58 protein-coding genes and 1 pseudogene (1 of these 59 cut by a window edge) are annotated in these 56557 nt (G+C 58.7%); 21 read left to right on the top strand and 38 right to left on the bottom strand.

The window, feature by feature from the left end; all coding sequences use genetic code 11:
• Positions 1-481, bottom strand: the beginning of a protein-coding gene (locus VCA57_RS05670; protein WP_411183990.1) for an efflux RND transporter periplasmic adaptor subunit. Its footprint begins 641 nt before the window's first position; only the first 481 of its 1122 coding nucleotides appear in the window; its start codon is at positions 479-481; its stop codon lies off the left edge, out of view.
• Between the two features lie 90 nt (positions 482-571).
• Here VCA57_RS05670 and VCA57_RS05665 point away from each other — a divergent pair, with 90 nt between their 5' ends.
• Complete coding sequence (locus VCA57_RS05665; RefSeq protein WP_411183989.1) at positions 572-1210, top strand: TetR/AcrR family transcriptional regulator; 639 nt, start codon at positions 572-574, stop codon at positions 1208-1210.
• Between the two features lie 26 nt (positions 1211-1236).
• Here VCA57_RS05665 and VCA57_RS05660 read toward each other — a convergent pair whose 3' ends face one another.
• Positions 1237-2025 carry a class I SAM-dependent methyltransferase gene (locus tag VCA57_RS05660; protein ID WP_411183988.1) on the bottom strand — a complete coding sequence of 263 codons (789 nt, stop codon included), beginning with the start codon at positions 2023-2025 and terminating at the stop codon, positions 1237-1239.
• Positions 2026-2131: 106 nt separating this feature from the next.
• On the opposite strand from VCA57_RS05660, the gene VCA57_RS05655 reads away from it, so the two are divergent.
• Positions 2132-2896, top strand: a complete 765-nt coding sequence (locus tag VCA57_RS05655) for a hypothetical protein (RefSeq protein ID WP_411183987.1) — start codon at positions 2132-2134, stop codon at positions 2894-2896.
• A 211-nt stretch (positions 2897-3107) separates the two neighbouring features.
• Here the strand turns inward: VCA57_RS05655 and VCA57_RS05650 are convergent, their stop codons facing one another.
• From VCA57_RS05650 to ppc, 7 genes are all read right to left on the bottom strand, one after another.
• The gene (locus VCA57_RS05650) at positions 3108-3800 is read right to left on the bottom strand and encodes an extensin family protein (RefSeq protein WP_411183986.1); all 693 of its coding nucleotides are present in this window, start codon (positions 3798-3800) and stop codon (positions 3108-3110) included.
• A gap of 13 nt (positions 3801-3813) precedes the next feature.
• Positions 3814-4674 carry a DUF72 domain-containing protein gene (locus VCA57_RS05645; RefSeq protein WP_411184020.1) on the bottom strand — a complete coding sequence of 287 codons (861 nt, stop codon included), beginning with the start codon at positions 4672-4674 and terminating at the stop codon, positions 3814-3816.
• A 77-nt stretch (positions 4675-4751) separates the two neighbouring features.
• Positions 4752-5093, bottom strand: coding sequence for a hypothetical protein (locus tag VCA57_RS05640; RefSeq protein ID WP_411183985.1), 342 nt, complete (start codon positions 5091-5093; stop codon positions 4752-4754).
• 143 nt (positions 5094-5236) lie between these two features.
• Positions 5237-5917, bottom strand: a complete 681-nt coding sequence (gene tsaB / locus VCA57_RS05635) for a tRNA (adenosine(37)-N6)-threonylcarbamoyltransferase complex dimerization subunit type 1 TsaB (protein WP_411183984.1) — start codon at positions 5915-5917, stop codon at positions 5237-5239.
• Positions 5918-6078: 161 nt separating this feature from the next.
• Positions 6079-6864: a 5'-nucleotidase, lipoprotein e(P4) family gene (locus tag VCA57_RS05630; protein WP_411183983.1), complete on the bottom strand. Its 786-nt coding sequence runs from the start codon at positions 6862-6864 to the stop codon at positions 6079-6081.
• Between the two features lie 214 nt (positions 6865-7078).
• On the bottom strand, positions 7079-7726 hold the full coding sequence (gene adk, locus VCA57_RS05625; RefSeq protein WP_411183982.1) for an adenylate kinase: 648 nt from the start codon (positions 7724-7726) through the stop codon (positions 7079-7081).
• A gap of 245 nt (positions 7727-7971) precedes the next feature.
• Complete coding sequence (gene ppc, locus VCA57_RS05620; RefSeq protein WP_411183981.1) at positions 7972-10608, bottom strand: phosphoenolpyruvate carboxylase; 2637 nt, start codon at positions 10606-10608, stop codon at positions 7972-7974.
• A 156-nt stretch (positions 10609-10764) separates the two neighbouring features.
• Here ppc and VCA57_RS05615 point away from each other — a divergent pair, with 156 nt between their 5' ends.
• A complete protein-coding gene (locus tag VCA57_RS05615; RefSeq protein WP_411183980.1) occupies positions 10765-11106 on the top strand; it encodes a pilin assembly protein in 342 nt (113 codons plus the stop codon).
• Positions 11107-11115: 9 nt separating this feature from the next.
• Here VCA57_RS05615 and VCA57_RS05610 read toward each other — a convergent pair whose 3' ends face one another.
• The 7 genes and pseudogenes from VCA57_RS05610 to prfB all read right to left on the bottom strand — a co-directional run bounded on the left by VCA57_RS05610 (position 11116) and on the right by prfB (position 18388).
• Positions 11116-11421 carry a hypothetical protein gene (locus VCA57_RS05610; protein ID WP_411183979.1) on the bottom strand — a complete coding sequence of 102 codons (306 nt, stop codon included), beginning with the start codon at positions 11419-11421 and terminating at the stop codon, positions 11116-11118.
• A gap of 371 nt (positions 11422-11792) precedes the next feature.
• Positions 11793-12539: a TIGR00266 family protein gene (locus VCA57_RS05605; protein ID WP_411183978.1), complete on the bottom strand. Its 747-nt coding sequence runs from the start codon at positions 12537-12539 to the stop codon at positions 11793-11795.
• A gap of 207 nt (positions 12540-12746) precedes the next feature.
• Positions 12747-14042, bottom strand: a complete 1296-nt coding sequence (locus VCA57_RS05600) for a flavohemoglobin expression-modulating QEGLA motif protein (protein WP_411183977.1) — start codon at positions 14040-14042, stop codon at positions 12747-12749.
• Positions 14043-14051: 9 nt separating this feature from the next.
• Positions 14052-14603 carry a hypothetical protein gene (locus VCA57_RS05595; RefSeq protein ID WP_411183976.1) on the bottom strand — a complete coding sequence of 184 codons (552 nt, stop codon included), beginning with the start codon at positions 14601-14603 and terminating at the stop codon, positions 14052-14054.
• A gap of 246 nt (positions 14604-14849) precedes the next feature.
• Positions 14850-15563: pseudogene (locus tag VCA57_RS05590) on the bottom strand (TetR/AcrR family transcriptional regulator).
• A gap of 114 nt (positions 15564-15677) precedes the next feature.
• Complete coding sequence (gene lysS / locus VCA57_RS05585) at positions 15678-17195, bottom strand: lysine--tRNA ligase (RefSeq protein ID WP_411183975.1); 1518 nt, start codon at positions 17193-17195, stop codon at positions 15678-15680.
• Between the two features lie 97 nt (positions 17196-17292).
• A protein-coding gene (gene prfB, locus VCA57_RS05580) for a peptide chain release factor 2 (protein ID WP_411183974.1) occupies positions 17293-18388 on the bottom strand; the annotation gives its coding sequence in 2 pieces (ribosomal slippage) (positions 17293-18315 and positions 18317-18388; 1095 coding nt in all).
• A 180-nt stretch (positions 18389-18568) separates the two neighbouring features.
• Between prfB and VCA57_RS05575 the strand changes: the two genes are divergently transcribed.
• Together VCA57_RS05575 and VCA57_RS05570 are read left to right on the top strand one after the other, a co-directional pair.
• Positions 18569-18823 carry a hypothetical protein gene (locus VCA57_RS05575; protein ID WP_411183973.1) on the top strand — a complete coding sequence of 85 codons (255 nt, stop codon included), beginning with the start codon at positions 18569-18571 and terminating at the stop codon, positions 18821-18823.
• Positions 18824-18905: 82 nt separating this feature from the next.
• Positions 18906-20207 carry a diguanylate cyclase domain-containing protein gene (locus tag VCA57_RS05570; RefSeq protein ID WP_411183972.1) on the top strand — a complete coding sequence of 434 codons (1302 nt, stop codon included), beginning with the start codon at positions 18906-18908 and terminating at the stop codon, positions 20205-20207.
• Between the two features lie 70 nt (positions 20208-20277).
• Here the strand turns inward: VCA57_RS05570 and VCA57_RS05565 are convergent, their stop codons facing one another.
• Positions 20278-21954 carry a GMC family oxidoreductase gene (locus tag VCA57_RS05565; RefSeq protein ID WP_411183971.1) on the bottom strand — a complete coding sequence of 559 codons (1677 nt, stop codon included), beginning with the start codon at positions 21952-21954 and terminating at the stop codon, positions 20278-20280.
• Between the two features lie 219 nt (positions 21955-22173).
• Here VCA57_RS05565 and VCA57_RS05560 point away from each other — a divergent pair, with 219 nt between their 5' ends.
• From VCA57_RS05560 to VCA57_RS05525, 8 genes are all read left to right on the top strand, one after another.
• Positions 22174-23085: a LysR family transcriptional regulator gene (locus VCA57_RS05560; RefSeq protein WP_411183970.1), complete on the top strand. Its 912-nt coding sequence runs from the start codon at positions 22174-22176 to the stop codon at positions 23083-23085.
• Positions 23086-23219: 134 nt separating this feature from the next.
• A complete protein-coding gene (locus VCA57_RS05555) occupies positions 23220-24677 on the top strand; it encodes a gamma-aminobutyraldehyde dehydrogenase (protein WP_411183969.1) in 1458 nt (485 codons plus the stop codon).
• Between the two features lie 73 nt (positions 24678-24750).
• Positions 24751-25902: a putative ABC transporter substrate-binding protein YdcS gene (gene ydcS / locus VCA57_RS05550; protein WP_411183968.1), complete on the top strand. Its 1152-nt coding sequence runs from the start codon at positions 24751-24753 to the stop codon at positions 25900-25902.
• Between the two features lie 321 nt (positions 25903-26223).
• Positions 26224-27252 (top strand): ABC transporter ATP-binding protein, encoded by a 1029-nt coding sequence (locus VCA57_RS05545; RefSeq protein ID WP_411183967.1) that lies wholly within the window; start codon positions 26224-26226, stop codon positions 27250-27252.
• A gap of 1 nt (position 27253) precedes the next feature.
• Complete coding sequence (locus VCA57_RS05540; protein WP_411183966.1) at positions 27254-28198, top strand: ABC transporter permease; 945 nt, start codon at positions 27254-27256, stop codon at positions 28196-28198.
• Positions 28188-29012 carry an ABC transporter permease gene (locus VCA57_RS05535; RefSeq protein ID WP_411183965.1) on the top strand — a complete coding sequence of 275 codons (825 nt, stop codon included), beginning with the start codon at positions 28188-28190 and terminating at the stop codon, positions 29010-29012. Before VCA57_RS05540 ends, VCA57_RS05535 begins: the two co-directional genes overlap by 11 nt.
• Before the next feature lie 65 nt (positions 29013-29077).
• Positions 29078-30502: a gamma-aminobutyraldehyde dehydrogenase gene (locus VCA57_RS05530; protein ID WP_411183964.1), complete on the top strand. Its 1425-nt coding sequence runs from the start codon at positions 29078-29080 to the stop codon at positions 30500-30502.
• A gap of 128 nt (positions 30503-30630) precedes the next feature.
• Positions 30631-31107, top strand: coding sequence for an ester cyclase (locus tag VCA57_RS05525; protein ID WP_411183963.1), 477 nt, complete (start codon positions 30631-30633; stop codon positions 31105-31107).
• Positions 31108-31148: 41 nt separating this feature from the next.
• On the opposite strand, the gene VCA57_RS05520 is transcribed toward VCA57_RS05525, so the two are convergent.
• Positions 31149-31886 carry a tellurite resistance TerB family protein gene (locus VCA57_RS05520; protein WP_411183962.1) on the bottom strand — a complete coding sequence of 246 codons (738 nt, stop codon included), beginning with the start codon at positions 31884-31886 and terminating at the stop codon, positions 31149-31151.
• Between the two features lie 274 nt (positions 31887-32160).
• Here VCA57_RS05520 and VCA57_RS05515 point away from each other — a divergent pair, with 274 nt between their 5' ends.
• The gene (locus VCA57_RS05515) at positions 32161-32832 is read left to right on the top strand and encodes a transglutaminase-like cysteine peptidase (protein ID WP_411183961.1); all 672 of its coding nucleotides are present in this window, start codon (positions 32161-32163) and stop codon (positions 32830-32832) included.
• 6 nt (positions 32833-32838) lie between these two features.
• On the opposite strand, the gene recJ is transcribed toward VCA57_RS05515, so the two are convergent.
• The 9 genes from recJ to xerD form a co-directional block, all read right to left on the bottom strand.
• A complete protein-coding gene (gene recJ / locus VCA57_RS05510; RefSeq protein ID WP_411183960.1) occupies positions 32839-34551 on the bottom strand; it encodes a single-stranded-DNA-specific exonuclease RecJ in 1713 nt (570 codons plus the stop codon).
• A gap of 123 nt (positions 34552-34674) precedes the next feature.
• Entirely contained in the window at positions 34675-35214 is a 540-nt protein-coding gene (locus VCA57_RS05505; protein WP_411183959.1) for a YaeQ family protein, read from the bottom strand.
• Positions 35215-35287: 73 nt separating this feature from the next.
• Complete coding sequence (gene gtfA, locus VCA57_RS05500) at positions 35288-36730, bottom strand: sucrose phosphorylase (RefSeq protein ID WP_411183958.1); 1443 nt, start codon at positions 36728-36730, stop codon at positions 35288-35290.
• A 105-nt stretch (positions 36731-36835) separates the two neighbouring features.
• Positions 36836-37561: a substrate-binding periplasmic protein gene (locus VCA57_RS05495; protein WP_411183957.1), complete on the bottom strand. Its 726-nt coding sequence runs from the start codon at positions 37559-37561 to the stop codon at positions 36836-36838.
• 46 nt (positions 37562-37607) lie between these two features.
• Positions 37608-37868, bottom strand: a complete 261-nt coding sequence (locus tag VCA57_RS05490; protein WP_411183956.1) for a ribosomal protein L7/L12 — start codon at positions 37866-37868, stop codon at positions 37608-37610.
• 90 nt (positions 37869-37958) lie between these two features.
• Positions 37959-39368: a threonine synthase gene (gene thrC / locus VCA57_RS05485; protein ID WP_411183955.1), complete on the bottom strand. Its 1410-nt coding sequence runs from the start codon at positions 39366-39368 to the stop codon at positions 37959-37961.
• Positions 39369-39435: 67 nt separating this feature from the next.
• Entirely contained in the window at positions 39436-40740 is a 1305-nt protein-coding gene (locus tag VCA57_RS05480) for a homoserine dehydrogenase (protein WP_411183954.1), read from the bottom strand.
• Between the two features lie 113 nt (positions 40741-40853).
• Positions 40854-41579: a thioredoxin fold domain-containing protein gene (locus tag VCA57_RS05475; protein WP_411183953.1), complete on the bottom strand. Its 726-nt coding sequence runs from the start codon at positions 41577-41579 to the stop codon at positions 40854-40856.
• A gap of 93 nt (positions 41580-41672) precedes the next feature.
• A complete protein-coding gene (gene xerD / locus VCA57_RS05470; RefSeq protein ID WP_411183951.1) occupies positions 41673-42569 on the bottom strand; it encodes a site-specific tyrosine recombinase XerD in 897 nt (298 codons plus the stop codon).
• A gap of 84 nt (positions 42570-42653) precedes the next feature.
• Here xerD and VCA57_RS05465 point away from each other — a divergent pair, with 84 nt between their 5' ends.
• A complete protein-coding gene (locus VCA57_RS05465) occupies positions 42654-44465 on the top strand; it encodes a cation:proton antiporter (RefSeq protein WP_411183950.1) in 1812 nt (603 codons plus the stop codon).
• 111 nt (positions 44466-44576) lie between these two features.
• Entirely contained in the window at positions 44577-45248 is a 672-nt protein-coding gene (locus VCA57_RS05460) for a hypothetical protein (protein ID WP_411183949.1), read from the top strand.
• A gap of 60 nt (positions 45249-45308) precedes the next feature.
• Here VCA57_RS05460 and rplS read toward each other — a convergent pair whose 3' ends face one another.
• The 5 genes from rplS to ffh all read right to left on the bottom strand — a co-directional run bounded on the left by rplS (position 45309) and on the right by ffh (position 48875).
• Positions 45309-45659 carry a 50S ribosomal protein L19 gene (gene rplS / locus VCA57_RS05455; RefSeq protein WP_394234202.1) on the bottom strand — a complete coding sequence of 117 codons (351 nt, stop codon included), beginning with the start codon at positions 45657-45659 and terminating at the stop codon, positions 45309-45311.
• A 40-nt stretch (positions 45660-45699) separates the two neighbouring features.
• Entirely contained in the window at positions 45700-46452 is a 753-nt protein-coding gene (gene trmD / locus VCA57_RS05450; RefSeq protein WP_411183948.1) for a tRNA (guanosine(37)-N1)-methyltransferase TrmD, read from the bottom strand.
• A 5-nt stretch (positions 46453-46457) separates the two neighbouring features.
• Positions 46458-46994 (bottom strand): ribosome maturation factor RimM, encoded by a 537-nt coding sequence (rimM, locus tag VCA57_RS05445; RefSeq protein ID WP_411183947.1) that lies wholly within the window; start codon positions 46992-46994, stop codon positions 46458-46460.
• 5 nt (positions 46995-46999) lie between these two features.
• Entirely contained in the window at positions 47000-47251 is a 252-nt protein-coding gene (gene rpsP / locus VCA57_RS05440) for a 30S ribosomal protein S16 (RefSeq protein WP_411183946.1), read from the bottom strand.
• A gap of 250 nt (positions 47252-47501) precedes the next feature.
• The gene (ffh, locus tag VCA57_RS05435) at positions 47502-48875 is read right to left on the bottom strand and encodes a signal recognition particle protein (RefSeq protein WP_411183945.1); all 1374 of its coding nucleotides are present in this window, start codon (positions 48873-48875) and stop codon (positions 47502-47504) included.
• 156 nt (positions 48876-49031) lie between these two features.
• Between ffh and VCA57_RS05430 the strand changes: the two genes are divergently transcribed.
• Both VCA57_RS05430 and VCA57_RS05425 read left to right on the top strand, forming a co-directional pair.
• A complete protein-coding gene (locus VCA57_RS05430) occupies positions 49032-49832 on the top strand; it encodes an inner membrane protein YpjD (RefSeq protein WP_411183944.1) in 801 nt (266 codons plus the stop codon).
• Between the two features lie 16 nt (positions 49833-49848).
• Complete coding sequence (locus tag VCA57_RS05425; protein ID WP_411183943.1) at positions 49849-51138, top strand: HlyC/CorC family transporter; 1290 nt, start codon at positions 49849-49851, stop codon at positions 51136-51138.
• On the opposite strand, the gene VCA57_RS05420 is transcribed toward VCA57_RS05425, so the two are convergent.
• Genes VCA57_RS05420 through VCA57_RS05400 form a run of 5 tightly spaced genes read right to left on the bottom strand, consistent with a single transcriptional unit; the run spans position 51104 to position 54388 of the window.
• Entirely contained in the window at positions 51104-51844 is a 741-nt protein-coding gene (locus VCA57_RS05420) for an SGNH/GDSL hydrolase family protein (RefSeq protein WP_411183942.1), read from the bottom strand. The genes VCA57_RS05425 and VCA57_RS05420 overlap by 35 nt on opposite strands.
• Positions 51841-53022 (bottom strand): formate-dependent phosphoribosylglycinamide formyltransferase, encoded by a 1182-nt coding sequence (purT, locus tag VCA57_RS05415; protein WP_411183941.1) that lies wholly within the window; start codon positions 53020-53022, stop codon positions 51841-51843. Before purT ends, VCA57_RS05420 begins: the two co-directional genes overlap by 4 nt.
• 26 nt (positions 53023-53048) lie before the next feature.
• The gene (locus VCA57_RS05410; protein ID WP_411183940.1) at positions 53049-53237 is read right to left on the bottom strand and encodes a DUF1289 domain-containing protein; all 189 of its coding nucleotides are present in this window, start codon (positions 53235-53237) and stop codon (positions 53049-53051) included.
• Complete coding sequence (locus VCA57_RS05405; protein ID WP_411183939.1) at positions 53237-53761, bottom strand: gamma carbonic anhydrase family protein; 525 nt, start codon at positions 53759-53761, stop codon at positions 53237-53239. The genes VCA57_RS05410 and VCA57_RS05405 overlap by 1 nt, the downstream gene beginning before the upstream one ends.
• 21 nt (positions 53762-53782) lie before the next feature.
• A complete protein-coding gene (locus VCA57_RS05400; RefSeq protein WP_411183938.1) occupies positions 53783-54388 on the bottom strand; it encodes a CoA pyrophosphatase in 606 nt (201 codons plus the stop codon).
• Between the two features lie 172 nt (positions 54389-54560).
• Between VCA57_RS05400 and VCA57_RS05395 the strand changes: the two genes are divergently transcribed.
• Both VCA57_RS05395 and VCA57_RS05390 read left to right on the top strand, forming a co-directional pair.
• Positions 54561-55118 carry an NUDIX hydrolase gene (locus tag VCA57_RS05395; protein WP_411183937.1) on the top strand — a complete coding sequence of 186 codons (558 nt, stop codon included), beginning with the start codon at positions 54561-54563 and terminating at the stop codon, positions 55116-55118.
• Between the two features lie 15 nt (positions 55119-55133).
• Positions 55134-55637 (top strand): L,D-transpeptidase family protein, encoded by a 504-nt coding sequence (locus tag VCA57_RS05390; protein WP_411183936.1) that lies wholly within the window; start codon positions 55134-55136, stop codon positions 55635-55637.
• A gap of 51 nt (positions 55638-55688) precedes the next feature.
• Here VCA57_RS05390 and VCA57_RS05385 read toward each other — a convergent pair whose 3' ends face one another.
• Positions 55689-56006 (bottom strand): NGG1p interacting factor NIF3, encoded by a 318-nt coding sequence (locus VCA57_RS05385; RefSeq protein ID WP_411183935.1) that lies wholly within the window; start codon positions 56004-56006, stop codon positions 55689-55691.
• A 117-nt stretch (positions 56007-56123) separates the two neighbouring features.
• Between VCA57_RS05385 and VCA57_RS05380 the strand changes: the two genes are divergently transcribed.
• A complete protein-coding gene (locus VCA57_RS05380; RefSeq protein ID WP_411183934.1) occupies positions 56124-56264 on the top strand; it encodes a DUF6538 domain-containing protein in 141 nt (46 codons plus the stop codon).
• Positions 56265-56557 lie beyond the last annotated feature (293 nt).

The following is a 56557-nucleotide window of genomic DNA, read 5'->3' as shown; positions in this document are numbered from 1 at the left end:
TAGCCACGTTGAACTCGGCACGCACCTGCTTTACCCGAGCCTCACCAGAGCGGTACGTATTTTCCGCGTTGTCGTATTGCGAACGGCTAACCAGGTTGCGCGCCAACAAGGTTTTGTAGCGATCACGCTCGGCACGTGCCAATTGCAGATTGGCCTCGGCTGCCGCGAGCTGAGCGCGATTAGCCTCCAGTTGCAGACGCACATCCTGCGGGTCCAGCTCGGCCAGCGGCTGATCCTTCTTCACTTGCGCGCCCACATCGACCAACCGTTTGGTCACCTTGCCGGCGATGCGAAAGGCCAACTCAGGCTCAAGGCGCGCACGCACCTCACCGGGATAGGCATCCATCAACTCACCAGCCAGTTGCGGCTGTACCACCATGGCCGGGCGCACAGCAACCGCAGCGGGTTCGCCATTGCCACACGCAGCGAGCACGAGGATAAGACTGGCGGGCAATGCAACAGACAGCGCATGACGAAACATGATGACGGACCCTTTAGAGGCTTTAGAATATTTACACTGGCGGGTATAGTAAAAATAGCAAACTCACTAGTCCAGTATTAAAACCGACCCATGCCAAACAAAGTGTTACCAACCAGCGGCCCCGGTCGCCCCAAAGACCTAGCTAAACGCAAAGCCATCCTGGAAGCGGCAAAAACCCTATTCCTCAGCAATGGTTATGACGGTAGCAGCATGGATGCGATTGCCGCTGAAGCCGGGGTTTCCAAGCTCACGGTGTACAGCCACTTCACCGATAAAGAGAAGCTGTTCGCGGCCGCCGTGCAGTCCAAATGCGAAGAGCAACTGCCCGAGCTGCTGTTTGAGTTGAGTGATGAGGTGCCACTGGCACAAGTGCTACTGAACATCGGACGCGGCTTTCATGAACTGATCAACAGCCGTGAATCAGTGGAGCTACACCGGGTAATGGTGAGCCTCGCGGCTCAGGATTCTAAGCTCTCGCGGATGTTCTACGAGGCCGGCGCTCAGCGTGTGCTGCTGGGCATGGAAGACCTGCTACGCAAGGCCAATCAGAACGGCAAACTGCATATAGCCGACCCGGCGAGTGCGGCGGATCATTTTTTCTGCTTAATCAAGGGCGGAGCCAACTTTCGTCTGTTAATTGGCTGTGGCGAACCGTTGCAAGGCGCTGAGGCCGAAGCGCATGTGCGCGATGCGGTCGCCGTATTCCTGCGCGCCTTTCGCGTCGAGTAGCGCCAAGCGTCGCAGGAAAGAGCCGATTATTCGCTGGCGGATTGCAGTTTTTTCTTCGGATAAATGTCGTAACGGCTGGATTTACCCTCCAGCGCATAACCGGGCTTGGCTCCATCAATCAGCGGCGCCTTGCGCGGTCGCTTGACCACCACCCGATGGCTGGCCAGGTTCAACGCCGCCTCCAGTAGCGCTGGGGCATCCAGGTCATCGCCGACAAAGGGCCGGAACAGGCGCATCTCTTTCTTCACCAGTGCGCTCTTGTCGCGGTGCGGAAACATCGGATCGAGGTAGATCACCTGAGGCGGCTCGCCCTGCCACGTGCGCATCAGCTCAATGGCATTACCGGTGAGCAGCTGCATCTGCGCAGCAATCGGCGCGACATCACGGTCCAACGCCGCACGCGCCAGACCATCCTCGAGCAACGCCGCAATCAGCGGCTGGCGCTCGATCAGAGTCATGCTGCAGCCCAAACTCGCCAGTACAAAGGCATCACGCCCCAGGCCCGCCGTGGCATCCAACACCCGCGGACGAACGCCAGCCTGCACGCCTACCGCCTTGGCAATCATCTGCCCACTGCCACCGCCAAATAAGCGCCGATGCGCCACCGCGCCTTCAACAAAATCCACCTTGACCGGCCCCGGTGCCTGCGGCCCCAACTCCACCAGTTGCAAGCCAGCCTCCCCCAGCTGCAGGGCAAACTCGCTATCACCATCCAGCGGCAAACCTAGGCGCGCCGCCCAAGCTTCAGCCACAGACTGCAAATGCGGAACCAGGGCCTGCATACGAATTCTGGCTATTAGCCGCTCATCATTCATTAGAAAACGTGCTCAAAAATCACTCAATTGACCGCCTAAGCGGCCGATAACCTGCCTGAGCGGCATTTTGCCAGACCCGGCAGCATACAGCCGCACCGAGTTCGCCATGTTTGATGTAATTTCCGCTTCGCGCAGCGCGGCCCCATCGGCTGCCAGCACCCGCTCAATCAGCGAAACGCTCGATGAAGGCAAGCGCGCCTCGCTGGATTATCAAATCCTGCGGCGCACCTTGATGCCCGACGAAGTAGAAGCTGAATCCCCCACCAGCCCCTCCCAAACGCCCAACGAACCGCTAGCCGTCAGCACCCAGGCCAGTGATTTCCAGGCGTTAGCCGCCCAGAGCAAGCTCGAACTGAACGTCAGCATTAACACCGAACCGAAGCAAACCGACCCCCTGGTACTAGATCTGGCCAGCAACGGCTTCAGTACCAGCGGCCTAACCCGCTCAGTTCGCTTCGACCTGGATGCCGACGGCAAACTCGAGCAAATCAGCGTACCGACCGGTGACGATGCCCTCCTCGCCTACGACCGCAACGGTAACGGACGCATAGACGATGGCAGCGAGTTGTTCGGCGACCAGAATGGCGCGAGCAACGGTTTTGCCGAACTGCGCAAATACGACGACAACGGCGACGGCCGTATCGACAGCCAGGACGCTATTTTCGAGCACCTGAGCCTGATGCGCTTTGACGCCCAAGGACGGCAATCCAGCCAATCCCTGAGCGCAGCTGGAGTCAGCGCCATTGATCTACAAGCACGTGATGTAAAGATTGCCCTGGGTGCCTACGACGAAATCGCCCAACTCGGCCGCTTCGAGTTCGCCGACGGTCGCAGTGGTCAGGCTGCCGATCTGTTATTGGCCCAGCGTTAGTAATACGTAGGGTGGGTTAGGCGCGAATCGGAATCAGAAAAACACCATCGACTCTCAACGCGCCGTAACCACCGTTGCGGTCGACCGGCAAACTGCAATGGTGGATTACGCGACGCTCTAAATGCGTGGAGCCCCCATAATCGCCCTCCTGCGCTAGGAGCAGTTGTAGGTTGGCGCTGAGGTACGAAAGCCCAGCAACATCAACAAAGTGCTAGCGGCACATGCGCCAGAGCCCCATATCCACATGAAAGTGGTCGCGGTGGGCGGCGTTGTACTCCGGCCCCAAGGTGATGTTGAAGCGCGTGCAAGCGGCCTGTTGCACTTGGCGAAGAAACTGCGCGTTCTTGCCCTGCTTGGGCCAATCCTGCAACACGCTGATGCGCCGACCATCGGCCAGACGGAAGCCGACGATATCCAGCGCATTGGCCGAGGCGTGCTGACTACGCCGCTGGCTACCAGCAATAGTGCGGCAGGCGAAGCTGCCAACATGCTCCACCCGCGTCACTGGCTGGCCGAAAATAGCCTGGGCAGTGGGCTGCAGATCATGTTGCTCGAACAAGGCAAACGCTGCGGCTAGCGGGCAACTGGCAATAAAGCTGCTGCTGAAAGCAACCCCGGCACTTTGCACCCGCACGGTGTTAGTTAGCGGGCATGACACGTCTGGGCTGCTATCGGTCTGCGGCGTGAAGCGCATTGATGACGTGCTTAACGCTTGCCGGCACAACGCCGGATCGTCCTGCAAACGCCAGAGTTTATAGCTGGTGAGAAAATTCGGTGTCTCACGAATATCCAGCACCGCCCAGGGGTTCCAATGCGGCGGCACATCCAGCCAACCACGCCAAAGCCCAAGCAACGCGCCGGCGAGCAACATACAAAGCAGCAGAAACACACGTAAGAAGGTCATGCCGCGCAGCCTATCAGAGCAGGCCTAACTGCTCGACCTGATCGTCCACCTGTATCTGTGGCAAGGCCGGCAAACCGGGTAATCGCGCCATCAACTGCTGATGAAAGCGCTGTGCCAATTGCGGTGCCAGGCGATTATCCGAGGTGTGTAGAAAAACGTAGGGCGTACGGCCTTCCTCGATCCAACCTGCGACCTTATCCAGCCAAGGTGCCATAAACGGGTCATTCGCCTGCAATTCTGGATGCCCGATAAAGCGCAGCTGCGGTGACTGGCTAAAGGCCGTGGGGCGCAATGGCAGGCGCGGCTTCTTGGCTTGGGCATGCAATACCGCCGGCGCGCTGGAGACACAACTAAACAGCGCGCGCGAATCCAGACAGATACGCTCAATACCACGCTCATGCAGCAACCGATTAAGGCGGCGCTCCTCCTCGCCTTTGGCAAAGAACGCCGGGTGGCGTACTTCAACGGCCAACTCGCCGTCCTGCCAGAGCTCGATAAAAGCGACTAATTCCGCCAAGCGTTGCGGGCCGAAGCTTGCCGACAACTGCAGCCAGAACGGCGCGACCCGCTTACCCAGCGGGGCCAACAACTGACGAAAATCCTCTACGGCACTCAGCTGCTCGCGCAGATCACCGCCGTGACTGATCTCCCGTGGCAGCTTGGCGCAAAAGCGCAGATGCGCCGGCATACGCTCGGCCCAACGCGCCATCGTATCGACGGAAGGCGGCGCGTAGAAGGTGGTATTGCCCTCAACGGCGTTGAATACCTGCGCATACAAGGGCAAAAAGTCGGCACTACGACTGCCCTGCGGATACAACGAGCCGCGCCAAGCAGGCTCACTCCATGACGGACAACCAAGGTAGTAAGGCAGTATCAATGTGCAGACCGTTAAGCGATGAAGCGAATAAAGGCGAGAGCCTATGTGGTGAGTCTAATCAGCCAGATTTGTGATTAGGCGTAAAGATCAAGGCCCATGATTTGCTGGGCATCCGACTCACTAGAGAAGCTCGCCGTTGAGCTGTAGCTGGCCAACGCCTGGGCGGCGCGGTTATTCATCTGCGGCTGGTACAGCTGGTCTTGCAGGCGACTAGGTAAGCTGTCAGTGCTGCCATTACTAGCTTCGACCTTACGCGGCTGGGCAACCGCCTCCAGCCCCTGGCTACTGGCGGGCGTTGCTGGTTGCTCTCGAAGCGCCTCGACCTCGCGCTGCGCGTCGCGAAATGGCGTAACCGCAGAGCCGGGACGGGCACTGCGCTCAGGCGAGTAGGAGGAGGTAAAACCATCAATACGCATTAATTACTGCTCAGCGGCTTGGCCAACATTGAACTCAGGTGATGGCAATTTAGCCCCCACAAGGCTGCTTGGCAATCAAGCAGCGGGGACCGGGCAATATGCTCGACAGAAGGTGCCGGCGCTCAGTGCCGGGCACGGGTAACTCAGACTGCAGCTTTGGGCGTAGCCACCTGATCACGCAGATAAACCGGCTGCGCCAGGTCCGCGACAACCGCCTCACCACGCGCCCAAGCAAAGCGCGCCAAGCTGAGCAGATCTTCGGCATGCGGCAGCATGGCAGCATCCTGACCGGTGACCGCTACTGGAATGCGTGCCGCAAAGGTGCCCCAGCCAGTGCCCGCAGCAAACCAGTCGCCCGCCGCATCACGTGGTAGGCTGGCGCGCTCCGGCGGCAACACCGCCTCAACACCAGCCAGACGCATTTCACCTTGTTCGGCGCGATAACAGCCCCAGTAGACCTCGTCCATACGCGCATCAATGGCCGCGGCGACCTGCTGCGCACCCTGCTCACGCAGGCTACGCTGGGCCAGTACAGCCAAGTTGGACACGGGTAAAACCGGGCGTTCCAGGGCAAAGGCCAGGCCTTGCACGACGCCGATGGCAATCCGTACACCGGTAAAGGCGCCCGGACCACGACCAAAAGCAATCGCATCCAGCGCAGACAACGACACACCTGCATCTGCTAGCAGTTGCTTGATCATCGGCAGCAATCGCTGAGCGTGCATGCGCGGAATCACTTCGTAATGACTGAGCACCTGGCCGTCATGCAACAAGGCGACGGAGCAGGCTTCGGTGGCGGTATCCAGGGCCAGGAGAGTGGTCATTGCATTCAGACAGGTGACGAAATGGACCGGCATTAGAACGGCTTGAGGCTTTTTTTTCCAGCGCAATCACTGTCGTTCGTGCCTGCCACACGGCAGAACTCCCTCCGACAGTAACGCGTACCGGGGCAGAATAGCCCCGGCACTCATCGGCAAACAGCGACTTACCAAGGCTGGATAACAGTCTCGGCTTCCCAGGCTTTCAAAGGCGCTTTAGACCATGTGCCATAACCCGCGTTGGGGAAGACAATCCACTCGGCGCCCCATTTGTCCGCTTCAGCTGCCACGGTTGCCCGTTGCTCGGCCAGCGGTGTCTTGCGAAAACGCCCATCAAAGTCATGCAGCGTGTCGCCCAGCAACAAGACGATCTGATGATCAGCACTAACAATGGCGCGCCGCTCGACCTTGGGTGGTCCTAGCAACAGAACGCTTTCGGCCGATACCTGAGGCAAGCCGAGTTTGCTCAGGGTCGCCAGGGTGTATGACTTCTGCTCGTCGGCACGGTCCGACACATAGCGAATGGTCACGCCCAGACTGTCGGCATGCTCCAGAAACTTCTTAGCACCGGGGATAAGCGTAGGGGTTCCGTCACGCTCCCAGGGCAGCCAAGTGTCCCAGGCGTCATAGGTATGGCAATTGGCCAAATCCCGCGCCAGCAAGGCGCTATTGTCGATGACGGTTTCATCTAGGTCGGTCACGATGGCCAGCTTCGCTGGATCTTTCGCGGCGGCTACTGCCGCATCCAGTTTCAGCGTAGCGATGTTGTAGGCCTGCAACTGCAGGGCCTGAACTTCTGCCGATTGCTGCTGATAGCGCAGCCCCATGGTGAACTCAGCGACAGAACAGGCCGTCTTGGGCTGTGCTGGGGTATCGGCATAGGCCGTAGGGATGGCCAGCAGTGAAACTGCAAGACCCAGCCAAGTTAGGCCGTTGGTAGGTTTTTCGGTCATTGAATGTCCTCTCTTCTTGGTGGTGGACGCGCGATCCACATGCCATAGCGACACGGCCACGCAGAACAACCTTGGCGTCTCCAATAGTAAAAAAACTGACGCGCTGCCTCATGCTTGAGAGCGACCAGAACGTACCCCTGCAACACAAACGAAAAAGGCCCACACGGGGCCTTTATTGATGCTGCACTGTGGCAGAACGCGTAGGCGTGATGCCTTAGCTAAGCGCGGCCAGCACCTTGGCAGTGATCTCGTCCACCGAGCCCACACCAGCGATGGCGCTGTACTTCGGCGTGCCGTCAGCGGCGGCAAGCTTCTGGTAGAAGTCCACCAGCGGCTTGGTCTGCGAGTGATAAACCGACAGGCGATGACGCACGGTTGCTTCCTTGTCGTCTTCACGTTGGATCAGCTCTTCACCGGTTTCGTCATCAATACCGGCGACTTTCGGCGGATTGTGCTCGGTGTGGTAAACGCGACCCGATGCTGGATGCACGCGGCGACCAGCAATACGGCCGACGATTTCTTCATCATCAACAGCGATTTCCAGCACGTTGTCGATAACCACACCGGCTTCCTTCAGGGCTTCTGCCTGAGGAATGGTGCGCGGGAAACCATCGAAGAGGAAACCATTGGCGCAATCGGCCTGAGCGATACGCTCTTTGACCAGATTGATGATCAAGTCATCAGAAACCAGACCACCGCTGTCCATCACGCTTTTGGCAACCAGGCCCAGCTCAGTGCCGGCCTTGACCGCAGCACGCAGCATGTCGCCGGTGGAGATTTGCGGAATACCGAACTTCTTGGTGATGAAACCAGCTTGGGTACCTTTACCGGCACCGGGCGCCCCTAGCAAAATCACGCGCATCGATGTGCTCCTCAAAATTAAGTAGAAATCGGTCGGACTCGCCTCATGGGGCCAATCTCAGAATGGTTCAGGCAGCGCTGCCAACAAGGGCCAGAGTGCCGAAAGGCCGCTCAAGATACACAGCGCACCCATAGCGCACAAGCCACCAAAAGTCTGATAGGTCTACGACTACCCGCTAACAGGTAGCGCATTTGGCAACGCGCTACACACACGCTGCCAAATGCACCAACAGCCCTTGCAATGCCCTAGCCGGTATTGCGCAAACCTGCCGCAATACCGGCCACACTGACCAACAATGCCTGTTCAAGCGGGCTGTCGGCCTGATTGTCGCGCTGCCGTGAACGCGCTAGCAGCTCTGCCTGAAGCAGGTGTAAAGGGTCTAGGTAGGTATTACGCACGCTGAACGATTCCTGGGTTTCCGGGCTATGCGAGAGCAGCTGCGACTGACCGGTCAGACCCAGCACCGCGATCACCGCCTGCGACAATAGGCCGCGTAAATGTACGCCCAATGGCTGCAAGGACGAGTCGACCAAACGCTCGTCATACAGCCGAGCAATCGCCTCGTCTGCCTTGGCCAGCACCATCTCCAACATATCGATGCGGGTTCGGAAGAACGGCCAGTGTTCGCGCATTTGCCCGAGCAGATGACCTTCGCCGCGTTGCAACGCATTGTTTAATGCGGCCTCCCAGCCGAGCCAGGCCGGCAGCATCAGGCGCGTTTGGGTCCAGGCGAAAATCCACGGAATTGCCCGCAGGCTTTCCACCCCGCCTTCGCGGCGCTTGGCCGGCCGGCTGCCCAGCGGCAAGCGCCCGAGTTCCTGCTCCGGCGTGGCCTGGCGGAAATAGTCGACGAACTGCGGATGCTCGCGCACCACCGCGCGGTAGGCCGTGACGCCATCGTGGGCCAGCTTGTCCATCAGCTCGCGCCAAGCCGGCTCAGGGCTCGGCGGCGGCAACAAGGTGGCCTCGAGTACGGCGGCGAGATACAGATTGAGATTCTGCTCGGCAATGTCCGGCATACCGAATTTGAAACGAATCATTTCGCCCTGCTCGGTGGTGCGGAAACGCCCCACTACCGAGCCGGGCGGCTGCGACAGAATCGCCGCATGGGCCGGCCCACCACCACGCCCAACCGTGCCGCCGCGACCGTGGAACAACAGCAACTCGACATCCTGTTCGCGACACACTTGCACCAGGGTTTCCTGAGCACGGTACTGCGCCCAGGCGGCGGCAGTGGTGCCAGCATCCTTGGCCGAGTCGGAATAACCGATCATCACTTCCTGCGGCCCCTGCAAGCGTGCCCGGTAACCATGCAGCGCCAGCAGCCGGCTGATCACCGGGCCGGCGTTGTCTAAATCAGCCAGGGTTTCGAACAGTGGCACCACGCGTATCGCCCGCTGCAACCCAGACTCTTTAAGCAGCAGTTGCACCGCCAGCACATCGGAAGCAGCCCCGGCCATGGAAATCACATAGGAACCCAGGGACGCAGCAGGTGCACGCGCCACTTCGCGGCAAGTGGCCAGCACCTCCTCGGTTTCACCACTGGGCTTAAAGTGGCCGGGAAGCAACGGCCGACGGCTTTCCAGCTCTTGCAGTAAAAACGCCAGGCGCGCCTCTTCATCCCATTCTGCGTAACGTCCAAGCCCCAGGTAATCGGTGATTTCACTCATGGCGGCAGCGTGCCGGCTGGAGTCTTGCCGCACATCCAGGCGCACCAGGAACAGGCCAAAGGTGGCCGCGCGGCGCAGGCAATCGAGCAGCGGGCCGTCAGCAATCACGCCCATGCCGCATTCATGCAGTGACTGATAACAACACTGCAGCGGCTCGAACAGCTCGCGGTTGTCCTGCAGCACCGCTGCGGGCGCGGGGATCGGCTCATTCAGCGCGGCCTGCGCCCAGCTGCGGGTTGCGCGTAAACGCTCGCGCAGTTGTTTGAGCAGGCTGCGATATGGCTCCGCACTCTCACCTACGCGCGCCAGTAGCGCCGGGCTGGCCTGCTGCATGGACAGCTCGGCCGCCAGTTGATCAACATCACGCAGGTATAAGTCGGCCGCCATCCAGCGGGCTAACAACAGTACTTCACGGGTGACCGTCGCCGTGACATTGGGGTTACCGTCGCGGTCACCGCCCATCCAGGAAGCAAAGCGAATCGGCGCGGCATCCAGCGGCAGGCGCAACCCAGTAGCACCATGCAGCACCTGATCGGCCTTGCGCATTACATTGGGCACGGCATGCCAGAGTGAATGCTCGATCACCGCAAAGCCCCATTTGGCTTCATCCAGCGGGCTTGGCCGACTGCGGCGGATTTCCTCGGTATGCCAAGCCTCGGCAATCAACCGCTGCAGGCGCTGATTGACCTGCTCACGTTCGGCAACCGAGAGATCACTGTGATCACCGGCTGCCAACTGTTCAGCCATGGCATCGTATTTCTGAATCAGGGTACGCCGCGCCACTTCAGTGGGGTGCGCAGTCAGTACCAGCTCAATATCCAGGCGACCGAACTGACGCGCCAGAGCCTCGCCCTTGTGCCCATTAGCCAACAGACGCTGCAAAAGATCGGCAAGAATATTGTCTTCAAACGGTACGGGCTCGCCCGGCGCACGGCGGCGTACGCGGTGATATTGCTCGGCAATATTGGCCAGATTGAGAAACTGGTTGAAGGCCCGCGCAACCGGCAGCAGCTCGTCATCCGCCAGTTGATTCAAGGTTGCACTGAGTTGCTCCGCACCTTCCGGCGAGCCGCGACGAGCCGCCTTTGCGCCTTTACGAATACGTTCGATCTTGTCGAGAAAGGCAGCGCCATGCTGCACGCTGATGGTGTTACCCAGTAATTCGCCGAGCTGGTGGACGTCTTCGCGCAAACGCGCATCGATTTCTGCCATGACTATTGCCTCCGCTGATCCTGCCTCCAGAGTGCCCAGCGCGCCAACTTCTTACAAGTGCGCGACGTTTAGACGGCACGAATAGCGGTAAACGCTAGTCTCAACTAGGCAAGCCCGGCCAAGAAGCGGCGGGCAGAGTAGAAATACGAGGTAAGCATGAAGATTCGTGAGCTGGTGCAGCATTGGCAAGAAAACGCCCAAGGACGCCTGACAGCGACGCCCTATCAGATCCACCTCGACCTGGAAGCCGCTGCGCGCCTAGCTGCGCTGCAGGAGATGTACCCCAAACATCACGTTGAGGAACTGCTTGGCGAGTTGCTCGGCGCCGCACTCGATGAGTTGGAAGCCAGCCTGCCCTACGTCAAGGGCAGTAAAGTGGTGGCAACCGATGAGCTGGGCGACCCGCTGTACGAGGACATAGGCCTAACGCCGCGCTTCCTCGCCCTGTCACGCCAACATCTGCAGCGCATTAGCCAACAGAAAAACGGCGCTGGCTAGAGCTAGGGCTTACTGAGCTTCGTTGCAGCGCACTGCCTGTTTGCTCTGATCAACCAGCACACCCGTCAGGCCCTTCTGCTCCATATCAAACAGCACCAGCACGCCATCAATGCACTGGGCAACCTGGCTGGCGGGTTTGAGCGAGACTTTGTAGTCCTCGCCGGGCACGGTCTTGAGCATGGTGAACTCGGACAACAGCAAAGCATCCTCCGGCTTGGCGATATGCAAATAACCGTAATAGCCGAGCACAGCCACCGTCATACAAATGCTGGCAACGCCGGTAAGAATCAGCGGGATTGGTTGTACTTCACTCATGACAGACTCTCAGTAATAACAGTTAACAGGCTGTTAGCGGGCAGACCTACAGGCGGCGCAGCTTGCAACAAACGCGCGCGCCTGCAAAGGCTTAGGGTCTGTTACCGTTTCGTTCGCGGCCGCGCCGGAGCCTGTTTTAGCGCGAGGCAAGGCACGAGACACGAAGTTTGGTTGCTCCAAATAAGTGTCGAGAAACGCAGTATCGCGCTAAAACAGGCCCGGCCCTGCGGGTTGCGCGCAAAATCTCGCCATGCGGTGTTGAAGGACTTGGCAAGGGAACAACCATTACCTGCGTCCTCCGCCTAGCCTGGCGAGATTTTGCGCGGCAACGCGGTTCGCGACGAAACGGCAACAGACCCTATATTGCCGCATTACTTGCCGCCGGCGCGCACTTCTTCACGGGCCTTGAACGTCACTTCGTAAATGCGCTCGGCCAAGCGCGAGAACGGCAGGCTCTGCACCCACACCGTGCCCGTGCCTTTGAGCGTGGCCAGAAAGATACCTTCACCACCGAACAGCATGCTTTTCAAGCCGCCAGCCAGGGCGATGTCGTAATCGATGCCTTGGCTAAAGGCGACTAAGCAGCCGGTATCCAAGCGTAGGGTTTGATTATTCAACTCCTTGCGAATTACCGTGCCACCGGCGTGGACAAAGGCCAGACCATCACCTTCAAGCTTCTGCAGGATAAAGCCCTCACCGCCAAAGAAGCCGGCACCCAAGCGCTTATTGAAGTTAATGCCAACCGCCGTGCCGTAGGCCGCGCAGAGAAAGGCGTCTTTCTGGCAAATCAGTGTGCCGCCATGCTCGGCTAACTGAATCGGTACCACAGTGCCAGGATAAGGTGCGGCAAAGGCTACCCGCGCCTGACTTTTACCGGCATTGGAAAAGTGCGTCATAAACAATGATTCGCCGGTCAGCATGCGCTTGCCCATGCCCCACAGCTTGCCCAGTACACCGCTGCTTGAGCCATCGCCCATACGCGTTTCAAAGCGCACGCCGTCAGTCATGTAATTCATCACACCGGCTTCGGCGATAACCGTTTCGCCCGGATCAAGAATGATCTCCACACTTTGCGCGGAGCTGCCGAGGATTTCGTAGTCAAGTTGGTGGCTGGGCATGTGGGGCTCCTGGCAATAAAGGGCAATGCGACGAAGGCGACGCGGATGCTATCCGGGTGACGAGCTTACTTAGCCTATAGGCTAGGTGCGTCACGAGCGAAGGTTAGGCAAGGCGCGTACGGCCTGAAAAGCGGAGTTTACGAGTGTAAATGAGCATTTTTCAGGTCGTGCGCAACACCGCATAACGCGCGAAGCCCGCAGTAGCGCCTAGAGGATATTGGCGTAGTCGGCCTCGATCCGGTCCAAACTCAGGTGATTGAGGAAGTTGGAGAAGCACATCCAGGCCGACAGGGAGTTAAGGTCGCTGAACTGCGGTGGCAAATACTTGGGCGGCGTGACCAGCCCTTCATCCACCAACTGCCGCAGGGTGCGCATGTCTTCCAGGGTGGTCTTGCCGCAGAACAGCAGCGGAATCTGCTCCAGCTTGCCTTTACGTACAGCCAGCTGGATGTAGTTGTAGACCATGATAAAGCCCTTCAAATAGGACAGGTCCTTGGTGAAAGGCAGGCCCGTAGGCGTTGAACCCCGGAACACGCGATTGGCATTGCTGTAACTCTGCTCCTGGCTGAAGCCCTGCTCGCGATAAAAGTCGAACACTTGCAGAAAGTCCGCGCCCTCCTCGGCCATGTGAATGGCGCGGGTACGGTTGGTCAACTTGCGCAAACGGGTTGGGTAAGAGGCAAAGGCAATCACCTCCATCAAGATCGCCAGACCTTCCTGAGTAACCGTGGATGAGGGTGGCCCCTTGGCTAGAAAGGTGCAGATCGGTTGATTCTGCCCGTTCAGCGTCGTCGCCACGTGCACCAGGCCCTCATGCACTTCCAGGGCTTTGACGTCGCGTTCGTTGAACATCGCATCGGCGCGAATCTTGATGTAGTCGGCACCGGCCGCCGCATCGGCGAGGATGCCATCGGACTCGAACACCCGGATGGTGCCCTCCTCCTCACCGAATACCTTATTCAGCCGCTGCTGCAGTAGGCTGACGGCTTCTTTGGCATTGAGATTCTTGGCTTCGTCTTTGAGGTCGCCGCGCTTGTCGATGTTGTTGAGGAAGTTGGAAAACATCACCCCCAGGTCAGCCAATGTCGGATCGCCCGCATGGAAGGCATCGGATGCTGCTCCATACAGCTCCTGACTGATCAAGCCGAAATCCTCGGTGCCGCGCGCTTCCAGCATGCGGATAACCATGCGGTACTCGCGGCACATGCGCCGCATGATCTGCCCTACCGGGTTGAACTGGCCAAGCCGACGGGTGATATCACGCTCAATGTTCTGGAATTCCAGCTTCTTCGCCGCCGCATCAAACGGCAGGGGGCGGTTGACGTAGTAGTCACGATCAACTTGGGGCTGCTGCTTGCCCTTGTGCTTGAGAAACTCGCTACGAATCGAATCATCCCACTTCACCGCATCCAGCACGCGGATCGGTGTTTGCGCCTCAACGATGCGGTCAGACAGCGCCCGCACGATTAACTGGTAGTCGTCCAACCCGCTATGGCTGTTCATTAATACCGCCTAATCTCCGGCACGCTGGTAGCGCGCCACTTCAATAAACACATCCGAATTAGCTTGATCATCAAGGTAACTGAACACCTGCTCTAACGGGCTGCTGACCAGCACACCATCGCCCTCAACGCTCTCGACCACCTCACCCTGCAGCACGCCCTGCTGCACCTCTTGAAGGATCCGATCGACATCCAGGTTGAAGACTACCAACTCATTACTGGTAGTCAGCTCAAAGCCGGCAATCGCGAAATTGGCCCCCATGCGCTTAGGTAACCCAGCAGACAAGTACCAGCGGCGGCCGTGGTGAGCAACGGTAAAACCGTACTCTTCAACGCTGTCGAGGTTATCCGGGCTGTCGACATAGAGCTGCGCTTTGTAGACGTTGGAGCCAGCACGGGTGATCTGCAGAAATTGCTGATCCCCCCATTCATTCTGACGTGACCATTCGCCAAGCAGGGGGATTGGGGCTGCCTCATTGGCCGGAATCGGGTCCCTGAACGTAACCAGGCAACCGCCAAGCAGCAAAAAGGACACGGCAAGCAGCGCGCGCCAGGCGTTCATTAAGCTCTCCTTGTGAACCAATTGGCCGGGTTAACAGGCCTTTGAAAATCGTAGCCGAGGCAGGCAAGACAAGGCAAAAATAGGCGAGGAAGCGGACTGGGCTCGCACACGAGTTTACCGGTTGTAAATAAGCATAACTCGTTTCACTCGCCCTCCGGGCCGCGCTAAAGCGCGTTAGCCGCAAGCGGCTTGCCGAGCCTGTTTTTAACGCAGTATTGCCAACGCAGGTAGTTTTTCAACGGCCTGTTATAGGCCCAGCACCAGATGCATATAACGCTTAAGCATGGCCAACATATCTTCGCTGTCCAGATGCTCGACACCGTCGAGCAGGCCTTGATACTCCATGCGCACGATAATCGCCGTCAATAGCTTGGCATCCTGCTCTGCCTGCTGTGAGCCCAGCACCTCAAAGAAGTGCGTCGTACCTTGCAGCAAAATCTGCCGATGGGCACGCAGCAAGCCGTGTAAACGCGGGTTGAGCAAGGCCTCCTGCTGAAAGGCCTGATCGGCCAGCAAGTGCTCACGGCGGGTGAGTAACTGCTGGCGCACGTATTCCACAGCCATCTGGGCAATTTCGCCGGCCAGACGCCGGCGCGCTTCTGGGCTGCCGTCCAAGCGGCCGACCTGCTCACGCAGCAAGCCTTCGGTGCTACTCCATAACAGGCCCATATACGCCGCATTACGCTCGACAAACAGAGCGAAGGTATCGGTGATCAGGTCATTGATGTCTTTGAAGTAATAGGTGGTCGCCGATAGCGGCACCGCCGCCTCAGCAGCTACCGCGCGGTGCCGTACGGCCCGCACGCCTTCACGTACGATAATGCGCATGGCGGCATCAAGAATGGCCTAACGCCGCTGCTCACTGCCCTGACGGCTAACTTTACGCCCTTGGTATTGAACACTCTCGGCAACGGCATTGGCCACCAAGGTGGCGCTGTCTTGGGAAAGTTTGGCTGTCACGGCAGAACGTACCTCTGTCGGCTATTTACGATGGCTAATGACTTAGTCCGTCAATCGCAAAAATAGTCCAATTGCAGATAATAAAAAGCCGCCCGGAGGCGGCTATTTACTACATCAGGCTTGCGCCCGCATGTGCGGGAACAGAATCACGTCACGAATAGATGGCGAGTTAGTCAGTAACATCACCAAACGATCAATACCGATCCCCTCACCCGCCGTTGGCGGCATGCCGTATTCCAGGGCACGCACGAAGTCAGCATCGTAGTGCATGGCTTCATCGTCGCCGGCGTCCTTATCAGCTACCTGCGCCATAAAGCGCGCTGCCTGGTCTTCCGCGTCATTAAGCTCGGAGTAGGCGTTGGCGATTTCACGGCCACCGATAAACAGCTCAAAGCGGTCGGTGACATTCGGGTTGTCGTCGTTGCGACGGGCCAACGGCGACACTTCAAACGGGTACTGGGTAATGAAGTGCGGCTGCTCCAGTTTGTGCTCGACCAACTCTTCGAAAATCATCACCTGCAGCTTGCCCAGGCCTTCAAAGCCCAGCACCTTGGCGCCGGCCTTCTTGGCGATGGCGCGCGCCTTGTCGATGTCGTTCAGGTCATCGGCAGTCAGCTCAGGGTTGTACTTGAGGATCGAGTCGAACACCGACAACCGCACGAACGGCTCGCCGAAATGGAACACCTTGTCGCCGTACGGCACGTCGGTGCTGCCGAGAACTAGCTGCGCCAATTCGCGGAACAGTTCTTCGGTGAGGTCCATGTTGTCTTCGTAGTCGGCGTACGCCTGGTAGAACTCCAGCATGGTGAATTCTGGGTTGTGCCGAGTCGAAACGCCTTCATTACGGAAGTTGCGGTTGATCTCGAAGACCTTTTCAAAACCGCCAACCACCAGACGCTTGAGGTACAGCTCCGGCGCGATACGCAGGAACATTTCCATGTCCAGCGCGTTGTGGTGGGTTTCGAACGGCTTGGCTGCAGCGCCGCCAGGAATGGTTTGCAGCATCGGCGTTTCAACTTCGAGGAAGTCGCGCTTCATCAGGAAGCTGCGGATGTGCGCGATCACTTGCGAGCGCACGCGGAAGGTCTGGCGCACGTCCTCGTTGACGATCAGGTCGACGTAACGCTGGCGGTAACGCTGCTCGGTGTCGGTCAGGCCGTGGTGCTTGTCCGGCAGCGGGCGCAGGGATTTGGTCAGCAGACGCACGTCCGTCATCTCAACGTACAGGTCACCCTTGCCAGAACGGGCCAGGGTGCCGACGGCAGAGATGATGTCGCCCATGTCCCAGGTTTTCACCGCGGCCAGGGTTTCTTCCGACAGGGTTTTGCGGTTGACGTAGACCTGGATACGCCCGGTCATGTCCTGAATCACCATGAACGAGCCACGGTTGAGCATGATGCGCCCAGCAACCTTGACCGGAATCGCCGCTTCAGCCAGCTCTTCCTTAGTCTTCTCGGCGTACTGTTTCTGCAAGTCGGCGCAGTAGTTTTCGCGACGGAAGTCATTGGGGAAGGCGTTGCCCTGCTCACGGATAACAGCAAGCTTTTCCTTGCGCAGGGCAATCAGCTTGTTTTCTTCCTGTTGCTGGTCTTCGTGGGAAGGGGCTTGCGGGTCGAGTTGTTGGTCGCTCATGGTCGTTCGTCTGTCCTGTAAATCGTTGGTTGGGCACGGGCCCGGCGGTTGGTTGGGTGCGGCGCAGCCCAACCGGCCTTAAACCATCACTCAGCAGTTAGAGCCCTTGTTTCAGGCTCGCCACCAAATATTCGTCGATGTCGCCGTCGAGTACCTTGTCGCAATCACTGCGTTCGATATTGGTGCGCAGGTCTTTGATTCGCGAAGCATCGAGTACATAAGAGCGAATCTGGTGGCCCCAGCCGATATCCGACTTGGTGTCTTCCAGCGCCTGGGAGGCGGCATTGCGCTTCTGCACTTCCTGCTCGTACAAGCGCGCCCGCAGCATCTTCATCGCGGTGTCTTTGTTGGCGTGCTGGGAGCGTTCGTTCTGGCAGCTGACCACGGTGTTGGTCGGTACGTGGGTAATCCGTACCGCCGAGTCGGTGGTGTTTACGTGCTGACCACCGGCACCAGAGGAGCGGTAGGTGTCGATACGCAGGTCGGCTGGGTTGATCTCAATTTCGATGTTGTCATCGATCTCTGGCGAGACGAACACGGCGGTGAACGAGGTATGGCGACGGTTACCGGAGTCGAATGGACTCTTGCGTACCAGGCGGTGCACGCCGATCTCGGTGCGCAACCAGCCAAAGGCGTATTCACCCTTGATATGCAGGGTTGCACCTTTGATCCCGGCAACTTCACCAGCGGACAGCTCCATGATGGTCGCATCGAAGCCGCGCTTGTCGGCCCAACGCAGGTACATGCGCAGCAGCATGTTGGCCCAATCCTGGGCCTCGGTGCCACCAGAGCCAGCCTGGATATCCAGGTAGGCGTTGTTGGGGTCCATCTCGCCACTGAACATGCGGCGGAATTCGAGTTTTTCGAGGATATCGCGCAGGCGCTCAATCTCTGCGGAAACATCATTGACCGCACCTTCGTCGTCTTCTTCGACGGCCATGTCGAGCAGGTCGCGCGAGTCAGCCAGGCTACCGTGCAGGTCATCCAGAGTGTCGACGATCAGCGCCAGCGAGGCACGCTCGCGGCCCAGGTTCTGCGCGTATTCAGGATTGTTCCAGACGGCTGGGTCTTCGAGCTCGCGGTTTACTTCGACTAGACGATCATGTTTGTGATCGTAGTCAAAGATACCCCCGAATGGTCTGGGTGCGCTCGGACAGGTCCTTGATGCTATTCAGGATCGGGTTAATTTCCATGGCTGGCAGCACTCGTAGGTCAAACTTTCGGAAAAGCCGGCGAGTATAACGCAGTCGAAACGCACCTTGCAGCCCGCAATCAACTGTGACAATACGTGACGCACAGCCAGGCAGACCAACGGCGCACTATACTCAAACGCCGCTGTACACTACCTGGCCGCCCGTAGGAGTAGTCGCGCTATGAGCTCATCGCACAGCCTGCGTAGCCGTTTCGCCATTTTGATCGCCCTGCTAGTCGCCAGCCTGAGCTGGTTGCTCGGCACCCTGATTGGCCTGGACGCCACCCAGCGCATCCGCGAGGAGGTCGGCCGCGACCTCGCCGAAGTCTCCTTTATGATGGTTGACCGCCTGGATCGCGACATGCAAAGCCGCGCCGCCATGCTGCATGGTTATTGGCAAACTGCGCGCGCTCACCCAGCTGGACGATATCGTTGAAGTTCGCGGACTACTCGACCGCCTGTAAAGCGAATTCCCGAGCATCGCCTGGATTGGCTTTACCGACGCTCAGGGCAAGGTGTTGGCCTCAAGCGATGGCGTGCTGGAAGGGGCCAGCATCGCTCAGCGCCCGGTTTTCATGGAAGCGCAGAAAACCGTGTTTATCGGCGATGTACATGAGGCCGTTCTGCTGGCCAAGCTGCTGCCCAACCCGACGGGCGAAGCGATGAAATTTGTCGACATCAGCCTGCCGGTATTTGCCGAGGATGGCAGCCTAATCGGAGTGCTGGCTTCGCACCTGTCCTGGTCGTGGGCAGACGAAGTACGCCTGGCCATTCTGGAACCGATCCAACAACGACGTAATGTCGAGTTCTTTGTCATCGGCCAGGACGGCACCGTATTGCTCGCGCCCAGGGAAATGATCGGCCAGCACCTGAACCTGCCTGCGCTCAAAGAGCTGAAGCAAGGCAAGGACATGTGGAGCGTTCAGCAGTGGCCGGATGGCAAGCAATACCTGACTGGCCTTGCTCTTAGCCAGGGCCACATGAACTACAAGGGCTTGGGCTGGACCGTGCTTGCCCGCCAGCCACTGGACGAGGCCTACACTCCGGCCCGCGAAATAACACGCTACATCCTGCTCTGGGGGAGCGGCCTAGCGCTGCTGTTTGCACTGCTCGGCTGGCTCATAGCCGGCTACTTCACCCGTCCCCTAAGGAAAATTGCCAAAGCGGCAGACCGTCTCAGTACCGGTGAGATTTGCGTTATCCCTGAACTGAAAGGCACCCGCGAGATCGAGACGCTCAGCCATTCCATTCGCCATTTGGTAGAAAGCCTGACCCACCAGCAAAACGCGTTGGGCGTGATGGAGAGCCTCGCCCACCACGACGCACTCACCGGCCTACCCAACCGCACCGCGCTGGAAAGCTACCTGCCACGCGCCCAACAACGCAGCCAGGCCAATAGCAGTTGCCTGGCGTTGTTCTACTTGGATCTGGACGGCTTCAAGCCGATCAACGACCAATTCGGTCACGCTGCCGGGGATCAGTTACTGCGCGAGGTGGCGATCCGCCTACGCGGCTGCCTCCGCGAGGGCGACTTGGTCGCTCGCCTAGGCGGCGACGAGTTCCTTATGGTGCTGCAAGTACCCAATGGCGAGGCTCTGGCCCAGGCACAAATAGTTGCTGAGCGCACGCTGCTAGCGCTGCGGGAAACGTTCGACCTAGGCAATAACCCCCCGGCTCAGATTGGCTGCAGTATCGGCGGCGCACTTTGGCCGCTGGACAGCAGCAACCTCGACGAAGCACTGGAGCTGGCTGACAAAGCGCTATACCGAGCCAAACACGCCGGGCGTAATCGCGCCCTGTTTCACGCCAGCGAGCGCTAACCAACGCCCGCCGTACTGCGCCGCATTCATCCTCGGCACTGATGCGACTGAAGATGAATGCGGCCAGACTCTAGCCCGACAGTGCCTCGACAGGGCGCAACACCTGCGCACCGGCAACACGCGCGTGGCCTTGCAGGATCAGTTCGGCAGCTTTCTCCGCGATCATCAGCACTGGCGAACAGGTGTTGCCGGAGACGATATTCGGCATGACCGACGCATCCGCAATGCGTAAACCAGCAACTCCGTGCACGCGTAATTGCGCATCAACCACCGCATCCGCGCCCTGGCCCATCTTGCAGGTGCCTACCGGGTGGAAGATGGTCGTGCCAATCTCTGCCGCCGCGCGGTACAAATCTTCCTCATGCTGATAGTCCAGCCCGGGCTTGTACTCCGTCGGCTTATAAGCCGCCAAAGCCGGCGCGGCGACAATGCGCCGGGTCAGGCGAATAGCATCAGCGGCCACGGCCAGGTCACGCGGATCGCTCAAATAGTTGGGCTGAATAATCGGCGCATCGGCCACATCCAAGGAGCGGATGGACACCGTGCCACGGCTATGCGGACGCAGGTTGCACACCGACGCAGTAAAGGCTGGGAAGGCATGCAGCGGATCGCCGAAGCGCTCCAACGACAAGGGTTGCACGTGGTACTGCAAGTTGGCCGACGGCTGCTCGGGACTCGAACGGGCGAAGGCACCCAATTGGCTCGGTGCCATCGCCATGGGTCCACTGCGCTTGAGCAGATATTCCAGGCCAATACCGAACTTACCCCACAAACTGCCGGCAATCTGGTTAAGCGTGGGCACACCACTGACTTCATACACCATGCGCAGCTGCAGATGGTCCTGCAGATTAGCGCCCACTCCAGGCAGCGCATGGGCAACGCCCACGCCCACTTGCTGCAAGAGTGGCGGCGCACCTATCCCGGAGCGCTGCAACAGTGCCGGCGTGCCAATGGCACCGGCGCACAACAACACTTCACGGCGCGCACAAACCAGGTGCTCACGGCCCTGCCAACGCACGTACAAGCCACCGGCACGGCCGTCCCCCAAGGCCACTCGTTGTACCTCCGCACCAGTCAGCACACGCAAATTGGGCCGATCAGCCACACTGCGCAAAAAAGCTTTGCCGGCGTTCCAGCGCACCCCGCTACGCTGGTTGACCTGAAAGTAGCTACAGCCTTCGTTATCCCCGCCGTTGAAATCATCAATGCTGGCGATACCGCTCTGCGCTGCCGCACCGCGAAAAGCGTCGAGCAGCTCCCAGGACAAACGCTGGCGCTCGACCCGCCACTCACCGGCAGCACCATGCAGGGCGCTGTCGCCGGCATAGTGATTTTCCGTGCGTTTAAAGAGTGGCAACACGTCCGTCCATGCCCACCCGGTATTGCCTTCGGCCGCCCAAGCGTCGTAGTCGCGGGCCTGGCCGCGCATGTAGATCATGCCGTTGATCGACGAGCTACCGCCCAGCACGCGCCCTCGCGGATAACGTAAAGCGCGGCCATTTAGGCCCGGCTCCGGGGCCGTGTCATAACACCAGTCAGTGCGTGGGTTGCCGATGCAATAGAGGTAGCCAACGGGGATGTGAATCCAGGGGTAGTTATCACGCCCACCGGCTTCGAGCAGCAAAACTTTGACCTTAGGGTCGGCAGACAGCCGATTAGCCAGCAGACAACCAGCAGGGCCAGCACCAGCGATCAGGTAATCGTAACCGTCTTCAAGCGGGTCCACAGGCACCTCAATATTTGTCATGTCAGTGCGCCGAGCCTAGACGCTGCCGCAATACCGAGGAATGCCCCTTTGGTCGAACAGCCAAAACCGAACCGAGCATCGCCATGCGAGCAGTCACCACCGACAGCTCCACGAACCAATACAGCGACCAGGCGATGTAACAGTTATCGATAAAAAAGAAATGTGTTCAACTCGTTCGGCAAACAACAACGCCAGAACACTGCTGGAGACAACCGCCGCATGATGACCCTGCGCCAGATTCGCCACTTTATTGCCGTCGCCGAAACGGGCTCGATCTCCGCCGCCGCCCAGGCCGTGTTCATCTCCCAGTCGACCCTGACCCTGGCAATCCAGCAACTGGAGGAAGAAATTGGCGTCAGCTTGTTCAATCGCCACGCCAAGGGCATGAGCCTGACCCACCAGGGCCACCAGTTTCTGCGCCAAGCGCACCTGATTCTGGCCACGGTAGACAACGCCAAGCGCAGCCTGCAGCAGAGCACCGACCAAGTAGCCGGCAGCCTGACCATTGGCGTGACCAGCCTGGTGGCGGGTTACTACCTTGCCGATCTGATCACCCGCTTCCAGCGCGCCTACCCCAATGTACAAACCCGCGTGGTCGAGGATGAGCGGCCCTATATCGAGCATCTGCTGGTCAGTGGCGAGATTGATGTCGGTGTGCTGATTCTGTCCAACCTGGAAGACCGCCACGCCTTACAAACCGAAGTGCTCACCCACTCGCCACATCGCCTGTGGCTGCCGGCGCGCCACCCGCTACTGGAACACGACAGCATCAGCCTGGCAGATATCGCTCGCGAACCACTGATTCAGCTCAACGCCGACGAAATGGGCCTGCACACCCAGCGCATCTGGAGCCGCGCCGGCATGACCCCGCACGTGACCTTGCGCACCGCCTCGGTGGAAGCGGTGCGCAGCCTGGTAGCCGCCGGGCTCGGCCTGTCGATTCAGCCAGACATGACCTATCGGCCGTGGTCACTGGAGGGCGACATTATCGAGGCTCGCCCATTGATTGATCTCAGTGAGCCGCTGGACGTCGGCCTGGCCTGGCGTCGCGGCACCGCGCGCCCTGCACTGGTCGACCCATTCTTGACCGTGGCCCGAGAACAGCCGCACAGCCGCAAGCTATCTATTTAATCGAACGCCACTTTCATTTTTAAGAATTTGTCGACCTCACGCCCTGGCTCTAGTCTCACTTCCAAATGGACGCGGACATGCCGGGCGACTCAGGAGCCCACATGTCTAACGCAACCGACAGAAGAAGCCAAAAGATGCTCACTCCACCAACCCTGCACAGCATGTTGCTGATCGACGGCCAACTGGTCGGCGGAGAGGGTTTTGCCGAAGCGATCATCAACCCCGCCACTGGCGAAATCATCACCAGCATTGCCGAAGCATCGCTGGAGCAGATGGAAGCGGCCGTACAGGCGGCCCACCGCGCCTTCGCCGGCTGGTCGCGCACCACGCCCGCACAACGCGCCAGCGCCCTGCTGGCGATTGCCGATGCGCTTGAACAAAACGCCGACCACCTGGCCCAGCTAGAAGCCCTGAACTGCGGCAAGCCGCTGCATTTGGCGCGTCAGGACGACCTGCCAGCAGCTGTCGATGTGTTCCGCTTCTTCGCCGGCGCGGTGCGTTGTCAGCAAGGGCAGCTGGCTGGTGAATATGTACCCGGCCACACCAGCATGGTGCGCCGTGATCCGGTTGGCGTGGTCGCCTCCATCGCGCCGTGGAACTACCCGCTGATGATGGCTGCCTGGAAAATCTCCCCGGCGCTGGCGGCAGGCAATACGCTGATCTTCAAACCGTCTGAGCACACGCCACTGTCGATTCTCGCGCTGGCCCCATTGCTCGCGCAGCTTCTGCCGGCGGGGGTCATCAACATTCTGTGTGGCGGCGGTGAAGGCATCGGCAGCAGCCTGGTCAGCCACGCAAAAGTGCGCATGGTCTCGCTGACCGGCGATATCGTCACCGGGCAGAAGATTCTGCAGAGCGCCGCACGCACGCTGAAACGCACCCACCTTGAACTCGGCGGCAAAGCACCGGTGATTGTCTGCAACGACGCCGACATCAGCGCGGTGGTCGAGGGGATTCGCACGCACGGGTACTACAACGCCGGCCAAGACTGCACCGCTGCCTGCCGCATTTACGCTCAGGCCGGCATCCATGACCGCTTGGTAGCTGAGCTTGGCGAGGCCGTGGCGAGCATTGGCTTTGCCCGCAAGAAAGATGACGACAACGAGATAGGCCCGCTGATCAGCGCACGCCAGCGCGACCGCGTGGCCAGTTTTGTCGAACGCGCCCTCGGCCAACCGCATATCGAGCGCGTCACTGGCGCGGCCGCGCATTCCGGCGCGGGCTTCTACTATCAACCAACCTTGCTGGCCGGCTGCAAACAGAGTGACGAGATCGTTCAGCGTGAAGTGTTCGGCCCGGTGGTTACCGTCACCCGCTTTGACGAGCTAAGCCAAGCGGTGGATTGGGCCAATGACTCCGAGTACGGCCTGGCCAGCTCGGTGTGGACGCAGAACCTGGACAAAGCCATGCAAGTCGCCGCCCGCCTGCAATATGGCTGCACCTGGATCAACACGCATTTCATGTTGGCCAGTGAAATGCCTCACGGCGGACTCAAGCGCTCCGGCTATGGCAAAGACCTATCGAGCGACTCGCTGCAGGATTACAGCGTGGTGCGCCACATCATGGCGCGTCACGGACAACAACTAGACTAAGACCCATTCGGCCGCTATTTGGCGACTGACATTTACTGCCCCGATAACAAGCCCACAAAAAGAGGGAATTCCGATGTCCGCGCAGAAAACCGCAGTGCTCAGCGCACTGACCACCGCTCTCCTGGCTGTCAGTGCCGTACAGGCCGCCGAACCGTTGCAAGCGTTAGGCAAGGCTGAAGGTCAACTCGACATCATCGCCTGGCCCGGCTACATCGAGCGTGGCGAAACCGACAAGGCTTATGACTGGGTCACTCAGTTCGAAGCTGACAGCGGTTGCAAGGTCAACGTTAAAACCGCCGCCACCTCCGACGAGATGGTCAGCCTGATGGCCAAAGGCGGCTACGATTTGGTCACCGCCTCTGGTGACGCCTCGCTGCGCTTAGTCGCCGGCAAACGCGTACAACCGATCAACACCGCCTTGATCCCTAACTGGAAAAACCTCGACGAACGCCTCAAGGACGCGCCATGGCACACCGTCGCTGGCCAGCACTACGGCACGCCCTACCAGTGGGGGCCGAACGTGCTGATGTATAACAGCGACCTGTTCAAGACCGCGCCGACCAGCTGGTCCGTGGTGTTCAAGGAGCAGAACCTGCCCGACGGCAAGAGCAACAAAGGCCGCGTGCAGGCCTATGACGGCCCGATCTACATCGCTGACGCCGCGCTCTACCTCAAGGCCAGCCAGCCAGAGCTGGGCATCCAGGACCCTTACCAACTGACCGAAGCGCAATACGCCGCCGTACTCGACGTGCTGCGCGCCCAGCAGCCGCTGATCCACCGCTACTGGCACGACGCGACCGTGCAGATGAGTGACTTCAAGAACGAAGGGGTAATGGCCTCTGGTTCCTGGCCGTATCAAGTCAACGCCCTACAACTGGAGAAACAGCCCATCGCCTCCACCGTGCCGGTTGAGGGTGCCACCGGCTGGGCCGACACTACCATGCTGCATGCCGAGGCCAAGCACCCAGTCTGCGCCTACAAATGGATGGACTGGTCGCTGCAACCCAAAGTGCAGGGGGACGTCGCTTCCTGGTTCGGCTCACTGCCAGCGGTACCCGCCGCCTGCAAGGACAACGAACTGCTCGGCGCCGAAGGTTGCAAGGTCAACGGCTTCGACAACTTCGACAAGATCGCCTTCTGGAAAACCCCACAGTCCGAAGGCGGCAAGTTCGTGCCTTACAGCCGCTGGACCCAGGACTACATCGCGATCATGGGCGGCAGATAACAGCGAGTAAGGCGCTACGTAGGATGGGTGGAGCATAGCGATACCCATCAAAGAGCTCAGGCATACCACCCAGATCATCGCCCCAGTGGCGATGGGTATCGCCAGCTCAACCCATCCTACAAAGGCGCCTAACCCAGCTGTTCTGTTGAGCTTTCCGGCAGATGGATAAAACACCAGCTAGGTGCCCCCATCCGCCCTACATCGCAGCCGACCAGCCGTGATGGTTAACCGTTGTACATCCACCAGCGGCTCTGCCGTTTTGTGTCGGCAACCCTGACGGCAGAGACGCTGGTGGGTGGCTTTTATCCTGGAGCGATTGAAATGACCCTTGCTGTGCAATTCACTGATGTGTCCCGCGTGTTCGGCGACGTCAAGGCCGTAGACCGGGTGTCCATCGACATCCAGGATGGCGAATTCTTCTCCATGCTCGGCCCTTCCGGCTCGGGTAAAACCACCTGCCTGCGTTTGATCGCCGGCTTCGAGCAGCCCAACGCCGGCTCGATTCGTATTCATGGCGAGGAGGCCGTGGGCCTTGCGCCCTACAAACGCGATGTGAACACCGTGTTTCAGGATTACGCGCTGTTTCCACACATGGATGTCCTCAACAATGTGGCCTATGGCCTCAAGGTCAAAGGCGTCGGCAAGACAGAACGCCTGGCCCGCGCCGAAGAGTCGCTGGCCCTGGTTGCCCTCGGCGGCTATGGCGCGCGCAAGCCGGCACAACTGTCCGGCGGGCAACGCCAGCGTGTGGCCCTGGCTCGCGCCCTGGTCAACCGGCCACGGGTGTTGCTGCTGGATGAGCCGCTTGGTGCCCTTGACCTGAAGTTACGCGAGCAGATGCAAAGCGAGCTGAAAAAGCTCCAGCGCCAGCTGGGCATCACCTTTATTTTCGTCACCCACGACCAGAGCGAAGCGCTGTCCATGTCGGACCGCGTGGCGGTGTTCAACAAAGGTCGCATTGAGCAGGTCGACACGCCGCGCAACCTGTATATGCAGCCGGCCACGTCGTTCGTCGCGGAGTTCGTCGGCACGTCCAACGTGCTCAAGGGCAGCCTGGCCCAGCAACTCACTGGCTCCACGCAACCGCTGTCGATCCGCCCGGAACACACCCGCCTCAGCAACGCGGAGGCACTGAGCAGCGACGAAGTGGAAGTCAGCGGCCTGCTGCACGATATCCAGTACCAAGGTGCCTCGACCCGCTTCGAGATCCAGCTGGAGAACGGCCAGAACTTCTGCGTCAGCCAGGCCAACAATCAATGGCAACAGGGCGAAACACCGCTACAGATTGGCCAACGGGTTAGCGCACGCTGGGCGCGCGGGGCCATGGTTGGCCTGCGCGAGGACATCTGACATGAGCCAGTCACTGAGCATCAACCAGCATCACGGCGGCGCGTTGCGGCGGCTGTCTGACCTGTTGTATCGCAAGCCGACGCTCTACCTCTCGCTGCTGTTGGTGCCGCCACTGCTGTGGTTTGGCGCGGTCTATCTGGGCTCGCTGCTGAGCCTGTTGTGGCAAGGCTTCTACACCTTCGACGACTTCAGCATGACGGTCACCCCAGACCTCACCCTGGGCAACTTCACGGCGCTGTTTCAGCCGTCCAACTTCGACATCATCCGCCGCACGGTGAGCATGGCCATTGCCGTAACGCTGGCCAGCGCGCTGATTGCCTTCCCGATTGCCTACTACATGGCGCGCTACACCAGCGGCAAAACCAAAGCGTTTTTCTACATCGCGGTGATGCTGCCGATGTGGGCCAGCTACATCATCAAGGCGTACGCCTGGACGCTGCTGCTGGCCAAGGGCGGCGTCATCCAGTGGTTTGTTGATCAACTCGGGCTGGCTCCGCTGCTGCAGTTCATCCTCGGCATCCCTGGCGTGGGCGGCAGTACCCTGTCGACCTCGCACCTCGGGCGCTTTCTGGTGTTCGTCTACATCTGGCTGCCATTCATGATTTTGCCGATCCAGGCCTCCCTGGAACGTTTGCCGCCATCACTGCTGCAAGCCTCGGCAGACCTTGGCGCGCAGCCAAGGCAGACCTTTATGCAGGTGATCCTGCCGCTGACCGTACCGGGTATTGCCGCCGGCTCGATCTTCACCTTCAGCCTGACTCTGGGCGACTTTATCGTGCCGCAGTTGGTAGGCCCGCCCGGCTTCTTCATCGGCAGCATGGTGTATGCGCAACAAGGCTCGATCGGCAACATGCCGATAGCCGCCGCCTTTACGTTGGTGCCGATCGTGCTTATCGCTGTGTACCTGTCCATCGTCAAACGTCTGGGGGCCTTCGATGCGCTCTAAAGCCGAAAAGCACGGGGAGCAAGCTTCCTGGGGCCTGAAATTAGCCGCCTGGGGCGGACTGGTGTTCCTCCACTTCCCGATCCTGATCATCTTCATGTACGCCTTCAACACCGAAGATGCCGCCTTTAGCTTTCCGCCCAAGGGCTTCACCCTGGACTGGTTCAGCGTCGCCTTCGCCCGCCCGGACGTGCTCGAAGCCATCAAGCTTTCGGCACAGATCGCCTGCCTGGCCACCGTGATTGCCATGGTGCTTGGCACCCTGGCCGCTGCCGCGCTGTACCGCCGCGACTTTTTCGGCAAGGAAGGCATCTCCATGCTGCTGATCCTGCCCATCGCTCTGCCCGGCATCATCACCGGCTTGGCGTTGCTGGCGGCGTTCAAGCGCTTCGGCATTGAGCCGGGCTTGCTGACCATTGTGATTGGCCATGCCACCTTCTGCGTGGTGATCGTCTACAACAACGTCATCGCCCGCTTCCGGCGCACCAGCCACAGCCTGATCGAGGCCAGCATGGACCTGGGTGCCGACGGTTGGCAGACCTTCCGCTACATCGTCCTGCCCAACCTCGGTTCAGCGCTGTTGGCCGGCGGCATGCTGGCGTTTGCCCTGTCGTTTGACGAGATCATCGTCACCACCTTCACCGCCGGCCATGAACGCACCCTGCCGCTGTGGCTGCTCAACCAGTTGGCTCGCCCGCGTGATGTACCGGTAACCAATGTGGTGGCGATGCTGGTGATGCTGGCCACCATGATCCCAATACTCGGCGCCTACTACCTAACCAAGGACGGCGAAGCCGTGGCCGGTAGCGGCAAATGATTCCACCCCTCCCTCATATGGGGAGGGCCAACCCAAGTTCTGCAAACCCATGCGAGGTTTAAGCGATGCAAACCAAACTGCTGATCAATGGCCAACTGGTCGCTGGCGAAGGCGCTGCCCAGGCCGTGCTCAACCCGTCCCTCGGCACCACCCTGGTGGAAATCGCTGAAGCCAGTCCGGCTCAGGTCGACGCCGCCGTTCGCGCTGCTGATGCCGCCTTCGACAGTTGGTCGCAAACCGCGCCCAAAGATCGCTCGACCCTGCTGCTGCAACTGGCCGATAAAATCGACGCCCACGCCGCAGAGCTGGCCCGCCTGGAGTCGCAGAACTGCGGCAAACCCTACAGCGCCGCGCTGAACGACGAGCTGCCGGCCGTCGCCGATGTGTTCCGTTTCTTCGCCGGGGCCAGCCGCTGCATGAGCGGTTCCGCCGCAGGTGAATACCTGCCGGGGCATACCTCGATGATCCGCCGCGATCCGATTGGCGTAGTCGCCTCCATAGCACCGTGGAACTACCCGCTGATGATGGCCGCCTGGAAACTCGGCCCAGCCCTGGCTGCCGGTAACTGCGTGGTACTCAAGCCCTCCGAACAAACGCCACTGACTGCCCTGAAGCTGGCGGAGTTCTTCGCTGAAATCTTCCCGGCAGGCGTGGTCAATATCGTTTTCGGCCGTGGCCCAAGCGTCGGCGCACCGCTGACCACTCACCCGAAAGTGCGCATGGTCTCGCTGACCGGCTCAATCCCCACTGGTTCCAACATCATCAGCAGCACGGCCGACAGCGTGAAGCGCATGCACATGGAACTGGGCGGCAAAGCGCCGGTAATCATCTTCGACGATGCCGACATCGACGCGGCTGTGGAAGGCATCCGCACCTTCGGCTTCTACAACGCCGGCCAGGACTGCACCGCCGCCTGCCGCATCTATGCGCAAAAAGGCATTTACGAGAAGTTCGTGGCCAAGCTGGGCGAGGCCGTGAGCAGCATCAAGTACGGCCTGCAGGACGACGAAAGCACCGAGCTCGGCCCGCTGATCACTTCAGCTCACCGCGACCGCGTGATCGGCTTTGTTGACCGCGCCAAGGCGTTACCGCATATAAAGGTGATTACCGGCGGCAATGCGGTCGACGGCCCCGGTTTCTTCTTCGAGCCGACCGTACTGGCGGGCGCTCTGCAGGACGACGAAATCGTCCGCCGCGAAGTGTTCGGCCCGGTGGTATCGGTGACCCAGTTCGACGACGAAGCGCAAGCGCTGGCCTGGGCCAACGACTCCGACTACGGCCTGGCCTCCTCGTTGTGGACCAGTGACGTAGGCCGCGCCCATCGCCTCTCGGCACGCCTGCAGTACGGCTGCACCTGGGTTAATACGCACTTTATGCTGGTCAGCGAAATGCCCCATGGCGGCGTGAAGCTATCCGGCTATGGCAAGGACATGTCCATGTATGGCCTAGAGGATTACACCGCCATCCGCCACGTCATGTTCAAGCACTAACCGAGTCTCGCTGTAGGGTGGATCGCGCTCCATCGATCCACCGAGACATTGCAGTGGTGGATGTACACAACGACATCCGCCCTGCCTATCGCTTCTACGATTTCACCCAACGATCTGGAGCAACAACAATGAAAATAGCACTCCGCACTATCAGCTTGCTCGCCCTGTTCGCCTGCGCCGGCCTGGCTCAAGCAGCAGATGATGCCAAGGCTATCGTCGATGGCTATATGGCTGCCTGGAATGCTCACGATGCCGACAAGGCTGCCACCTTTCTCGCCGAAGATGCGGTGTATTTCGATGCCACCGTCGGCACGCCGCAGAACGGCAAAGCCGCCGCTCGTGACAACGTGATCAAGGTGTTTGTCGGCGCGGTGCCGGATCTGCAATGGCAGATGACCAGCGCGCCCATCGTCAGCGCCAATGGCATCGCCTTCCAGTGGAAATTCAGCGGCACCAACAGCGGAGCCTGGGGCGCGGAAACCCCAGCCACCGGCAAACCACTGTCATTTGAGGGCGTCAGTTTTGTCCGCATCAAAGGCGGCAAGATCACCTATCAGGGTGATTACTACGACGCGCTGGGCTTCAACAAGCAACTCGGCTGGTAAGCCCGAGGGCATGCACTGCAGGCTAGAAACGCTGCAGTGCTCTAACCCGCTTGCAGCTCCTGACGCACCTGGGCCTCAAGCTCGGCCTTCAGCGCCGGATCCAGCTTGAGCTGCCGGGCCAACTCTTCCAGATAAGCACGTTCCATAAAGTGCTCTTCATCGACCATCAGCACGCTGGCCACATACATTTCTGCTGCCATTTCCGGGGTGCTGGCCACACGAGCGATTTCGGCGGGGTCCAGCGGCTTGTTCAGCTCGGCCTGCAGCCAATGCTGCAACTCGGCATCACTGGTGAGCTTGAGCAACTCGCCTTCGATCAATTGCCGCTCACGGTCGTCGACATGGCCATCGGCTTTGGCCGCGCCGACCAGTGCCTTTAGAATCGCCTGACTGTGCAATTCGACCTGCGGTGCGGGCACGCGGTCCAGGGTTTGCGGCTCGGCCTGTGGTGCACTGGCCTGCTGCGCCTGCCAGTTGTTGTAAGCCTTGTAGGCGACCACGCCGAGCGCAGCCAAGCCACCATAGGTCAGCGCTTTGCCACCCATCTTGCGTGCGCTCTTGTTGCCCAGCAGCAAGCCCAGTGCCCCAGCTGCCAGGGCACCACCACCAGCCCCCTTGAGCAACGTACCGAGGTCACCGCCTTGGCCACCTTTGTTGCTGCCACCGAGCAAACCACCAAGGCTACCGCCCAAGCCACCAGCCGAGGTGCCGGAGGATTTCTGCTGCAGCAGGTCCTGGCCAGATTTCAGCAACTGATCAAGCAATCCACGGGTATTCATCAAGCGTGCTCCCTAGAAATAGTGCAGAAACAAGTGACCGATTCTAGAGACGCGGGTTTCAGCTCTCCTAGCGCCAGAGTGCTTCGAAAGATTGCCGCCACCTGAAACCTCAGGGCGGGAGGCTCTTCGTCGTTTATCCGTCACGCAATCTGTCAAAAAGCGGGCGACATCACACTCTTGCGATAACCGCTACGCATTTGACGCCGAGAGGATGGCGCGAGGAAAACCATAACTGTAAAAAGCTACCACGAGCCGACGCCCGAGATTCCGCGCCATGCCGCACGCCATCCACCGCCCAGTAAACCGCCTGTTGCGCAGCCTGCTCGCCAGTTGCTGGCTATTCAGCCCGGTACTGGTGGCCGATGCCACGACTGGCAAGCCCAGCGCCTTGTCGGCGGCACTCAGCGATGCACGGATGGCCAGCTGGCATAACTTGCTCGACAACTCCAACGGCGGCGACGAGCGCACCCAGCTTGAGCGAGTCAATCACTTCATCAATCGTTCAGTGAGCTTTGTCAGCGATCAGCAGGCGTGGGGAACCGAGGATTACTGGGCTACGCCAGCGCAAACGCTGAGCCTCGGTCAGGGCGACTGTGAAGATTTCGCCATCGCCAAATACTTCAGCCTGGTGCGCATGGGCGTGCCCAGCGAGAAGCTGCGCCTGACCGCGGTAAAGGCACTCAAGCAGAACCAGGCGCATATGGTGCTGGCTTACTACCCCAGCGCCAGCGCGCAACCGCTGATTCTCGACAACCTCGACCCGCGTATCCGCCCCGCCAGTGAGCGGTCTGATCTGCTGCCGGTGTATTCCTTCAATAGCCAAGGCGTGTTTCTGGCGAAAACGCCACAACGCGTCAGTCAACCACCAGCGTTTCTCGCACGCTGGAATGAGCTGAGCGAACGCGCCCTGGCCGATGGCTCGGCCGCGCCCTCACCGCAGAGCTAGAGCCAACTAGCGCGGGCTGATATGGGCGATCAGTAGCTGCACCGATTCCTGGCCACGAAACTCATTCACATCCAGCTTGTAGGCCAGTTCGACCCAGCGCACAGTCGGATTCGGCCAGATATCGCGGTCCACCCCAAAGGCGATGCCATCGAGCTGCACGCTGCCACACTCGCTTTTCAGCACTACCTTGAGATGCCGCTCGCCGACAACGCGCTGCTGCACCAGTTGAAACACGCCATGAAACAACGGCTCCGGGAAATGCTGGCCCCAAGGCCCGGCATTGCGCAGCTCCTTGGCCAGCGGCAGATGAAACTCTTCGATGGACAGCGCACCATCAGATAACAGGCGACCGGTCAGATCGTCTTCACAGAGCTGGCGACGCACTTCTGCATCGAAGGCTGCCGCAAAGGCCGCGAAATTGGCTTCAGGCAGGGATAAGCCTGCTGCCATGGCGTGCCCACCGAACTTGCTGATCAATTGCGGATGCTTAGCAGCCACCGCATCCAGCGCATCACGGATATGAAACCCCGGCACCGAACGCGCCGAGCCTTTCAATACGCCGTCGCCCGCATCGGCAAAAGCGATAGTCGGGCGGTGGTAGCGTTCCTTCAAGCGCGAGGCGAGGATGCCGATCACGCCTTGGTGCCAATCGGCCTCGAACAAGCACAGGCCGAACGGCATATCTTCTAACGGCAAATCCTTGAGCTGGGCCAAGGCTTCGCGCTGCATGCCCTGCTCAATCGCCTTGCGGTCCTGATTAAGCTGATCCAGCTGCACGGCCATATCGCGGGCCAGGGCTTCGTCTTCACAGAGCAGGCATTCGATGCCCAGCGCCATGTCATCCAGCCGCCCCGCGGCATTCAGCCGTGGCCCGAGGATAAAGCCAAGATCGGTGGAGGTGATGCGCCGATGATCGCGCCCGGCCACTTCAAGAATGGCGCGCAAGCCCGGCCGCGCCCGACCGGCACGAATCCGCGCCAGGCCCTGATGCACCAGAATGCGGTTGTTGGCATCCAGCGGCACCACGTCAGCGACGCTGCCGAGGGAAACCAGATCCAGTAACTCACCGAGGTTCGGCTCAGGCCGCTGCATGCTGAACCAACCCATCTCGCGCAAGCGCGCACGCAGCGCCAGCAACACATAGAACATCACCCCAACCCCAGCCAACGCCTTGCTGGGGAACTCACAGCCCGGCTGGTTGGGATTGACGATGGCATCCGCTGCCGGCAACTCGGCACCGGGCAAATGGTGATCGGTTACCAGCACGGTCAAGCCGGCAGCTTTAGCCGCCGCTACGCCCTCAACGCTAGAAATGCCGTTGTCCACAGTAATTAGCAATTGCGGCTGACGTTCAAGCGCCACCGCAACGATCTCCGGCGTCAGGCCGTAACCGTACTCAAACCGATTGGGCACCAGATAATCGACATGCGCCGCGCCGAGCATGCGCAAACCCAGCACGCCAACCGTACTGGCGGTGGCTCCATCGGCATCGAAGTCACCGACGATCAGCATGCGCTGGCCCTGCTGCAAGCCCTGCACCAGCAACTCCACGGCTTCGGCCATGCCCTTGAGTTGCTGATAAGGGATTAAGCGGGCTAGGCCTTTATCCAGCTCGGCAGCCGATTGCACACCACGGGCGGCATACAGGCGGGTCAACAATGGCGGCAGAGCGCCCAGGTCAGGCAATACGGCGGGTAACGGGCGGGCTTCGATACGCATCAGGGTTCCGGTACAGACAAAAAGCAGGGCATACACAGGCGTTTAAGTGGCACGCCTAGAGCCTTAGGGTAGGCCGGGCCGCGCAGGTTGCGCGCAACGATACCCATCCTACAAAGGCAAGATTTAGCGTTCGCCGATCAACCACTCAATGGGCAGCTCATGCTGGCCGCGCTCATCGGTCACAAACAACTCGCCATCGCTGATCATCACGCTCCAGTTCAGCGAGCGCGGCATGTCCAGCGCCAGCTTGGCCAAGGCTTCCTGGTCCAGTGCCACCACGTTGATGTTCTTCAGGGTACGCACCGGATCAAGTTCTTTGATCTGCCAGACGCGCAGGTTGCCATAGGCCACCAGGCTGAATTTCTCGGTACGCCGCGAGCACCACGTCATGCGCTCGCTATCCGGCTGACCGACTTCAATCCAGTGCAGCACGCGATCATCCAGACTTTTTTCCCACAGCGCCGGCTCATCGACATCCGACAGGCCGCGACCGAACGCCAAATGCTCGTGATAAAACAAGGCATACCCCACCAAGCGCGCGGCCAGGCGCTCTTCGGTTTCCGAAGGGTGCTTGGCCACAGTGAAACGCAGGTTTTCATAGACGCTGCGGTCCATGTCGGTGAGGTTAAGCTCGATTTTGTAGGTGGTAGACGGCAGGGCCATGGCGGGGCTTCTTACTGGGCGAAAAGAGCGCAAGTCTAACCCGAAATGCGCCTCGCCCGCAGGCCACGCCCACTCAACAGCGCATTTGTCGCTCGCTGCCGTCCTCAGGATCACGGTAATCAATAATCGCCTGGCACGTACTCAGGTCGACATACAAGCGGCAGTAATGCTCACCATGACGCCAGGCCATGGCCACGCTGCCGTCAGCGGACTGATCCAGCTCAAAGCGCCCATCAAAGGCCGGATGGCTATTGCGTAAACGCATCAGCTGCAACAGGCGTTGTACCAACGGTTGCTGCAGCGCCTCTTCGGCTTCTTCCAGGCTGTAATAGTGTCGATTGACGTCACGCGCCTCGCCGCTCGCGCTACATAGTTCGAAATCATTACAGCCGGCCAGCAGGCCAACGTAGTAAACCTGCGGAATACCGGGCGTGAAGAATTGAATGGCACGCGCGGCAATATAGGCCTCGTCATTGCGCAGCAAGGCCTCATAGAAGGTGCAGGTAAGCTGATAAATCGCCCCCACACTGTGCACGCTGACCGCTGAGCGACGCATGATCGGGTCAGCGCTGCGGGTCGATACTTCATCGACCAGAAAACGAATTTCCGGCTCTGGCAGCATGCTTTCCACATCCGGGATGCAAATGCCGTCATGGGTATCGAGCACGGTGATCTGGTTGCGTGGGCACATGCGCAGCCACTGTTTCAGGTAACGGCTGTTGCCGGCGAGAAAGGCGTGCAACACCAACGGCGGCAAGGCGAACGCATAAGGCCGCATATGCCGGCGCGAAATGGCGTACTGGTAGCTGATGTGGTCATGTACCTCAGGCAGCATCTCCGCGCCGTACTTCTCGCCGGTTTCACGGAACCAATCGAGGATGCGATAGACATCCGGCTCGACCAAAAAACAGCTGCTGCCAATCTTCTTGGTGGTGTAACCGAACGCATCCAGCCGAAACAGTTTGACCCCGCGCGCGGCGAGAAACGCCATGTACCGCTCCATCAACTGATAGGTCAGTGGCGACGCGTAGTTGAGGTCGATCTGCCGCTCAGTGAAGGTGCACCACACTCGGCACGTCTCGCCATTGGCCAGGCGCACATCACGAAACGGCTCTTTCTCCTTGCGGATGTGAATCTTGGCCAGGTCTTCCAGGCTGATCTCGCCCAACTTATCGACCTGCACAAACAAGTCGGCGTAGGGCGAGTCCTGGCCGTGGGCAACAAAATCGAGAAACTCGGGCGACTCATCGGCAATGTGGCTGATCACCAAGTCAACACACAGATCAAAGCGCGCCGAGATACGCTCAACATCCGCCCAGTCGCCGTAGCGTGGGTCGACTTCCATATGAGTTAACGGTGAAAAGCCACCGTCCGCATTGGACGGATACATCGGCAGCAAATGCACGCCAGCGACGGCATCAGCCAGGTGTCGGTCGAGCAGTGTGTAGAGACTGCTGAGATTGCCACCCAAGCGATCTGGATAGGTGATCAACTGAATCGCGTTGCGCAATGCCATGCTCGCTCCTCATTTGCCAGAACAACCGTCGCCTGCTGAGAACAGGATTAGGTTGACCTTAACGAGAGATGCCGGGCATGGCCAGCGCTTCAGGCAGGGATATAACTAGAGGTGGACGCCATAGCTGGCATAAATCCGCTCAATCTCGCCGCGCTGCTTGAGTTCTAGAATTGCCGCATCCAGCTTTTCCAGCCAGGCTTCATGACGCGGATGAACCCTCATACTGACATCGAAAGAACTAATGGCATCACCCATCTCGAAGGCGCGGTACTCTGGCTCTTTAGCCAGGCTGTATTGAGCAATTGCCTTATTGATGACAATTTGATCGAAGCGCGACTTCGCCAGCATCTCCAGCAACTGCGCCTCATTTAAGCCATTGCGCCGATCAATCCGGCCGACCTCAATCAGTGCCTGCAAGTCGGGATAAGCATAACCGCGCACCAGCCCCACCGACTTGCCACGTAAATCATCGGGGCCAGCCACAGGGAACGCCTTGCCCGGCGCAAACACCATGACATCGATAATCTTGCCAAAGGGCACAGAAAACACTCCAGGTGTCGGCTGGTCACGCATCCACCCAGGATAAACACCCGGCTCTATATCAAGCTGCCCACCATTGAATAGCAGCCCAATTCGCGGATAGGGATAGTACTGGACGTTGAAGGTGTCACCCGTCAGTTTGCCCAGCTCATCAAATATGTCCTGATAGATACCCGTTCTACCCTGCTCAATCATCATTGGTGGGTAGTTATAAAAACCAACGTCAAACGAGGCGGCATAGACGCCAGCCGAGGGACAGATAAAACACAGCTGTAAGTACGCCTTAATCAACCACCTCACGCTACCTCCACTACGTTTGCTGTACTGCAAACGAACGTTAGAATCCGCCAAATAGCCAGGCGACCACAACCCCCAGCACAACTATTGCCAATAGCCAGACGATGCCGCCATGGCCGCCGGCCTGAACCACTGAGACAGAGCCCGGATGCTGCTCAGCCTGAAAATCATCCACTGCATCCTTGGCCTCTTTTAACCCAAGCCCCTTGAGCTCACGCAGCAGTTTAATCGCCTCGATTTTCCGACCACGCTGCAGAGCCGCTACGACCTCCGGCGGTAAACTCTGATCTAACTCAGTCATCTCATGCTCCTCGCTATTAATCTACCCAGAGCATAGGCGCAAAAAAAGCCGGCCCCTCACGGGTACCGGCTTTTTAGACAAGCGCCAAACTTACAGCGGCTTACCGCGATTACCGTGCTGGGCAACAAAGCTCTGCACGGTTTTCAGGTCGTTGGCCAGCACCGTGCAACGCTCATCTCGCTCGAACAGGTCAGCCAAATGCGCTGGCAGCGCTGGCGCTTGACCTATGCCAGCCTTCTCCACCGCTTCGGGGAATTTGACTGGGTGCGCCGTACCAAGGATGACCATCGGCGTAGCCAGGCTGCGACGGCATTCACGGGCCGCACGTACGCCAATCGCAGTGTGCGGATCGAGCAACTCGCCACACTCGTTGAACACTTCAGTGATGGTTTCGCAGGTTTGCGCATCGTCCACGGCAAGGGAGTCAAACAGCTTACGGGCTTCGGTCCAGCGGTCTTCCTCGACGCTGAAGCCACCACCTTTTTTGAAGTTCGCCATCAGCTCGGCAATTGCGGCACCGTTACGGCCGTGCAGGTCGAACAGCAGTCGCTCGAAGTTCGACGAGACCATGATGTCCATGGACGGCGACAGCGTCGGGTGCAGGGTGTCTTTCACATACTGATTACCGCTCATAAAGCGGTGCAGGATGTCGTTGCGGTTGGTGGCGACGATCAGTTGGCTGATCGGCAGGCCCATATTGCGCGCCAGGTAGCCAGCGAAAATGTCGCCGAAATTGCCAGTCGGCACCGAGAACGCGATAGAACGCGCTGGGCCGCCCAACTGCAGGGCTGCGTGGAAGTAGTAAACGATCTGGGCCATGATCCGCGCCCAGTTGATCGAATTGACCGCAACCAAACGCGTACCTTTGAGGAAGCCTTGGTCAGCGAAGCTGTCTTTGACCATTTCCTGGCAGTCATCGAAGTTGCCTTCAATGGCGATGTTATGGATGTTGTCACCAAGAATGGTGGTCATCTGCCGGCGCTGCACCTCGGACACACGGTTGTGCGGGTGCATGATGAAGATGTCGACGTTATCGCACGCCTTGCAGCCTTCGATGGCCGCCGAGCCGGTGTCACCGGAAGTCGCGCCCATGATCACCACGCGCTCGTTGCGCTTGGCCAGCACGTAATCAAGCAAACGGCCGAGCAACTGCAGGGCAAAATCCTTGAAGGCTAGGGTCGGACCGTGGAACAGCTCCAGCACCCACTCATTGCCGTTGAGCTGACGCAGCGGCGCCACAGCCGAATGCTCGAATACGCCATAGGTTGCTTCGAGGATTTTCTTGAAGTCGGCATCTGGAATACTGCCGGTAACGAACGGACGCATCACCCGGAAGGCCAGCTCGTGATACGGCAGGCCAGCCCAGGAAGCAATTTCTTCCTGAGTGAAGCGCGGCAAATTTTCTGGCACATAGAGGCCGCCATCACTGGCCAAGCCAGCCAGCAGCACATCTTCGAAATTCAGGGCCGGTGCCTGGCCACGGGTACTGATATAGCGCATAGGGGCAAACCTTCGGTTCAATCTTTAAGAGCCACAACTGCCTGCTGCAGGTGCGGCCAAAGGCGGATTAGTTCAACTGTTCGACGCGGATACGCACAACACTGCCAGCCACATCGTCGAGCGCTTCAAGGGCGCTAATGGCTTCGTTGATCTGCGCCTCAACCACGCGATGGGTCACCAGAATCATCGGCACCAAGCCGTCTTGCTCTTCGGCTTCTTTCTGCATGATCGACTCGATGTTGATACCACGAGCCGAGAGGATGCTTGCTACCTGAGCCAGCACACCTGGATGATCCTTGGCCTGAATGCGCAGGTAGTAAGCGCTCTCACTGGCTTCGATCGGCAGAATCGGATGATCGGACAGCGAGTCTGGCTGGAAGGCCAGGTGCGGTACGCGATTAGTCGGATCAGCAGTCAATGCACGAACCACATCCACCAGGTCAGCAATGACCGACGAAGCGGTCGGCTCCATGCCGGCACCCGCGCCGTAATACAGCGTGCTGCCAACAGCATCGCCATTGACCATAACCGCATTCATCACACCATTAACGTTAGCGATCAAGCGATCAGCCGGAATCAGCGTCGGATGCACACGCAACTCAATGCCCGCTTCGGTACGACGCGCCACACCCAGGTGCTTAATGCGATAACCAAGCGCCTCGGCGTAGTTGACATCGGCAGTGGTCAGCTTGGTAATACCTTCGGTATAGGCCTTGTCGAACTGCAGCGGGATGCCAAAGGCAATCGAGGCGAGAATGGTCAGCTTATGCGCAGCATCAATGCCTTCGACATCAAAGGTCGGATCGGCTTCGGCATAACCCAAGGCCTGCGCCTCAGCCAGCACGTCCGGGAAGGTGCGGCCTTTCTCGCGCATTTCACTGAGGATAAAGTTGCCGGTGCCGTTGATGATCCCAGCCACCCAGTTAATACGGTTGGCGGCCAGACCTTCGCGAATGGCCTTGATCACCGGAATACCACCCGCTACTGCGGCTTCGAACGCAACGATCACACCCTTCTCGCGGGCCTTGGCAAAAATCTCATTGCCGTGCACGGCGATCAGCGCCTTGTTCGCGGTGACCACGTGCTTGCCGTTTTCGATGGCCTTGAGCACCAGCTCTTTAGCCAGGGTGTAGCCGCCGATCAGCTCGATAACGATGTCGATTTCAGGGTTACTCACCAGTTCGAATACATCAGTGGTGATGCTAATACCGGTTGTGTCGTACTGCGGCTTGGGCGAACGAATGGCAATCTGGGCAATCTCAATGCCGCGACCAGCGCGACGTGTGATTTCCTCAGCATTGCGCTTGAGTACATTCAAAGTACCGCCACCGACAGTACCCAGCCCACAGATGCCTACTTTGACCGGTTTCACACTGAACTCCCCATCTGCACTGCATAAAACGGCCGGAGCAAGCCCCGGCCGAAGAAAAAGAGCCGCACGATACGAAGCGGCTGTTTATTAGTCAATCAGGCACACGCCTCGTATTAATTGGATTCCAGCGCGATTTTCGCCAGCTGCGGTGCAGGCTGATACCCAGGAATGATTTTGCCGTTGGCCAGAACAATGGCCGGCGTACCGCTCACCCCAACCATTTGCCCCAGCGCATATTGCTTGGCAACCGGGCTGTCGCACTTAGTCTCAGGCACTGAATGACGCGTCTTGGCCATATTCATCGCCGCCTGCCGGTCTTTGGCGCACCAGACATTGGACAGCTCTGCAGCCGCCTCACTGCCCATGCCTTGGCGCGGGAAGGCCAGGTAACGCACCTCAACCCCTAACCGGTTCAACTCAGGCACTTCACTGTGCAATTTCTGGCAGTAGCCGCAATCGGTGTCGGTAAATACGGTGATATGGGTCTTCGGTTCTTTGGCGGCGAACACCACCATTTCCGAGACTGGGATCGCATCAATAAGTTTGGCAACACCTTTAGTCTCAGCCGCTTCAGTCAGGTTGACCGGCTTGCCATTCTTGACCTGGAACAGATAGCCCTGCAGAAGAAACTGGCCATCTTCGCTGGCATACAACTGACGACCGCCGCTCAGCTGAACCTGATAAAGGCCAGTCATCGGGCTTTCCGCAATGGCCTCAATCGGCAACTCAGGGTCGACTGCCTTGAGGGTATTACGGATGGCCTGATCGGGATCAGCAGCAACACCAATGCTGCTAACCAGGCTCAAGGCCAATGCGACAACAATGCGGTTGAAACGCATACAAACTCCTGTCGAAAGACGGTCTAGCGAATAATCGGCACAGCCTACCATAGAAGCATTCACAGACCGATCACGGCAGGCCAGACGGCGCTCTCAGCCTCGCGGGTGGTGCTGCGCATGCAGCTCCTGCAGCCGTGCGCGGGCAATGTGCGTATAGATTTGCGTCGTCGAGAGGTCGCTATGCCCCAGCAGCATCTGCACCACGCGTAAATCAGCGCCATGATTGAGCAAATGCGTGGCAAAGGCATGGCGCAAGGTGTGTGGTGAAAGACTCTTGGCAATCCCCGCCACCCGAGCATGGTGCTTGATGCGATACCAGAATGTTTGCCGGGTCATCTGCTCGCCACGCATGCTGGGGAACAGCACATCACTGGGCTTGCCATCCAGCAAGAACGGCCGCGCCTCCTTGCTGTAACGCTCGATCCAGGCAATGGCTTCCTCACCGAGAGGAACCAAACGCTCCTTGCTGCCTTTACCGAAGACGCGCAACACACCCTGACGCAGATTGACCTGTTCAAGCGTTAGACCAATCAGCTCACTGACCCGCAGACCACAGGCATACAACACTTCCAGCATTGCCCGGTCACGCAAGCCGATAGGGTCATCCAGCTCTGGCGCAGACAGCAAAGCCTCGACATCCGCTTCAGATAAGGACTTAGGTAAAGGCCGACCAAGCTGGGGCAAATCGACCTGCAAGGTCGGATCTGTATTGATCAGCTGTTCACGCAGCAGAAACCGGTAGAAGCCACGCAGTCCAGACAGTAGCCGCGCAGTGGATCGTGCTTTATAGCCTTCGTTTAAACGCCACGCCAAATGATCCAGAATCAGCTCACGCCCGGCATCCGGCAACTGCACATCGCGGGCCTGCAACCAGCCATTAAACAACGCCAAATCACTGCGATAAGCCGCTCGCGTATTGGCCGAAAGCCCCTTTTCCAACCACAAGGTTTCGACAAAACGATCAATCAGTGGATGGTCGATGGCTGGCATGCGTAACTATAGTGGCGACGGGAAGCCGGCTAGTCTTTCACAGCTCGACAGGCAGGGCCAGACACTCATACACAAGGACTCTTGATGAACGAACAGCATATTCTCCTGGCCTTCGCCGCCATCGGCGCAAGTGCACTCGCCTGCCAATGGCTGGCGTGGCGCCTGCGCCTACCGGCGATTCTATTTCTACTGATCACCGGCATCCTCGCCGGACCGCTACTCGGCCTACTTGACCCTCAGGCATTGTTCGGTGATTTGCTGTTCCCCGTGGTATCGATGGCCGTCGCCTTGATCCTGTTCGAAGGCAGCTTGACCCTGCACCTGTCGGAATGGCGCGAGATTGGTAGCGTAGTCAGGCGCATGGTGACTATTGGCGCGCTGGCCACCTGGGCCGTAATCGCCATCAGCACGCATTTCTTGCTGGGCTTCAACTGGGAAATGGCACTGCTGTTCGGCTCATTAACACTGGTCACCGGCCCGACCGTGATCGTGCCGATGCTGCGCGTCGTGCGCCCCAAAGCCTCCATCGCCAATATTCTGCGCTGGGAAGGCATCGTCATCGACCCGATTGGCGCACTACTCGCCGTTGTGGTGTACAGCTTTATTATCGCCAGCAGCGAAGGCAATGGCTGGAACCACGGCCTGGGCACCTTCGCCGGAGTCATCGCCTGCGGCAGCCTGTTCGGCATTGCCAGCGGCTGGGCGCTAGGCCACGTATTAAAGCGCCGCTGGCTGCCGGACTATCTGCACAACCTCGCCGTGTTAGCCACCGTACTCGGTGCCTTCATTGCCGCCAACGAAGTCATGCACGAGTCCGGCCTGCTTGCCGTTACCTTGATGGGCATGTGGCTGGCCAATATGAAGGGCGTCGACGTACGGCACATCCTGCACTTCAAAGAGAACCTCAGCGTTTTGCTGATTTCCGGGCTGTTCATTCTGCTGGCCGCCCGCCTTGACCTTAACGCCCTGCTCGCCCTCGGCCCCGCTGTATTACTGTTACTGGTGATCATCCAGTTTGTTGCCCGCCCGCTTAACGTGGCACTGTCGACCTTCGGCTCCAACCTGAACTGGCGCGAGCGGGCACTACTTGCCTGGATATCGCCACGCGGCATTGTCGCGGCAGCCGTCTCGGCCATTTTCGCCATTCGCCTTGGCGAGCTAGGTTATGAAGGTGCGCAATTACTGGTGCCTCTGACCTTTGCCGTTATTATTGGCACCGTCGTCTTGCAAAGCGCCACCGCGCGGCCATTAGCAAAACTATTGAAAGTGGCAGAGCCGGCGCCTAGCGGCTTTCTTATCGTCGGTGCCAACCCAGTGGCCCGCGCACTCGGTACAGCGTTACAGGATCTCGGCAACCGTGTGCTGCTGTGCGACTCCAGCTGGGAGAACATCAGTGCCGCGCGCATGGAAAAACTTCCCACGTACTTCGGCAACCCCACCTCACAAGACGCCGAAGCGCATCTGGACCTGGTCGGTCTCGGCCACCTGCTGACACTGTCCCCCTCAAGCGAGCTGAATGCGCTGGCCTGCATGCACTTTCGCCATGACTTTGCCGCAAGTCGTCGCTTTAACCTACCTAGTGGCGCCGATGGTCGACGCAGCGATAAGCACCGCAGTCGTGACGAGGTACGCGGCCGACCGCTAGGCAACCAAACCCTAAGCTTCCCTCAGTTCGCCAGCCGCCTCAGCAAGGGCGCGGAAATTCGCACAACCACCCTAACCGGCACCTTTGACTGGCAGGCTTACCAAAATCTGCACGGAGACAGGGCCGTTGTACTGATCGCCCGCGACCCAAACGGCTGGATACACATCGCTAGTCAGCCCTTTGAGCTTATCCCACGCGCGGAATGGACCTTAGTCGCCTTGATTGATGCAGAGCAGGACCCCAGCACATAACAGCTGACCAGGAACAAACAAAGGCGCGTCACCCTATCCTTAGATGGGTGACAGATGCCAATTTGCAACCCATGATTGCATCACGCCACTACAAACCAATGAGCCCAAGCAATGTCCAGCCAACAGCACTCACGCCTTGGTCAGATACTGATCAACAAGGGATTGATTAACCGCGGCCAGCTGGATGCTGCCATCCAACAGCAACTCACCAGCCAAAAACGCTTGGGCGAAGTCCTCATCGAGCAAGGCTGGTTAACTGAGCGGCAACTGAAAAAGGCCCTCAGCAAGCAAACTAACCTGCGCCTGGCGGCCACCCTGATCGCCGCCCTACTCAGCCCCTTCCAAATTGCCAGCGCCGATGCACCTCGCGTGCAAGCCAGCATCAGCCAGGAGCATGCACCTCATGGCCTGCGCCCGCTAACTGACTTGGAGATGAGCAATGTCAGCGCCCAAGGCCTGGACGACGTACTGCAAGGCTTGTTTCTGCAAGCAGGCAGTGGCGACGGTCTGGACACAGTTGCTCAGCTGAGCAAGCTGGTCATGCCCGTCCTCAGCAGCCTGGAGGCGGAAACCTCTATGAAGGACGTGCGCTACGACACCAGCAAGCTTACCTCAGCTATCAACGCCGATGGCTCAGTAAATGTACGCCTGCCCAGCTCAATTGGTGAGTTACGCTTCGATAACATTCGCGTCGCCGGCGCACCACAAGGCCAAAGCTTTGGCAACCTAAGCCTGCAAGACATCGACCTGTCGCAAGCCTCACTCAAGATCAGCATTCACTGAGCGGATCACAGAAACGAAAAAAGCAGCCCGAAGGCTGCTTTTTTATTGGAAAGCTGAGGCTTAGCCCAGTTTTTCCTTGATGCGTGCTGCCTTACCAGACAGGTCACGCAGGTAGTAAAGCTTGGCTTTACGCACGTCACCGCGACGCTTAACAGCCAGGCTGTCAACCAGCGGGCTGTAGGTCTGGAAAGTACGCTCAACGCCAACACCGTTGGAGATCTTACGAACAGTGAAAGCACTGTTCAGACCACGGTTACGCTTAGCGATAACAACGCCTTCGAATGCCTGCAGACGCTGACGGTCGCCTTCCTTTACTTTTACCTGAACGACGATGGTGTCGCCCGGTGCAAAAGTAGGGATCTCTTTGCCCATCTGCTCAGCTTCGATCTGCTGAATAATCTTGTTGGTCATGCTGCGCTCCTAAGACAGGCCTCGGCCGGTCATCGATACATTAACTATCGTCCCGCTGGCGGATGTATTCCTCCAGCAGCTTCTTCTCTTCTCCAGAAAGCGAGCGGCTTTCCAGAAGATCAGCGCGGCGTTCATGCGTCCGACCAAGGGACTGCTGCAAACGCCAGCGCCGGATGTGCTCATGATTGCCACTCAGCAATACATCAGGAACACGTTTATCCGCATACACCTCCGGGCGAGTGTAGTGCGGGCAGTCGAGTAAGCCATCCGTGAAGGAGTCCTCTTCGGCCGAACTTGCATGACCCAGTGCTCCAGGCAAAAGGCGCGTTACCGCATCGATCAGCACCATGGCCGGCAGCTCACCGCCAGACAGGACGTAGTCCCCAATCGACCATTCTTCATCGACATGCGCCTCAATAAAGCGCTCATCAATGCCTTCGTAGCGACCGGCGATGAGGATTAACGCCTCAACGTTTGCCAGTTCGCGTACTGCTGACTGCGTCAGCTGGCGACCTTGCGGCGAAAGATAAATCACCTTCGCTTTTTCACCTGCGGCGTGCTTGGCATCGAGCAAAGCATCCTCAAGCGGCTTGATCTTCATCACCATGCCTGGGCCACCACCAAAAGGCCGATCATCCACAGTGTGGTGACGGTCACTGGTGTAGCTTCGCGGATTCCAACAGGTCAGTTGCAACAACCCCTGTTTCACCGCGCGGCTGGTAATGCCGTAATCGCTGATAGCGGTAAACATTTCCGGGAATAGCGTGATGACTTCAACGCGCAGATTTGGCATCAGGCTTAGAAGTCCGCATCCCAGTCGACCCGCATTTCACCAGCACTCAGATCAATCGACAGCACGCATTGCTCGGTATAGGGCAATAGGCGCTCGCGACCATCCAGGCTGTCGGTGCAGGGTTTAACCACCATCACATCGTTGGCACCGGTTTCAAACAAGTGATCAATCTTGCCGAGCAATTGCCCTGCCTGGTCGATAACTTTGAGACCTTCTAGCTGGTACCAGTAGTACTCACCATCAACTAACTCAGGGAACAGGTTGCGCGGCACACAGATCTCATAACCGGAGAGAAGACGCGCTTCTTCGCGATCATCAAGACCTTTAAGCTTTGCGACCAGGAACTTATCACTCCCGCGTCCGCTGACTAGCTCTACCTGTTTGACACTGCCTTCGCGCCGAAGCGTCCAGGACTTGTACTCCAACAGGTTTGCAACAGGATCAGTAAAGGAATACACCTTCACTTCACCGCGAACGCCATGTACAGAGTAGATCTTGCCGATAACGATCAAATCATCGGTAGAAGTAGGCGTCGCGCTCATATTGCTCAGGCCGCAGCCTTAGCAGCGTCCTTCAACAACTGAGCAACACGATCAGAAGGTTGTGCACCAACGCTCAGCCAATGGGCCAGGCGATCTTCCTTCACGGACAGGCGAACTTCCTGACCACGAGCGATCGGGTTGAAGAAACCGATCTCTTCTTTGTGCGAACCGTCGCGTGGGTTACGGCTGTCGGTCACGTTAATCTTGTAGAACGGGCGCTTTTTGGAGCCGCCAAGGGCAAGACGAATTGTTAGCATGTGAACATAGTTCCTGTAGTCGGTGCTGCAAATCTAAATGCACAGCGGGCATAGGTGCCCGAAAGGCCGCATATTCTAAGGAATATCCGGACTTTTGCAAATGGCTTTTTCAGGCACATAGGGTTGTGCAATCAAGATTTGCCAGATGCCGCCATCCAAAGCGGCCAGTCAGCTCCCGCAAAAGGCGGGTTTACTGTAAGTCCCCACATTCAGCGGGGACTGCGCCGACATCACTGCCGACGCGGATTCCTTACATCTTCGGCATGCCGCCTGGCATCATCCCACCCATGCCACGCATCATTTTGGCCATACCGCCCTTTGCAGTGAATTTCTTCATCATCTTCTGCATTTGCTTGTGCTGCTTGATCAAGCGCCCGATGTCCTGCACCTGAGTGCCGGAGCCCATGGCAATACGGCGCTTGCGCGAACCACTGATCACATCAGGATCGCGCCGCTCTTGGGGCGTCATGGAGTTGATGATCGCCTCCATCTGCTTGAACTGCTTCTCGGCCGCGCCCTGAGCGTTACCCATTTGTGCCAGATTGACGCCACCCATTTGCGGCAGCTTGTCCATCAGACCACCAAGACCACCCATACTTTTCATCTGCTGCAACTGATCACGGAAGTCTTCGAGATCGAAGCCCTTGCCCTTCTTCAGCTTTTTGGTGAGTTTCTCAGCCTTCTCACGATCAAGGGTTTGCTCGGCCTGCTCGATCAGGCTGAGCACATCGCCCATGCCGAGAATGCGCGAGGCAATACGATCCGGGTGGAAGGGCTCTAGCGCCTCGGTCTTTTCACCCATACCGATAAACTTGATCGGCTTGCCGGTGATATGCCGCACAGACAGCGCCGCACCACCACGGGCATCACCATCAACCTTGGTCAGCACCACACCGGTCAACGGCAGCGCATCATTAAAGGCCTTGGCGGTGTTGGCGGCGTCTTGCCCGGTCATGGCATCGACCACGAACAGGGTTTCAACCGGGTTGATCGCCGCATGCAGCGCCTGGATCTCCGCCATCATTTCAGCGTCGATGGCTAGGCGACCGGCGGTATCGACGATCACTACGTCAATAAACTTGAGCTTGGCTTCCTTGATCGCCGCCTGGGCGATATCCACCGGCTTCTGGCTAAGATCCGAAGGGAAGAAGGTCACGCCAATATCAGCGGCCAGAGTCTCCAACTGTTTGATCGCCGCCGGGCGATACACGTCAGCAGATACCACCAGCACGGTCTTCTTCTTACGTTCTTTAAGGAAGCGCGCCAACTTACCGACCGTAGTGGTCTTACCCGCACCCTGCAGACCCGCCATCAGCACTACAGCCGGCGGCACGGCATTTAGTGCCAGGTCTTCGTTGGCCGCGCCCATCAACGCTTCGAGTTCGGCGCGAACGATTTTCACAAAGGCTTGACCAGGGGTCAGGCTTTTTGAGACCTCAGTGCCGACCGCACGATCTTTGACCTTATTAACAAAGTCTTTGACCACGGGCAGAGCAACGTCGGCCTCCAACAAGGCCATGCGCACTTCACGCAGGGTGTCCTTGATGTTGTCCTCGCTCAGTTTGGCTTTGCCAGTGACATTTCGCAGGGTCTGCGAGAGGCGATCAGTCAGATTTTCGAACATGCGCGTTCCTTTCAGGCTCAACCGAGCCGAGGGTGGGCTTGTAACAGGTCGCGGATTATAGCGGACTGCGGCAGGCACCGACACCGCCAGACGCTTTCGTGGCGTAGCGTTTATATGCCACACTGCGCGTCTTCCGGGTTTGCCTGAAAAGGATCTATGCACCCTCTGTTACCCAGCCTTGCCGCCGCCTGCCTCTATGCAGCAGCCGCTTCCTACCAAGGCCTGCGCCTAAAACAGCGCAGCACCATCAACAGACGTATTCTGGCGATGCTTGGCGTGCTCGCTTTGCTGTTCCACGCCAGCAGCCTGTTTATGCAGATGTCCGCCCCCAGCGGCCTGTACCTCGACTTTTTCAATGCGGCGAGTCTAATTGCCGCAGCGGTGATCCTGCTGACGCTATTGGCTTGCGTGCGCATCCCGGTAGAAAACCTATTACTGCTGCTATTTCCACTGGGTTTCCTCACGGTACTGCTCGACCAGTTCATGCCCGCTGGCACCAGCATGCCTATTAATGAATCCCCAGGGATTCTGGCGCACATCCTGCTGTCGATCACCGCATACGGCATGCTCACGATTGCGGTATTCCAATCGTTGCTGCTGCTACTGCAGGACCATCAACTCAAGCACAAGCACCCCTCTGGCCTGATCAAGAACTTCCCACCGCTGCAAACCATGGAAAGCCTGCTGTTTGGCTTTCTCTGGGCCGGCTGGGGCTTGCTGTCGCTGTCGCTGCTGTCCGGTGCCCTGTTTATCAACGATCTGTTTGCCCAACACCTGGTACACAAAACCCTTCTATCGTTCTTCGCCTGGGTGGTTTTTGCCGTATTACTTTGGGGTCGCCATCAACTCGGCTGGCGTGGCCATAAAGCCATTCGCTGGACCCTGGCGGGCTTCTGCCTGCTGATGCTGGCCTATTTCGGCAGCAAACTGGTTCGCGAATTCATCCTACATATCTGACGACCAAGGCACCTTCGTGGAAAACGTACATCCCGGCTTCCTGTTCGGCTTGCTGATTTTCCTGCTGCTCTGCTCAGCATTTTTCTCCAGCTCGGAAACCGGCATCCTCAGCCTCAATCGCTACCGTTTGAAGCACCTAGCCAAAGAAGGGCATCGTGGCGCTAAACGGGTCAGCGACCTCCTCAGCCGCCCGGATCGCTTGCTCGGCACCATTCTGATTGGCAATAACTTCGTCAACATTCTCGCCTCCTCGATCGCCACTGTGCTGGCGATAAAGCTCTGGGGCGAAGCGGGGATTGCCATTGCCACCATCGGCCTAACCCTGGCCCTGTTGATCTTTGGTGAAATCACCCCAAAAACCTTGGCAGCACTGCACCCAGAGCGAGTGGCTTACCCATTCAGCCTGCCCCTGCTAGTGCTACTCAAGCTGTTCTACCCACTGGTTATTCTGCTCGGCTGGATCACCAACGGCCTGCTTCGGCTGCTAGGCATCGACCCCACCAGCAAAAGTAACGACAGCCTGACCACCGAAGAACTACGCAGCGTAGTGCGCGAGTCAGGCCACGAGCTGCCGAAAAACCGCCAGAACATGCTGCTCGGCATTCTCGATCTAGAACGGGTGACAGTGGATGACATCATGATCCCGCGCAACGAGGTCACCGGGATCAACCTAGAAGATGACATCGACAGCATCATCAATCAGTTGACCAACACCCCGCATACGCGTCTGCCGGTGTTTCGCACCGACATCAACCAGGTCGAAGGCATTGTGCATATGCGCCAGATCGCCCGCCTGCTGACGCACAACGAGCTCAATAAAGAGACGCTACTGGCAGCCTGTCACGAGCCGTACTTCGTACCGGAAGGCACGCCACTGTCCACTCAGCTGATCAATTTCCAGAAGCAGAAGCGCCGTATCGGCATTGTGGTGGACGAATACGGCGACGTGATTGGCGTTGTCACCCTGGAAGATATCCTCGAAGAAATCGTCGGCGACTTCAGCAACCAAGACACCCTGCGCAGTCCGGATATCCATCCACAGGAAGACGGCACCCAAGTCATCGATGGCGCCGCCTATATCCGCGAGATCAACAAGGCGTTGGACTGGCACCTGCCCAGCGACGGCCCGAAAACCCTTAACGGGCTGATTACCGAAGCACTGGAAAGTATTCCTGACAGCGCGGTATGCCTGAAAATTGGCCCTTACCGCCTGGAAATTCTGCAGTCATCAGAAAACCGGGTAAAAAGCGTGCGCATCTGGCAAGCCAAGCCTAAGGCGCAGACTGAACCGTCGACGCAAGACTAAGCGCCAGTCCTTCAGCCCACACGCGATAACCCAGCGCTGAGGGGTGGTAACCGTCACGCGCTAGATAATCGACGGAAAAATCCAGCTCAACAGCGTGATAACCGGCACCCAAGCGGCCGGCCAGCTGCTGCAAACCACTATCCAACAAGCCTGCACGCAGACCAAGGATATGCCGCAACAACCAGGGCAACGCGGTGAAGTGCTGCAACGGCGGCACAGCACTGAAGGCTACCTGCGTACCGCGCGCCATCAACGCCTGAGTCATCTCACTGAGCGCGGCTCGCCACTGCGCTAGCGACGTCAGGTGCGTGGTGTCATTCACCCCGAACACCAACAACGCCAGATCAAACGGCCGGTCCTGCACTTGCGTTAATAAGCGCTGCTGAGCCTGCGCAGCGGTAATGCCATTCTCGCCACAAACCCGCCAAGCAACCGGCCGACCGCAACGAACCGCCAACGCCTCGGCTAACTGCCCGGCTAGCGCGAACTGCAACTGGTCCACGCCAACGCCGACAACGGTCGACTCGCCCAGCACCAGCAGACGTAACGGCTGGCCGGGTAGATAGCCTGCCGCAATACCACATAGCGCGCCAGCAGCCGGCGGCAAGCGTAACGCCTGTCGCCGCGTATGCAGAGCAAGCGGTAACGCGACTGGAGCCAGCAATGCCAACCCCAGCCACCAGACGCCAGCGCGCCAGGCACTCACAGCTCGGTGTTAACCGCCTGCGCCGCGCGCGTGGCCTTGGCTCGCGCCGATTGCAATGATTCGTCGCGCGCCAACGCCACACCCATCCGCCGTTGACCGCTGACTTCAGGCTTACCGAACAGACGCAGGGCGGTGTCCGGCTCAGCTAGAACGGCTGCCAGATTACCGAAGCTAACCTGCTGCGATTCACCCTCAACCAGCACCACCGCAGAAGCAGACGGCCCGAACTGACGAATAACCGGGATCGGCAACCCCAGAATGGCTCGCGCATGCAAGGCGAACTCGGACAAGTCCTGGGAAATCAGCGTGACCAAACCGGTGTCATGCGGGCGTGGCGAGATTTCACAGAACCAAACCTGGTCGCCTTTAACAAACAACTCGACACCGAACAGACCACGCCCACCCAACGAGCCGGTCACCGCCAGAGCAATGCGCTCGGCTTCGGCCTGAGCTTTGGCACTCATCGGTTGTGGCTGCCAGGATTCCTGATAGTCGCCCTTAACCTGACGGTGACCGACCGGCGCGCAGAACGTGGTGCCGCCAGCATGACGCACAGTGAGCAGCGCGATTTCATAATCGAAATCGATAAACCCTTCGACAATTACTCGACCCTTACCAGCACGCCCGCCAGCCTGGGCGTAATCCCAGGCGGACTGCAGATCATCGATACTTTTCAGTACCGATTGACCCTTGCCCGAGGAGCTCATGATTGGCTTGATCAGGCAGGGGAATCCAATGGCCTCGACTGCCGCCTGGCATTGTTCGAAGGAGTCAGCAAACTGATAAGGCGAGGTCGGTAGACCCAGTTCTTCGGCTGCCAAACGACGAATACCTTCGCGGTTCATGGTTAGCTGCGCCGCACGCGCGCTGGGGATTACCGTGAAACCTTCGTTCTCCAGCTCAACCAGGGTCGCGGTGGCAATAGCCTCGATTTCCGGAACGATGTAGTGCGGCTTCTCCAGCTCAATCACCGCACGCAGTGCAGCGCCGTCGAGCATATTGATCACATGGCTGCGATGGGCCACCTGCATGGCTGGCGCATTGGCATAGCGATCAACCGCAATTACCTCCACGCCCAGACGCTGTAGCTCGATGACCACTTCTTTACCAAGCTCACCAGAGCCGCACAACAGCACACGCGTCGCGCTCGGCGACAAAGGGGTTCCAATACGGGGCATGGGTGTCCTCAACCTAATCAATGAAATTACAGCAAAATGCCTTTAGCCTTGGCGCGCGAATGGCACAACACCAGCACATCACGGCGCTCGGTATTGTCCATCAGGCTCCAACGGGTGATTTCGGCGACCGTACGCTGGCAACCGATACAGATATCGTCTTCATCCAGTGCGCAGACATGCACACACGGCGATGCGACGGGACGCTCACTACTCATTATTCATCCTGCGGTGCCAAATCACGGGCGTAGCGCTGCGCATTGTGTACGTAATGCGCGGCGCTGGCTTCGAGCATTTTTTTCTGAGCCTCAGTCAGCTCACGCACGACCTTGCCAGGCGAGCCCATAACGAGCGAGCCATCGGGAATTTCCTTGCCCTCACCAATCAGGCTATTAGCGCCGATGATGCAATACTTGCCGATCTTCGCGCCGTTGAGCACCACCGCATTGATGCCGATCAAGCTGTAATCGCCCACCGTGCAGCCATGCAGCATCGCGTTATGGCCGATAGTCACCCCAGTGCCGAGACTCAAAGGAAAGCCCATATCGGTGTGCATCACCGTGCCGTCCTGCACGTTGCTGTTTTCACCGATATGAATCAGCTCATTATCACCGCGCAGCACGGCGTTAAACCAGACGCTCGCCCCAGGCTCCAGCTTGACCTTGCCCACCAGGGTGGCATTCGGTGCAACCCAGCTATCAGCATGGGCTTCTACTTGGGACTGGCCCAGACGGTATTTCATGCGTTGCTCCTCATCCCACTGTTAGGTGAGTTTGATGAAGTGCTCAGGCGGCTGGTGCATGTCGATATGCACATCGTCGAACACCAAGTTGACCAACTCGACCAGCATGATCGCCGTCAGCCCCCAGATTTTATATTCGCCATAGCGGTAACTTGGCACATACCAGCTGCGCCCGAGGTAATCGATGCGGTGAGTGGTTTCTCGTGGGTCGTCGCGAAAGAAGGCCAGCGGTACAGCAAACACAGCGGCAATTTCACCGTCATTGGGCTTGTACTCGACAAAATCCGGCACCAAGCCAACGTAGGGGGTGACCTGAATACCATGGCGCGACACTAGGGCGCTCAACGGCCCAATCACCTCGACCAGCCCAGGCGGCAAGCCAATCTCTTCTTCGGCTTCACGCAGCGCTGTTTCTATCAGATCGAAATCTTCCGGATCACGCCGGCCGCCGGGAAAAGCCACCTCACCGCCATGCGTAGACAAACCACTGGCACGTAAGGTGAGTACCACTTCCGGCTCATCGCTGCGGGTGATAGGCACGAGCACCGCGGCCTCAGGGTAGCGTTGGTCGACTTGTAGAATGTGCGGGCTGTAGCCACGCATGCGATGGAGCAACTCATCGAGCATGAGAATTCTCAGTCTTTTGTTCTGCGGTTGATGATGGCACGAAAGCAACGTACGGCCCAAGCCCCACACCGCGTGGTTGCAATCATTCAGGCAGTTAATGCAAGCCGCTCACAACGCTTGCCGAGCACGAGGCAGCCGCGCCAAGATAGCCAACACGCAACGAGGGTTTGGTATGAAGTTCTGTAGCAACTGCGGCGGCACAATCAGCCAGGTTATTCCGCAGGGTGACAACCGCTTGCGCCACGTCTGCGCACAATGCCAGACCGTGCACTACCAGAATCCGCGAATTATCGCCGGCTGCCTGCCGGTATGGGGCGAACAGGTACTGTTATGTCGCCGCGCGATTGAACCACGACGCGGCTACTGGACCCTACCAGCGGGCTTTATGGAGAACGGCGAAACCCTGGAACAGGCCGCCGCCCGTGAAACCCATGAAGAAGCCTGTGCACGGGTACGTAGCCTGAGCCTCTACACCCTGTTCGACCTGCCGCACATTAATCAGGTGTACATGCTGTTTCGCGCCGAGCTGGTCGACCTGGATTTTTCTCCGGGCGAGGAAAGCCTTGAGGTGCAACTCTTTCACGAACAGGACATCCCCTGGTCAGAGCTGGCTTTCCCGACTATAGGGCGTACCTTAGAATGTTACTTCGCAGACCGCCGCGAGCAACATTACCCGGTCCGCAACGAGCCGCTCGAAGCCTTGCGCGCGCACTACAAGAAAACCTTCTGATCCATGGAAATCACAATGCGCTGGCTGTTCGCCCTACTCTGCCTAACCACAGCCCTAACTGGCCACGCCAGCACCAGCACGCCCCTAAACGGCAAAACCATCGATAAAGTTCTGGTGGTCAAATCCGAGCGTAAGCTGCACCTCATCAGCCGGGGCGATACGCTCAAGTCCTACCGCATTTCGCTGGGCAAGCAACCAGAAGGCGCAAAACAACGCGAAGGCGACCGGCGCACCCCGGAAGGCTTCTATTGGATCGACTGGCGCAAGCCTAGCGACAAGTACAACTTGTCCATGCACATTTCCTACCCCAACGCCCGCGACCAGGCGCAGGCTCGCGCCAAGGGCGTACCAGCAGGCGGTATGATCATGATCCACGGCACGCCACTGGATGAGGAATACCCCGAGTGGTTCTTCCACACCCTGGACTGGACCGAAGGCTGCATTGCCATGAAGAACAACGATATTCGCGAGATCTGGTCCCTGGTAAAAGACGGCACGCTGATCGAAATCAGACCCTAAGCGACAGGCATAAAAAAGGCACCTTCGCGGTGCCTTTCTATTTCATAGCGTTTAAAACTGGATATCGGATAGACGCCACACATCAAAGGCCGGCGTCTCATAGGGATGATGCTGCTTCAGAGCCTTTACCGCGTCATGAATCAGCTCATCAGCGACGACCATCTCGACCTTCCACTCCACTAAGTGCTCAACCTGATCAGGTTGACCGAGAAACGGCTGACTGCCACCCAGTGCACGAAACTGTCCCTGCCCCTGCACTTGCCAACAGCACTGATCATACTGACCAATACGCCCACCACCAGCGCTGAATACCGCGGCTTTTACCGTATCCAGGTGAGTTTCAGGCACATAAAAACACAGCTTGTACATAATTCACCTAAAACCCTTTAAAGCTGGGTATTCCGGAGCATACAACTAAGATTGGGTAGGATACCTGAGTAGAGCACATTCAGCGATATCATTACGCCACCACCCAGTTCCTACCTTATGCTCCGTAGCTCAACCTGGCATTGCCGCATTGAGGTGCCAGCTTACCGTCGCTCCGCCATTGGTAATCGTCGCATCCTAAGCAAGAGCCTTCGAACTGGTAACAAGGCACTGGCCAAGGAGCTGGCACCATGCGGATAGGACAATGGAAAGCTGCATTTAAGTCTCTGCGTGACGAAAAAATCGTGCTCGTGATCAGTGATCTTAAAAGTCCCACGGCGGAAAGTGGGACCTATGTAAAGATGAGGTTTACGGACCTGCCACTTCGTAAAAGCAGGACTGTCTAGAGTTTCCCTAAGGAAACTCTGAAAAAGACTTCCTGATTTTGGCAAAATACCCAGACTCCACCCGCCGAGTTTTCCGATGAAGCAGATGACCTTCGCCGACGCCGAGTACGCCGGTAAGCGCAAGCAGACCCGCAAAGAGTTGTTCCT

This window comes from Pseudomonas sp. (assembly GCF_046581935.1).
In the GTDB taxonomy this organism is placed as follows: domain Bacteria; phylum Pseudomonadota; class Gammaproteobacteria; order Pseudomonadales; family Pseudomonadaceae; genus Aquipseudomonas.
This window is presented reverse-complemented; position numbering and strand designations above follow the sequence as displayed.

Excerpts from the sequence above, each read along its gene's own strand:
- VCA57_RS05665 (WP_411183989.1), top strand. The coding sequence starts at position 572 with ATGCCAAACAAAGTGTTACCAACCAGCGGCCCCGGTCGCCCCAAAGAC.
- VCA57_RS05660 (WP_411183988.1), bottom strand. The coding sequence starts at position 2,025 with ATGAATGATGAGCGGCTAATAGCCAGAATTCGTATGCAGGCCCTGGTT.
- VCA57_RS05655 (WP_411183987.1), top strand. The coding sequence starts at position 2,132 with ATGTTTGATGTAATTTCCGCTTCGCGCAGCGCGGCCCCATCGGCTGCC.
- VCA57_RS05650 (WP_411183986.1), bottom strand. The coding sequence starts at position 3,800 with ATGACCTTCTTACGTGTGTTTCTGCTGCTTTGTATGTTGCTCGCCGGC.
- VCA57_RS05640 (WP_411183985.1), bottom strand. The coding sequence starts at position 5,093 with ATGCGTATTGATGGTTTTACCTCCTCCTACTCGCCTGAGCGCAGTGCC.
- tsaB (WP_411183984.1), bottom strand. The coding sequence starts at position 5,917 with ATGACCACTCTCCTGGCCCTGGATACCGCCACCGAAGCCTGCTCCGTC.
- VCA57_RS05630 (WP_411183983.1), bottom strand. The coding sequence starts at position 6,864 with ATGACCGAAAAACCTACCAACGGCCTAACTTGGCTGGGTCTTGCAGTT.
- adk (WP_411183982.1), bottom strand. The coding sequence starts at position 7,726 with ATGCGCGTGATTTTGCTAGGGGCGCCCGGTGCCGGTAAAGGTACCCAA.
- ppc (WP_411183981.1), bottom strand. The coding sequence starts at position 10,608 with ATGGCAGAAATCGATGCGCGTTTGCGCGAAGACGTCCACCAGCTCGGC.
- VCA57_RS05615 (WP_411183980.1), top strand. The coding sequence starts at position 10,765 with ATGAAGATTCGTGAGCTGGTGCAGCATTGGCAAGAAAACGCCCAAGGA.
- VCA57_RS05610 (WP_411183979.1), bottom strand. The coding sequence starts at position 11,421 with ATGAGTGAAGTACAACCAATCCCGCTGATTCTTACCGGCGTTGCCAGC.
- VCA57_RS05605 (WP_411183978.1), bottom strand. The coding sequence starts at position 12,539 with ATGCCCAGCCACCAACTTGACTACGAAATCCTCGGCAGCTCCGCGCAA.
- VCA57_RS05600 (WP_411183977.1), bottom strand. The coding sequence starts at position 14,042 with ATGAACAGCCATAGCGGGTTGGACGACTACCAGTTAATCGTGCGGGCG.
- VCA57_RS05595 (WP_411183976.1), bottom strand. The coding sequence starts at position 14,603 with ATGAACGCCTGGCGCGCGCTGCTTGCCGTGTCCTTTTTGCTGCTTGGC.
- lysS (WP_411183975.1), bottom strand. The coding sequence starts at position 17,195 with ATGAGCGACCAACAACTCGACCCGCAAGCCCCTTCCCACGAAGACCAG.
- VCA57_RS05575 (WP_411183973.1), top strand. The coding sequence starts at position 18,569 with ATGAGCTCATCGCACAGCCTGCGTAGCCGTTTCGCCATTTTGATCGCC.
- VCA57_RS05565 (WP_411183971.1), bottom strand. The coding sequence starts at position 21,954 with ATGACAAATATTGAGGTGCCTGTGGACCCGCTTGAAGACGGTTACGAT.
- VCA57_RS05560 (WP_411183970.1), top strand. The coding sequence starts at position 22,174 with ATGATGACCCTGCGCCAGATTCGCCACTTTATTGCCGTCGCCGAAACG.
- VCA57_RS05555 (WP_411183969.1), top strand. The coding sequence starts at position 23,220 with ATGCTCACTCCACCAACCCTGCACAGCATGTTGCTGATCGACGGCCAA.
- ydcS (WP_411183968.1), top strand. The coding sequence starts at position 24,751 with ATGTCCGCGCAGAAAACCGCAGTGCTCAGCGCACTGACCACCGCTCTC.
- VCA57_RS05545 (WP_411183967.1), top strand. The coding sequence starts at position 26,224 with ATGACCCTTGCTGTGCAATTCACTGATGTGTCCCGCGTGTTCGGCGAC.
- VCA57_RS05540 (WP_411183966.1), top strand. The coding sequence starts at position 27,254 with ATGAGCCAGTCACTGAGCATCAACCAGCATCACGGCGGCGCGTTGCGG.
- VCA57_RS05535 (WP_411183965.1), top strand. The coding sequence starts at position 28,188 with ATGCGCTCTAAAGCCGAAAAGCACGGGGAGCAAGCTTCCTGGGGCCTG.
- VCA57_RS05530 (WP_411183964.1), top strand. The coding sequence starts at position 29,078 with ATGCAAACCAAACTGCTGATCAATGGCCAACTGGTCGCTGGCGAAGGC.
- VCA57_RS05525 (WP_411183963.1), top strand. The coding sequence starts at position 30,631 with ATGAAAATAGCACTCCGCACTATCAGCTTGCTCGCCCTGTTCGCCTGC.
- VCA57_RS05520 (WP_411183962.1), bottom strand. The coding sequence starts at position 31,886 with ATGAATACCCGTGGATTGCTTGATCAGTTGCTGAAATCTGGCCAGGAC.
- VCA57_RS05515 (WP_411183961.1), top strand. The coding sequence starts at position 32,161 with ATGCCGCACGCCATCCACCGCCCAGTAAACCGCCTGTTGCGCAGCCTG.
- recJ (WP_411183960.1), bottom strand. The coding sequence starts at position 34,551 with ATGCGTATCGAAGCCCGCCCGTTACCCGCCGTATTGCCTGACCTGGGC.
- VCA57_RS05505 (WP_411183959.1), bottom strand. The coding sequence starts at position 35,214 with ATGGCCCTGCCGTCTACCACCTACAAAATCGAGCTTAACCTCACCGAC.
- gtfA (WP_411183958.1), bottom strand. The coding sequence starts at position 36,730 with ATGGCATTGCGCAACGCGATTCAGTTGATCACCTATCCAGATCGCTTG.
- VCA57_RS05490 (WP_411183956.1), bottom strand. The coding sequence starts at position 37,868 with ATGACTGAGTTAGATCAGAGTTTACCGCCGGAGGTCGTAGCGGCTCTG.
- thrC (WP_411183955.1), bottom strand. The coding sequence starts at position 39,368 with ATGCGCTATATCAGTACCCGTGGCCAGGCACCGGCCCTGAATTTCGAA.
- VCA57_RS05475 (WP_411183953.1), bottom strand. The coding sequence starts at position 41,579 with ATGCGTTTCAACCGCATTGTTGTCGCATTGGCCTTGAGCCTGGTTAGC.
- xerD (WP_411183951.1), bottom strand. The coding sequence starts at position 42,569 with ATGCCAGCCATCGACCATCCACTGATTGATCGTTTTGTCGAAACCTTG.
- VCA57_RS05465 (WP_411183950.1), top strand. The coding sequence starts at position 42,654 with ATGAACGAACAGCATATTCTCCTGGCCTTCGCCGCCATCGGCGCAAGT.
- VCA57_RS05460 (WP_411183949.1), top strand. The coding sequence starts at position 44,577 with ATGTCCAGCCAACAGCACTCACGCCTTGGTCAGATACTGATCAACAAG.
- rplS (WP_394234202.1), bottom strand. The coding sequence starts at position 45,659 with ATGACCAACAAGATTATTCAGCAGATCGAAGCTGAGCAGATGGGCAAA.
- trmD (WP_411183948.1), bottom strand. The coding sequence starts at position 46,452 with ATGCCAAATCTGCGCGTTGAAGTCATCACGCTATTCCCGGAAATGTTT.
- rimM (WP_411183947.1), bottom strand. The coding sequence starts at position 46,994 with ATGAGCGCGACGCCTACTTCTACCGATGATTTGATCGTTATCGGCAAG.
- rpsP (WP_411183946.1), bottom strand. The coding sequence starts at position 47,251 with ATGCTAACAATTCGTCTTGCCCTTGGCGGCTCCAAAAAGCGCCCGTTC.
- ffh (WP_411183945.1), bottom strand. The coding sequence starts at position 48,875 with ATGTTCGAAAATCTGACTGATCGCCTCTCGCAGACCCTGCGAAATGTC.
- VCA57_RS05430 (WP_411183944.1), top strand. The coding sequence starts at position 49,032 with ATGCACCCTCTGTTACCCAGCCTTGCCGCCGCCTGCCTCTATGCAGCA.
- purT (WP_411183941.1), bottom strand. The coding sequence starts at position 53,022 with ATGCCCCGTATTGGAACCCCTTTGTCGCCGAGCGCGACGCGTGTGCTG.
- VCA57_RS05410 (WP_411183940.1), bottom strand. The coding sequence starts at position 53,237 with ATGAGTAGTGAGCGTCCCGTCGCATCGCCGTGTGTGCATGTCTGCGCA.
- VCA57_RS05405 (WP_411183939.1), bottom strand. The coding sequence starts at position 53,761 with ATGAAATACCGTCTGGGCCAGTCCCAAGTAGAAGCCCATGCTGATAGC.
- VCA57_RS05400 (WP_411183938.1), bottom strand. The coding sequence starts at position 54,388 with ATGCTCGATGAGTTGCTCCATCGCATGCGTGGCTACAGCCCGCACATT.
- VCA57_RS05395 (WP_411183937.1), top strand. The coding sequence starts at position 54,561 with ATGAAGTTCTGTAGCAACTGCGGCGGCACAATCAGCCAGGTTATTCCG.
- VCA57_RS05390 (WP_411183936.1), top strand. The coding sequence starts at position 55,134 with ATGCGCTGGCTGTTCGCCCTACTCTGCCTAACCACAGCCCTAACTGGC.
- VCA57_RS05385 (WP_411183935.1), bottom strand. The coding sequence starts at position 56,006 with ATGTACAAGCTGTGTTTTTATGTGCCTGAAACTCACCTGGATACGGTA.
- VCA57_RS05380 (WP_411183934.1), top strand. The coding sequence starts at position 56,124 with ATGCTCCGTAGCTCAACCTGGCATTGCCGCATTGAGGTGCCAGCTTAC.